General features: G+C 64.5%; 55 protein-coding genes and 1 tRNA gene. 31 read left to right on the forward strand and 25 right to left on the reverse strand.

What is annotated here, in order from left to right:
* Positions 1-710: 710 nt before the first annotated feature.
* From AruPA_RS12605 to AruPA_RS12615, 3 genes are read right to left on the reverse strand one after another with little or no spacing between them, the layout of a single operon-like run.
* Positions 711-1148: an IS3 family transposase gene (locus tag AruPA_RS12605; RefSeq protein WP_265637063.1), complete on the reverse strand. Its 438-nt coding sequence runs from the start codon at positions 1146-1148 to the stop codon at positions 711-713.
* Positions 1145-1456: a hypothetical protein gene (locus AruPA_RS12610; protein WP_265637064.1), complete on the reverse strand. Its 312-nt coding sequence runs from the start codon at positions 1454-1456 to the stop codon at positions 1145-1147. The genes AruPA_RS12605 and AruPA_RS12610 overlap by 4 nt, the downstream gene beginning before the upstream one ends.
* 33 nt (positions 1457-1489) lie before the next feature.
* Positions 1490-1849, reverse strand: coding sequence for a hypothetical protein (locus AruPA_RS12615; RefSeq protein ID WP_265637203.1), 360 nt, complete (start codon positions 1847-1849; stop codon positions 1490-1492).
* Between AruPA_RS12615 and AruPA_RS12620 the strand changes: the two genes are divergently transcribed.
* On the forward strand, positions 1730-1975 hold the full coding sequence (locus AruPA_RS12620; RefSeq protein ID WP_265637194.1) for a DUF1272 domain-containing protein: 246 nt from the start codon (positions 1730-1732) through the stop codon (positions 1973-1975). The two genes, AruPA_RS12615 and AruPA_RS12620, sit on opposite strands and share 120 nt — an antisense overlap.
* Here the strand turns inward: AruPA_RS12620 and AruPA_RS12625 are convergent.
* Entirely contained in the window at positions 1944-2171 is a 228-nt protein-coding gene (locus AruPA_RS12625) for a hypothetical protein (protein WP_265637204.1), read from the reverse strand. The genes AruPA_RS12620 and AruPA_RS12625 overlap by 32 nt on opposite strands.
* A gap of 39 nt (positions 2172-2210) precedes the next feature.
* On the opposite strand from AruPA_RS12625, the gene AruPA_RS12630 reads away from it, so the two are divergent.
* Complete coding sequence (locus AruPA_RS12630; protein WP_265637065.1) at positions 2211-2993, forward strand: sulfite exporter TauE/SafE family protein; 783 nt, start codon at positions 2211-2213, stop codon at positions 2991-2993.
* Positions 2994-3178: 185 nt separating this feature from the next.
* Here the strand turns inward: AruPA_RS12630 and AruPA_RS12635 are convergent, their stop codons facing one another.
* From AruPA_RS12635 to AruPA_RS12655, 5 genes are all read right to left on the reverse strand, one after another.
* Entirely contained in the window at positions 3179-3904 is a 726-nt protein-coding gene (locus AruPA_RS12635; RefSeq protein WP_265637066.1) for a hypothetical protein, read from the reverse strand.
* A 125-nt stretch (positions 3905-4029) separates the two neighbouring features.
* A complete protein-coding gene (locus tag AruPA_RS12640) occupies positions 4030-4620 on the reverse strand; it encodes an SCO family protein (RefSeq protein WP_265637196.1) in 591 nt (196 codons plus the stop codon).
* A gap of 15 nt (positions 4621-4635) precedes the next feature.
* Positions 4636-6300, reverse strand: a complete 1665-nt coding sequence (locus AruPA_RS12645) for a methyl-accepting chemotaxis protein (protein ID WP_265637067.1) — start codon at positions 6298-6300, stop codon at positions 4636-4638.
* Between the two features lie 54 nt (positions 6301-6354).
* Positions 6355-6636 carry a hypothetical protein gene (locus AruPA_RS12650; protein ID WP_265637068.1) on the reverse strand — a complete coding sequence of 94 codons (282 nt, stop codon included), beginning with the start codon at positions 6634-6636 and terminating at the stop codon, positions 6355-6357.
* A 350-nt stretch (positions 6637-6986) separates the two neighbouring features.
* Positions 6987-8438 (reverse strand): NCS1 family nucleobase:cation symporter-1, encoded by a 1452-nt coding sequence (locus AruPA_RS12655; protein WP_265637069.1) that lies wholly within the window; start codon positions 8436-8438, stop codon positions 6987-6989.
* Between the two features lie 257 nt (positions 8439-8695).
* Between AruPA_RS12655 and AruPA_RS12660 the strand changes: the two genes are divergently transcribed.
* Positions 8696-9970 carry an amidohydrolase family protein gene (locus AruPA_RS12660; RefSeq protein WP_265637070.1) on the forward strand — a complete coding sequence of 425 codons (1275 nt, stop codon included), beginning with the start codon at positions 8696-8698 and terminating at the stop codon, positions 9968-9970.
* Positions 9971-10187: 217 nt separating this feature from the next.
* Positions 10188-11078 (forward strand): SDR family NAD(P)-dependent oxidoreductase, encoded by an 891-nt coding sequence (locus AruPA_RS12665; RefSeq protein ID WP_265637071.1) that lies wholly within the window; start codon positions 10188-10190, stop codon positions 11076-11078.
* A gap of 372 nt (positions 11079-11450) precedes the next feature.
* Here the strand turns inward: AruPA_RS12665 and AruPA_RS12670 are convergent.
* The 3 genes from AruPA_RS12670 to AruPA_RS12680 all read right to left on the reverse strand — a co-directional run bounded on the left by AruPA_RS12670 (position 11451) and on the right by AruPA_RS12680 (position 12134).
* Positions 11451-11526, reverse strand: a tRNA-Glu gene (locus tag AruPA_RS12670).
* An 87-nt stretch (positions 11527-11613) separates the two neighbouring features.
* Positions 11614-11784: a DUF2256 domain-containing protein gene (locus AruPA_RS12675; protein WP_265637072.1), complete on the reverse strand. Its 171-nt coding sequence runs from the start codon at positions 11782-11784 to the stop codon at positions 11614-11616.
* Complete coding sequence (locus tag AruPA_RS12680) at positions 11781-12134, reverse strand: hypothetical protein (RefSeq protein WP_265637073.1); 354 nt, start codon at positions 12132-12134, stop codon at positions 11781-11783. The genes AruPA_RS12675 and AruPA_RS12680 overlap by 4 nt, the downstream gene beginning before the upstream one ends.
* Before the next feature lie 11 nt (positions 12135-12145).
* On the opposite strand from AruPA_RS12680, the gene AruPA_RS12685 reads away from it, so the two are divergent.
* Positions 12146-13129, forward strand: coding sequence for an RluA family pseudouridine synthase (locus AruPA_RS12685; RefSeq protein WP_265637197.1), 984 nt, complete (start codon positions 12146-12148; stop codon positions 13127-13129).
* Positions 13130-13482: 353 nt separating this feature from the next.
* The gene (rpoH, locus tag AruPA_RS12690; RefSeq protein ID WP_265637198.1) at positions 13483-14373 is read left to right on the forward strand and encodes an RNA polymerase sigma factor RpoH; all 891 of its coding nucleotides are present in this window, start codon (positions 13483-13485) and stop codon (positions 14371-14373) included.
* Positions 14374-14443: 70 nt separating this feature from the next.
* On the opposite strand, the gene AruPA_RS12695 is transcribed toward rpoH, so the two are convergent.
* The 4 genes from AruPA_RS12695 to AruPA_RS12710 all read right to left on the reverse strand — a co-directional run bounded on the left by AruPA_RS12695 (position 14444) and on the right by AruPA_RS12710 (position 16656).
* The gene (locus AruPA_RS12695) at positions 14444-14689 is read right to left on the reverse strand and encodes a hypothetical protein (protein ID WP_265637074.1); all 246 of its coding nucleotides are present in this window, start codon (positions 14687-14689) and stop codon (positions 14444-14446) included.
* 74 nt (positions 14690-14763) lie between these two features.
* Entirely contained in the window at positions 14764-15582 is an 819-nt protein-coding gene (locus tag AruPA_RS12700) for an MBL fold metallo-hydrolase (RefSeq protein WP_265637075.1), read from the reverse strand.
* Positions 15582-16427: a MaoC family dehydratase N-terminal domain-containing protein gene (locus tag AruPA_RS12705; RefSeq protein WP_265637076.1), complete on the reverse strand. Its 846-nt coding sequence runs from the start codon at positions 16425-16427 to the stop codon at positions 15582-15584. The genes AruPA_RS12700 and AruPA_RS12705 overlap by 1 nt, the downstream gene beginning before the upstream one ends.
* Before the next feature lie 46 nt (positions 16428-16473).
* Positions 16474-16656, reverse strand: a complete 183-nt coding sequence (locus tag AruPA_RS12710; RefSeq protein ID WP_265637077.1) for a hypothetical protein — start codon at positions 16654-16656, stop codon at positions 16474-16476.
* 290 nt (positions 16657-16946) lie between these two features.
* Between AruPA_RS12710 and AruPA_RS12715 the strand changes: the two genes are divergently transcribed.
* Both AruPA_RS12715 and AruPA_RS12720 read left to right on the forward strand, forming a co-directional pair.
* Positions 16947-18227: a DUF445 domain-containing protein gene (locus AruPA_RS12715; protein ID WP_265637078.1), complete on the forward strand. Its 1281-nt coding sequence runs from the start codon at positions 16947-16949 to the stop codon at positions 18225-18227.
* 2 nt (positions 18228-18229) lie between these two features.
* On the forward strand, positions 18230-19210 hold the full coding sequence (locus tag AruPA_RS12720) for a D-2-hydroxyacid dehydrogenase (RefSeq protein WP_265637079.1): 981 nt from the start codon (positions 18230-18232) through the stop codon (positions 19208-19210).
* Here the strand turns inward: AruPA_RS12720 and AruPA_RS12725 are convergent.
* Positions 19204-20034 (reverse strand): sulfotransferase domain-containing protein, encoded by an 831-nt coding sequence (locus AruPA_RS12725; protein ID WP_265637080.1) that lies wholly within the window; start codon positions 20032-20034, stop codon positions 19204-19206. The genes AruPA_RS12720 and AruPA_RS12725 overlap by 7 nt on opposite strands.
* A gap of 9 nt (positions 20035-20043) precedes the next feature.
* Complete coding sequence (locus AruPA_RS12730; RefSeq protein ID WP_265637081.1) at positions 20044-20598, reverse strand: YceI family protein; 555 nt, start codon at positions 20596-20598, stop codon at positions 20044-20046.
* A 183-nt stretch (positions 20599-20781) separates the two neighbouring features.
* Between AruPA_RS12730 and AruPA_RS12735 the strand changes: the two genes are divergently transcribed.
* Complete coding sequence (locus AruPA_RS12735; RefSeq protein ID WP_265637082.1) at positions 20782-21126, forward strand: DUF305 domain-containing protein; 345 nt, start codon at positions 20782-20784, stop codon at positions 21124-21126.
* A gap of 32 nt (positions 21127-21158) precedes the next feature.
* Here AruPA_RS12735 and AruPA_RS12740 read toward each other — a convergent pair whose 3' ends face one another.
* Positions 21159-21884 carry an NRDE family protein gene (locus AruPA_RS12740; protein ID WP_265637199.1) on the reverse strand — a complete coding sequence of 242 codons (726 nt, stop codon included), beginning with the start codon at positions 21882-21884 and terminating at the stop codon, positions 21159-21161.
* 125 nt (positions 21885-22009) lie between these two features.
* Between AruPA_RS12740 and AruPA_RS12745 the strand changes: the two genes are divergently transcribed.
* The 7 genes from AruPA_RS12745 (at position 22010) to AruPA_RS12775 (ending at position 30587) form a co-directional block, all read left to right on the forward strand.
* Positions 22010-23515, forward strand: a complete 1506-nt coding sequence (locus AruPA_RS12745) for a UxaA family hydrolase (RefSeq protein ID WP_265637083.1) — start codon at positions 22010-22012, stop codon at positions 23513-23515.
* A gap of 254 nt (positions 23516-23769) precedes the next feature.
* A complete protein-coding gene (locus AruPA_RS12750; RefSeq protein WP_265637084.1) occupies positions 23770-24906 on the forward strand; it encodes an ABC transporter substrate-binding protein in 1137 nt (378 codons plus the stop codon).
* A 17-nt stretch (positions 24907-24923) separates the two neighbouring features.
* Entirely contained in the window at positions 24924-25808 is an 885-nt protein-coding gene (locus AruPA_RS12755; protein WP_265637085.1) for a branched-chain amino acid ABC transporter permease, read from the forward strand.
* Positions 25805-27604 carry a branched-chain amino acid ABC transporter ATP-binding protein/permease gene (locus tag AruPA_RS12760; RefSeq protein ID WP_265637086.1) on the forward strand — a complete coding sequence of 600 codons (1800 nt, stop codon included), beginning with the start codon at positions 25805-25807 and terminating at the stop codon, positions 27602-27604. The genes AruPA_RS12755 and AruPA_RS12760 overlap by 4 nt, the downstream gene beginning before the upstream one ends.
* Positions 27597-28316, forward strand: coding sequence for an ABC transporter ATP-binding protein (locus AruPA_RS12765; RefSeq protein ID WP_265637087.1), 720 nt, complete (start codon positions 27597-27599; stop codon positions 28314-28316). Before AruPA_RS12760 ends, AruPA_RS12765 begins: the two co-directional genes overlap by 8 nt.
* A gap of 83 nt (positions 28317-28399) precedes the next feature.
* Positions 28400-28822, forward strand: a complete 423-nt coding sequence (locus AruPA_RS12770) for a cytochrome c (RefSeq protein WP_265637088.1) — start codon at positions 28400-28402, stop codon at positions 28820-28822.
* Between the two features lie 61 nt (positions 28823-28883).
* Entirely contained in the window at positions 28884-30587 is a 1704-nt protein-coding gene (locus AruPA_RS12775) for a PQQ-binding-like beta-propeller repeat protein (protein WP_265637089.1), read from the forward strand.
* 409 nt (positions 30588-30996) lie between these two features.
* Here AruPA_RS12775 and AruPA_RS12780 read toward each other — a convergent pair whose 3' ends face one another.
* Entirely contained in the window at positions 30997-32613 is a 1617-nt protein-coding gene (locus AruPA_RS12780) for an APC family permease (RefSeq protein WP_265637090.1), read from the reverse strand.
* A gap of 211 nt (positions 32614-32824) precedes the next feature.
* On the opposite strand from AruPA_RS12780, the gene AruPA_RS12785 reads away from it, so the two are divergent.
* Positions 32825-33187: a CsbD family protein gene (locus AruPA_RS12785; RefSeq protein WP_265637091.1), complete on the forward strand. Its 363-nt coding sequence runs from the start codon at positions 32825-32827 to the stop codon at positions 33185-33187.
* Here the strand turns inward: AruPA_RS12785 and AruPA_RS12790 are convergent.
* Both AruPA_RS12790 and AruPA_RS12795 read right to left on the reverse strand, forming a co-directional pair.
* On the reverse strand, positions 33145-34017 hold the full coding sequence (locus AruPA_RS12790) for a DMT family transporter (protein WP_265637092.1): 873 nt from the start codon (positions 34015-34017) through the stop codon (positions 33145-33147). The two genes, AruPA_RS12785 and AruPA_RS12790, sit on opposite strands and share 43 nt — an antisense overlap.
* Positions 34018-34287: 270 nt before the next feature.
* Positions 34288-35433, reverse strand: a complete 1146-nt coding sequence (locus tag AruPA_RS12795) for a GNAT family N-acetyltransferase (RefSeq protein ID WP_408858641.1) — start codon at positions 35431-35433, stop codon at positions 34288-34290.
* A gap of 194 nt (positions 35434-35627) precedes the next feature.
* Between AruPA_RS12795 and pepN the strand changes: the two genes are divergently transcribed.
* From pepN to AruPA_RS12820, 5 genes are all read left to right on the forward strand, one after another.
* Positions 35628-38285: an aminopeptidase N gene (gene pepN / locus AruPA_RS12800; RefSeq protein ID WP_265637094.1), complete on the forward strand. Its 2658-nt coding sequence runs from the start codon at positions 35628-35630 to the stop codon at positions 38283-38285.
* 265 nt (positions 38286-38550) lie between these two features.
* A complete protein-coding gene (locus AruPA_RS12805) occupies positions 38551-39516 on the forward strand; it encodes a sugar-binding transcriptional regulator (protein ID WP_265637095.1) in 966 nt (321 codons plus the stop codon).
* A 61-nt stretch (positions 39517-39577) separates the two neighbouring features.
* Positions 39578-40627, forward strand: a complete 1050-nt coding sequence (locus AruPA_RS12810) for a 2-hydroxyacid dehydrogenase (RefSeq protein ID WP_265637096.1) — start codon at positions 39578-39580, stop codon at positions 40625-40627.
* Complete coding sequence (locus tag AruPA_RS12815) at positions 40621-41862, forward strand: FGGY-family carbohydrate kinase (RefSeq protein ID WP_265637097.1); 1242 nt, start codon at positions 40621-40623, stop codon at positions 41860-41862. The genes AruPA_RS12810 and AruPA_RS12815 overlap by 7 nt, the downstream gene beginning before the upstream one ends.
* Entirely contained in the window at positions 41859-42707 is an 849-nt protein-coding gene (locus AruPA_RS12820; RefSeq protein ID WP_265637098.1) for a TIGR01459 family HAD-type hydrolase, read from the forward strand. Before AruPA_RS12815 ends, AruPA_RS12820 begins: the two co-directional genes overlap by 4 nt.
* Before the next feature lie 9 nt (positions 42708-42716).
* On the opposite strand, the gene AruPA_RS12825 is transcribed toward AruPA_RS12820, so the two are convergent.
* Both AruPA_RS12825 and AruPA_RS12830 read right to left on the reverse strand, forming a co-directional pair.
* On the reverse strand, positions 42717-44342 hold the full coding sequence (locus tag AruPA_RS12825; RefSeq protein WP_265637099.1) for a phosphoenolpyruvate carboxykinase: 1626 nt from the start codon (positions 44340-44342) through the stop codon (positions 42717-42719).
* A gap of 93 nt (positions 44343-44435) precedes the next feature.
* Positions 44436-45152, reverse strand: coding sequence for a HugZ family protein (locus AruPA_RS12830; protein ID WP_265637100.1), 717 nt, complete (start codon positions 45150-45152; stop codon positions 44436-44438).
* 66 nt (positions 45153-45218) lie between these two features.
* On the opposite strand from AruPA_RS12830, the gene AruPA_RS12835 reads away from it, so the two are divergent.
* Together AruPA_RS12835 and AruPA_RS12840 are read left to right on the forward strand one after the other, a co-directional pair.
* A complete protein-coding gene (locus AruPA_RS12835; RefSeq protein WP_265637101.1) occupies positions 45219-45920 on the forward strand; it encodes a response regulator transcription factor in 702 nt (233 codons plus the stop codon).
* Between the two features lie 121 nt (positions 45921-46041).
* On the forward strand, positions 46042-47679 hold the full coding sequence (locus tag AruPA_RS12840) for a stimulus-sensing domain-containing protein (protein ID WP_265637102.1): 1638 nt from the start codon (positions 46042-46044) through the stop codon (positions 47677-47679).
* Between the two features lie 63 nt (positions 47680-47742).
* On the opposite strand, the gene AruPA_RS12845 is transcribed toward AruPA_RS12840, so the two are convergent.
* On the reverse strand, positions 47743-49665 hold the full coding sequence (locus tag AruPA_RS12845; RefSeq protein ID WP_265637103.1) for a sigma-54-dependent Fis family transcriptional regulator: 1923 nt from the start codon (positions 49663-49665) through the stop codon (positions 47743-47745).
* A 308-nt stretch (positions 49666-49973) separates the two neighbouring features.
* On the opposite strand from AruPA_RS12845, the gene adh reads away from it, so the two are divergent.
* From adh to speE, 7 genes are all read left to right on the forward strand, one after another.
* On the forward strand, positions 49974-51506 hold the full coding sequence (adh, locus tag AruPA_RS12850; protein ID WP_265637104.1) for an aldehyde dehydrogenase: 1533 nt from the start codon (positions 49974-49976) through the stop codon (positions 51504-51506).
* Position 51507: 1 nt separating this feature from the next.
* Positions 51508-51903 carry a DUF779 domain-containing protein gene (locus AruPA_RS12855; RefSeq protein ID WP_265637105.1) on the forward strand — a complete coding sequence of 132 codons (396 nt, stop codon included), beginning with the start codon at positions 51508-51510 and terminating at the stop codon, positions 51901-51903.
* A gap of 73 nt (positions 51904-51976) precedes the next feature.
* A complete protein-coding gene (locus AruPA_RS12860) occupies positions 51977-53689 on the forward strand; it encodes a PQQ-dependent dehydrogenase, methanol/ethanol family (RefSeq protein ID WP_265637106.1) in 1713 nt (570 codons plus the stop codon).
* Positions 53682-54467 (forward strand): hypothetical protein, encoded by a 786-nt coding sequence (locus AruPA_RS12865; RefSeq protein WP_265637107.1) that lies wholly within the window; start codon positions 53682-53684, stop codon positions 54465-54467. The genes AruPA_RS12860 and AruPA_RS12865 overlap by 8 nt, the downstream gene beginning before the upstream one ends.
* 165 nt (positions 54468-54632) lie before the next feature.
* Entirely contained in the window at positions 54633-55034 is a 402-nt protein-coding gene (locus AruPA_RS12870; RefSeq protein ID WP_265637108.1) for a c-type cytochrome, read from the forward strand.
* 253 nt (positions 55035-55287) lie between these two features.
* The gene (gene speD, locus AruPA_RS12875; protein ID WP_265637109.1) at positions 55288-55752 is read left to right on the forward strand and encodes an adenosylmethionine decarboxylase; all 465 of its coding nucleotides are present in this window, start codon (positions 55288-55290) and stop codon (positions 55750-55752) included.
* Between the two features lie 69 nt (positions 55753-55821).
* On the forward strand, positions 55822-56685 hold the full coding sequence (speE, locus tag AruPA_RS12880) for a polyamine aminopropyltransferase (RefSeq protein ID WP_265637110.1): 864 nt from the start codon (positions 55822-55824) through the stop codon (positions 56683-56685).
* Positions 56686-56690: the final 5 nt, after the last annotated feature.

A 56690-nucleotide genomic window follows, 5' to 3' on the forward strand; every position in this document is an offset into this window, starting at 1 on the left:
CGCCACTCGACGCCAGCACGATCCGGGCAGCTTCGGCAAGCCACGTCCGATTGGCAATGAGCCTGAGTAGACGATCGAACCTTCGGTTCCCATCGCTCTCTGCCCATGTCGCGAGCTTGTGTTGCATTTCACTGATTATCAAAGGTCTTCACCTCATTGGGCCAGGTAGTCTGCACTCCAAGCAGTTGAACTGTCCCCCTTCGCCATGTGGCAGGCTTTCCCTGCCGCGGACTACTACGGAGACTCCGCCAGCATGATGGACATCAGGGTCAACTCCCTTGGCATTCCATCATGCCTTCCCTCGTTCATATGCTGGACTTTCACGCGCTGGGGAGGTTGCCGGTCGCAGTCCTTGTCCTTGCGTCCTGCAAGTCGATGCCGATGACATGGCCTGGCTGTGTTCTCTCCATGTCTCCCCGCGAGCAGGCTACATTTCTGCCAGCGTTCGGATGCCGCCGACATACATCTCCGGCGCCATCATCAGCATTCCGCCTGTTAAGCCGTGTAGGCGAAGGCGACATTTCAGCCCTCGGATGCGGGTTAACCGGTTCGTGTTCCTCAACCTTCCAGCGCTACAGCCTCGGAGATCATCTCGGCGTAACGGCTTCGCCTCAATCCCCTTTACCTGCGGGCTACGTCACCCTGCCAGTTGACGGCAGGTCACCGCCGCTTGGGCTCATGCCCTCCCACAGCAGAGGGCAAGGCATTCTTCATTTTCCTCCTTTTCTCCTTTGCATTCCAGACATACGCTCCCCGGACCATCCGGGACGAGGCGCACTGTAGGTGATGTCGGTTGCCCAGACCTGATTGGGCCGGTCGATCACCTTGTCGCGCAGCAGATAGGGGTAGATCTTGTGCTCGTGGTTGGGCTTGCTTGTGTTGGGCTTTGGCCGGACCGCGCAGAGGCCGAGTTTTTTCATCAAGCGCCGGATCCGCCGGCGACCGACCAAAATTCCCTCTCGCTCCAACGCCACCTGCAACCGGCGGCTGCCGTAGACCGGATGGTCGGTGAAAATCCGGTCAAGACGGGCCAGCAGATCGATCTCCTCCGCCGACTCCGCCCGCGGCCGATGATAAAAACTGCTGCGCGCAACACCGAGAAGTGCGCATTGCCGGTTGATGGACAGCTCCGCGTTCGGCGTAATCATCGCCCGCCTCTCAGCAGTCGGGAGATGGCGGGCTGCCCGGCAAGAAAATCCCGCTCAACCTGCAACTGGCCGATCTTGCGGTGCAGATCATCGATCATCTTCTGCGCATCCTCGGCAACGGCCGCCTTGTTGCCGCGCTCGAATAATTCCCCCGCGCGCTTCACCAGCTCCTGCTTCCACGCGCTGATCATCGTCGCATGAACCCCAAATTCCGCCGACAACTCCGCCAGGGTCTTCTCCCCCGACAGCGCCGCCATCGCCACACGAGCTTTGAACTCCGCCCCGTGCTGCTTCCTCTTTACGCCCATCTCTGGCTCCTCTCTCGACCGGCCAGCCTTAGCTTAAACACCTGTCCAAAAAACCGGAGCCGCCGCAAAATGCGCGTGATCGACGGACAAGGAAGCCAAGACGACATTCACCGCAATCCACTGGGCCGCAACTGACGGTAAGCCGGCACGCCCGCGCAGGGAACGGATGACAGTCAATAACTGCCGTCCCTCGTCCCACGGGATTTGCCCTTGCCACCGACTAAATCCCCAGCGCATCGTGGCGTCCAACCCCAGCCATCGTACCCAACCATGCTGCAACTTCGACCCAGCTGCGAATGCTGCAACCGCGATCTTCCGCCAAGCGCCGCCGAAGCCCGCATCTGCAGCTATGAATGCACTTTCTGCGCCGCATGTGTCGAAGATCGTCTCCATGGCCGCTGCCCCAACTGCGGCGGTGGTTTTATGCCGCGCCCGATCAAGCCCTCAGCCATGTTGACGCGTCACCCGCCATCCACCGAGCGCGTCTTCAACTCACAAAGCTGCACTGAACCAGCATAAAGCGCGGCACGACCCCCACACCCAGACTCCCAAAAGTTTTTTGCTTCTTTTTTACAAAAAAGAAGTACTTGCCTTCCTGATCGACTAAGGCCCATGGCCCATTCCCGATAAATCGACAAACCGGCAATCCACCCCAGCCTCGACTATACTTCAACGGGCCGATCTCCCAGCCCAACCCCAGCATGATCCCGGTCAATTTCCCCGCCCGCCGTCAATTTCGTGCTAGACACGGCGAATGAACACGCCGGAAATTCTCGCGGGGTTTGTGGTCGGGGGCATTGTCGGTCTCACCGGCGTCGGCGGCGGTGCTTTGATGACGCCGCTGCTCATTCTTCTGTTCGGCGTCCATCCATCCGGCGCGATCGGCACCGATCTGTTGTTTGCCGCCGCGACCAAATCGGTCGGCGCGGCGGTGCATGGGCTTGGTCATACCGTGGATTGGCGCCTCGTATGGCGCCTCGCGTCCGGCAGCCTGCCGGGGGCGGGTCTGGCCTTGGCGTGTCTCGGCTCTCTCGGCGTCCATGGTGCGCTCGCCAACCATATCAGCGCGCTCATTCTTGGCGTGGTGCTCATTCTCGCCGCCACCGCCTTGCTGATCCGCCCCTGGCTGATCAAAACCATCCGCCACGACCACACAGTAACGAATGCACCCCCCATCGCCCCGCGCACCGGGCTCACCATCGGCCTTGGGTTTGTGCTCGGCATTCTGGTCAGCATCACGTCGGTCGGCTCTGGTGCGCTCGGCACGGTCGCACTGATGCTGCTCTACCCGCGCATGCCGGCCGCCCGCGTCGTCGGCTCCGATCTGGCCCACGCCGTGCCGCTCACCCTGCTCGCCGGCATTGGCCATTGGATGCTCGGCACCGTCTCCCTCAGCTTGCTGTTGCCGCTGCTACTCGGCTCGATCCCCGGCATTATCCTCGGCAGCATCGCCGCCAGCCGCACGCCCGAAACCCTCCTGCGCATCGGCCTCGCCGGCATGCTCGCGGCGTCAGGCTGGTTCATCCTCGCCGCGTAAACCGCACCACGGCCCGAAAATCCGGCCAGCCACGATATCTAGATTTGATCGGTTGTGCGGTACAGAGGAGCAACGCCGGGCGGTGGTGATCAGGTTGCGCTGGCCGGATGGGTTTTCCGGCCCGGTCTGTGGCGAGGCTGATGCACGCCTAATTCGTTATAATATCGTAACGAATTAGGCGTGCATCAGCCCCGTGGGCCTTTGCGCCACATTTTTTTGGCGTCGAACGAGGGCACGAAAGGGTGGTGCCAGGGGGGGACGGGTGGTGGCGGTGGGCCGAGGATGTCGCGGAGTTGTTCGGGGGTGAAGTCGATGCTGCCGTCGGGGTTGACTTTGTATTGGGCCATGAAGTCGGGCTGGCGCTTGGGGCGGGGGCGTTTGGGGCGGGGGGTGGCGGGGTTGGTGGGTTCGCTCCGGGGTTTTCTGGGGCGTTTGATGATCTGGGGGGGACGCAGGCCGAGCATGGTGTGGAGGGGGCGGAGGATGCGGCCGAGGCTGGGGTGGGTGGCCAGCAGCTCCAGCACGATGGGGTCTTCCATGAAAAGCTGGAGATCGGCGCGGGCGGCGGCACCGGCGACGACGGTGGCGGGGCCGTTGGGCAACAGGCGGATCAGCCAGGCGAAGCCGCGCGGCAGGGTGAGGGGTGGTTTGGGGTTGGGATTGGGGGTGGCGGGTTCGCGCTCGACCGGTTTGGGAGCGCGGGTGCGGGTGCGGGGAGATTGGGGTGGGCGGGATGCGATGCGGGCGAAGCGGGCGATCTGGCGGGCGAGGTAGTTCCAGATCAGGACGATGAGCGGGCCGTGGATTTTGAGGCGGTAGCCGTTGTCCGCGACCGAGCGCTGCAGGGCACGGAAGATCACCGTGAAGCGCTCGGTCGGGTCGGCAGGCATGAACGGCGCGTTTGCGATCATGACCGTACGTAAACCATGGCGGGCGGGGGGTGAGAAAGGAAAAAGTCAGGGAAGGAAGGAAGAAAGGAAGCGCTTCTTTTTTGTAAAAAAGAAGCAAAAAACTTTTGTTCGTCGGGGGTGGCCGATCAGTGCACCTGGTCGGGTGATGCCGCTGCGCCGATCATGGTGGACAGGGCTAAGGCGAGTTGTTGCGCGGTCAGTTTGCCGCTCAATGCGGTCCGAAGCCGTCCCGACGGGCCGACCACGTAGAGCAGGCTGCCATGCGATATCTGGCCGGGATTCGGGTTATTTGTTTCGACATAGACATGGAATGCGGACTCCGCCTTGGTGATCGCCTTCACGCTGCCGGTCAGCCCGATGAAGCGATTGCCGAACAGCCGGACGTAGGCGTCGACCAACCGCACCGTGTCCCGCCTTGGATCGATCGTGATGAAAACCGGCTGGACCCGTGCTGCTCGCGGGCCGAGCAATCGCATGGCGGCGGCGATGGTCGCCATGGTCAGCGGACATTGGTCCGGGCATCGCGTGTAGCCAAAATAGATCAGCAGGAAGCGGCCATGAACATCCCTGGATGTGAACGGCTGATCGCCACGTCCGGTCAGTGCAAACAATGGATCGATCGTGGCGTGGATATTGGCCGCGCCGGCCGCGCCACTCATTGTGATGCCGAGGGTGGTGAGCGCGAGTGCGCGGGCGATGGACCATGGCCGGCGCATGAGTGACACGTCGGGTCAGCCGCCCGCGGCGATGGCTGGCATCGGGGCGCTGACCGCTCGTTTGGCGCCACGGGCGGGCCCTGCGGTGACGACGCGATCCGCCTGCCGATTGCGCGGCGCGGTGTGTGCCGCATCGGCCAGCGGCGCCGCGTCGTTGATTTTGAACCGCGCGATCAGGCGCGTGAGATTGCCGGTTTCGGCTGACAGGCCGCGTGCCGCTGCCGTGGTCTGTTCGACCATCGCCGCGGTTTGCTGGGTCGCCTGATCCATCTGATTGATTGCGGCGTTCACCTGGCCGAGCCGGCCCGCCTGATCCTGCGCCGTCCCGGCGATCGTCGCGACCACCTGGTCGATTTTGGCCACCTGCTCGAAGATGTGACTGAGCGCCTGACCGGCATCATTCACCAGGGCGACGCCGTTCTTGACCTGAGTTTCAGCATTGCCGATCAGAAGCTTGATTTCACGGGCCGCATCGGTCGAACGGAGTGCCAGTGTCCGGACTTCGGAGGCGACCACCGCAAAGCCGCGCCCGGCATCGCCGGCCCGGGCCGCCTCGATCCCGGCATTCAGTGCCAGCAGGTTGGTCTGAAAGGCGATTTCGTCGATCACGCCGATGATCTGACTGATCTGTTGTGACGATGTCGCGATTCCATCCATCGCGGTGACCGCGTTGCTGACGACGGCGCCGGATCGTTCGGCATCCGCCCGGGTGCCGGCGACCAGTTGCCGCGCGTTCTGGGCGCTGTCCGCCGCATTGCGCACGACCCCCACGATTTCGTCGAGTGCCGCTGCCGTCTGTTCGAGTGTTGCGGCCTGTTGTTCGGTTCGCCGGGCCAGATCGTCGGACGCGGCGGCGATCTGGCCATTGCCGGCATCGATCGCGCGCGATGCCAGACCAATCTCGGTCACCGCGGCACGCAGTTCGGTGACCGCTTGATTGAAATCGACCCGCAAGGTCTCGTACGCCGCGCTGAACGGCACGGCGAGGGATTGATGGAGGTCGCCGCCGGCCAGTCGGCTCAAGCCGGCGGCGATATGGCTCACGACCAGTGATTGTTGTTCGGCGCCTGTTGAGCGGAGGGCCTCCGCGGCGATGCGATCCGTCTCGATCCGGGACCGCTGGGTGGACGCCTCCGCCTCGGCAGCGGCGACCGCTTTTGCCGCCGCGGCACTCTCGGCAAGGCGCGCCGCAGCCTGACCGAGGGCGGCATTGATCTGGCCGATGATCCAGACGAGCGCGATCGTTTCGAGAACGACAACTGCGGCGTGGAGCAGGACCCTCGTCATGTTGCCGCCGCCGGGAAAGACCAGGGCCGGGACCAGGAAATTCATGACCAGATGCTGGATCGCGATGGCTCCGGCCGCTGCCAGCACGACGTCCCGATCGCAATAGATCGCAAGGATCGCGAGCGCGGCGAAAAAATACATATGCGCGTCGATCTGCAGGTAGCTGCCCCTGGCGCTGGCGACGATCAGCGAGACCATCGCGATATACGCGACGGCGATGGTCAGCCGGGTCGATTTCGCATCGGGGCGGATTTTCCAGGCACCCGTCGTGACGGCGTTGATCAGGATCGCGAGGGCACAGGCACTGGCCCAGTCGCGACCGCTGAGCCAGACGATCGACCCGATCACCGGGACATGGAGCCATAGCAGGGGCACCATCAGCCGGTTTGCCATTTGCCGTATCCGAGACAGGTCGTCAGTCATGGTCGATGGGGTCCTAACATGAAATCATCCGCAGGCTTTGAACGCCTCAGCATCGAGCAGAAACCACGCGCCCGCCTGCAGCAGGTCCTGGCGGTGGCGCGGCAGCGCAATCACGACGAACGGGTAGCCGCCGAAGCCGATGACCCGCCCTGCCGACGCCGCGGCCCCGAACGCGTGAGCGGCCGGCCACCACGGGGGAAACACTGCCGCGACCGGACCACGGGACGACGGTTCCATGATCAGCCCGAAAACCGCGGCCGCGGATAACAGCATGACGACGATGGGCATTCCCACGGCATCGATCATGGAGCGTCCTGGCGAGTGCGGCGGTGGTTGCCGTGGTCCGGTCATGCGTTATCTATAATCCGGCCAGGTTAACAAATTGATACAGGTCGGGTGGGAAATCGATTTAGGTCTGGCCGCGGCAGACTGAAATCAGATCCTTGCGCGCCGGCCCGGCGGGACAGCCGCTGTCTGACCGGCCGGGCCGCACCCGGCGCGGCTGATGACCCGCCGCCGATCCGCGCATCGGGCAGACCGTGGCCGGACCGGGCGCGACGGCGGCGGCCGCCGGGTTGCGGGCAAGATCGATATGCCGCCGGTTGCCAGCCCGGGCTCCAGGCGGCGAAGCCGCCGCCTGACTGACGCGATGGCGATCAGCCCGGGGCGGGATACATCATCCGCGACATCACCGCATAAACCACGGCCCCGACGCCGACGCCGATGAACCAGGAGAACGAATACAGCGTCGCCAATCCGGGGATGAACAAGCCGCTCAGCGCGGCGAGGCCGCCGATCGCCATCGCGCTCAGCCCGGCCACGTTCCACCCGCCGCTCGCGGCATAGGCGCCGTCGTAGCGATAGAACGCCGCGACGTCGTATTTCCGCTGACGCACCAGGAAAAAATCGGCGAGCATGATGCCGGTCACCGGCCCGAGCAGGCCGCCGATCGCGCCCAGCACCTGGAAGATGCTGTTCGCGTTTTTGAACCAGAGCCAGGGTGCGAAGGCCAGCCCGACCACCAGCACCACCATGCCGGCGCGGGCGAAGTTGAGCTGGCGCGGAAACAAATTGATCAGGTCATAGCAGGCCGGCATGATATTGGCCGCGACGTTGACCGAAAGCGTCGCGATGATGATCGTCACGCCGCCCAGCACCAGGATGTAGGGGTTGTGGATCGCCATCAGCAGATCGACCGGATTCCAGATCGGCTTGCCGAAGGCGAGCACGGTGGCCGATGTCACGATCACGCTCATCAGGGTGAAGACCACCGCGGTGATCGGCAGGCCGATCAATTGCCCCAGCGCCTGATCGCGTTCGGAGCGCACGAAGCGCGACAGATCGGGGATGTTCACCGCGAAGGTGGACCACACGCCGATCAGCCCGGTCACGCCGTCGGCGAAGACCAGAAATCCCTTCATTCCGCTCAGGTGCGACGGCTCGGCGAACAGCGGGCCGAGCCCATGGCCGATCTTCAGGCCCCAGATCGTCGCGATCGCGCCGACCAGGATCACCAGCGGGCCGGCGAAGAGTTCGAAATTGCGGATCCGGTGTACGCCATGCGTCACGATCCAGCCGTGCAGCACCCAGAACAACCCGACCGAGACCCACAAATTGAGCGCCATGCCGAGAAACGGCGTGGTCAGCGCGGTCCATGGTGTCCATAACGTGCCGAGGATCGCATTGATCGCCTCGCTGCCGGCATAGGCCTGCACGGCGAACCAGAAAATCGCGATGAACCCGCGCAGCACCACGGGCAATTGCGCCCCGCGCGGGCCGAACGAGGCACGGATCAGGACGCAGAACGGCAGGCCGTAGCGCGTACCGGACACCGCGTTGAACCACATCGCGACAAACAGAAACATATAGGCGATCGCCGTTGCGCCGAGCGCCTGCCAGGCGTTCATGCCCAGTGCCATCAGCCCGGCAGCGGTTTCATAGGCGACCACGTTGTGGACCATGCCCATCCAGACGGTGGACATGTTCACCCAGGTCCAGTCGCGCCGGGCCTGCGGCACCGGCGCCAGATCGGCGTTATAGAGGCTGCCATCGGCCGGGCTGGCGGCATAATCCTGGATATCCTGTGGAACAGCCTGAGATACGGACATGCGGGCCCCTTTCCGGTTTGGAGTTCCGTTAGCAACTCCCCGATAGCAAATCCCGTGCCACGTGTTGCGCCAGTTGCCGCGCACGCGTCGCGTGCGGCATAGGGGACGGCGCATGTGCTAGAGAATGCTTTCAGAAAGGATGTCAGCTTGGCCTGGCTCGAACACCGGACTGCGCACCGATCGCATCGATCGGATCGGATTTCAGTCAATTTTCGCTTAATAGATGGGCATATGTCCTCTGAGTGTGCGGGGATTTCATGGATCTGCTGATCCGCGAGGCATCGATCCGTGGCAACCCGGTGCTGGTGGATTTTGCCATCACCGGCCGCCGCATCGTCGCGATCGAGCCCGGCATCACCGCCCCGGCCGCCCGTGTCATCGAGGCCGGGGGCCGCGTGGCTCTGCCCGGGCTGCTCGAGCCGCATATCCATCTCGACAAGGCTCTGCTCGACTGCCGGATGCCCGCGCAAACCGGCACGCTTGCCGAGGCGATCCGCATCACCGGTGAACTCAAGCGACACCAGCGGCGCGCGGATGTGCTGGACCGCTCGCGTGCCGTGCTCGACATGGCGGTGATGCACGGCGTCACCGCGCTGCGCGCCCATCCTGATGTCGACCCGATCCAGGGGTTGATCGGCGTCGAGACCGCGCTCGAGCTCAAGGCCGAATATGCCGATCTGCTCGACATCCAGATCGTTGCCTTCCCCCAGGAGGGGATCATCAAGGCTCCGGCCACGCTCGATCTGCTGAACGAGGCGATGCGGCTGGGGGCTGATGTGATCGGCGGCTGCCCCTATGTCGAACCCAGCGCGGCCGACGCGGCGGCGCATATCGACCGCGTGTTCGACCTTGCCGCACGCTGGGGTGCGCCGCTCGACCTGCATGCCGATTTCGCCGACGACACCACCGATCCACGCTTTGCGACCGCCGCATTGATCGCGCGCCGCACCATTGAAACCGGCTGGCACGACCGTGTTACCCTCGGCCATGTCACCAGCCTCGCAGCCTTGATGCCGGACGCTGCGGCGCCGATCATCGAGCGGTTGGCCGAAGCCGGTATCCATATCGTGAGCCTGCCTGCGACCGATCTCTACCTCGGGGGCCGGGGTGATGCGGCCAGCCCGCGGCGCGGCCTCACGCCGATCCGCCGATTGCGCGATGCCGGGGTGAACGTCGCGTTTTCCTCGAACAACATCCGCAACGCCTTCACCCCGTTCGGCAAGGCCGACCCGATGCTGATCGGCAATCTGCTCGCCCATGCCGGCCAGTTCGGCACGGCGGCGGATCAGGCCTATGTGATCGACATGTGCACCACCAATGCCGCAGGCGCGATGGGTCTGGCGGCGGACTATGGGCTCCGGCGGGGTGCGAAGGCGGATCTGATCATTCTCGATACGATGGATGCCGGCGCGGCGCTCGCCGATCTGCCGCTGCGCGCCTTCGTCATCAAGGATGGGCGGATCAGCGTCACCGCGACGCAATCCTGCGTCATTCATCGAAAATCTGGCGCGGCAGCATTGCCGACGGGTTAGGTGGCACACCGATCTGCGATGCGGGAGCCTCGGTTGGGTGCCGCGCGGATCGCGCCCGCGGGGGCGATGATGCCGCGATTGTGTTCGCGGGGTCGTTTTCGCTGGAAATCGGGCTGCGGCGTCAGGCAGACGGCCAATACGGCGGGCTGGGGGCCGGATTGATCTTGCCGGCCGGTCTCGCCATCTGCCGCGGGTGACGAGAGAGGGAGTGCGTGACATGGACCGTTCTTATGCCGATCGTCTGCGTCTCGACGGGCGCGTCGCGGTCGTAACCGGTGCGGCGCGGGGGATCGGCCGGGCGGCGGCGATCGCGCTGGCCGGTGCCGGCGCGGATATCGTGGGTATCGACATCGCGGGGCCGGTCAGCCCGGCGCTCGAGGTGCGGGTGGCCACGCCGGACGAGCTGGCGCAGACCGGTACGGCGGTCGGTGCCATGGGACGGGCGTTTCTGGGTTTGACCGCGGATCAGCGCGATCTCGCCGCGTTGCGCCGCTGTGCGGACGAGGCGTGCGCGCGGTTCGGCGGGATCGATATCCTGTTCGCCAATGCGGGCATTCAGGCCTTCAAGCCGCTGCTGGAAATGGCGGATGTCGATTGGCATGATCAGATCGACGTCAATCTCACCGGCACCGCCAATGCGATTCGCGCCTTTGCGCCGGGGATCGTTTCGCATACCGCGCAGCGCGGGGGCGGGCGGATCATTGTGTCCTCGTCGACACAGGGGCGGCATGGGACGAAGTTCGGGGCGGCGTATTCAGCGTCCAAATGGGGGATCATCGGGTTGATGAAATCCGCCGCGCTCGAGCTTGGTGCTCATGGCATCACGGTGAATGCCGTGATTCCCGGCCTGATCGACACGCCGCTGACACGGCATGAAAGCCGCTATGCGCAGGCATTGCAGGAGGCGGGCAAGGCGCCCAGCGGGGATGAGGCGGCGGATGAAGCGAGCGCGCGCGATGGGTTGATTGCGAAGACACCGCTGGGTGTGCCGTGGATCGAACCCGAGGATGTCGCGCCGGTGATTGCGTTTCTGGCATCGGACGCGGCGCGGATGATCAGCGGTGCGACGTTCGACGTGACGGGTGGGGACAGCGCCCATTATCAATAGGCGCTGCGGGACGCGATATTTGCAGACGATCCGCAAGCCGGGCCGGCAGCGTTGACCCACAGCGGCTGGATGCGACTGCCTTCCCGGTGAGGGGTGGTGGGGCATGCGCGGTGGCGATCGGCGCGATTGCGGGCGTGAACGGGCAGGAGAGGACGTTCTGCGTGATCGCGGGCTAGGCGCGGGCTGTCAGCGTGGTCCAGGACCCTCATGGCGCCGCTGAGCGTCGGAGATCGGCCCGCTGTTTGCCGGCACCGCCTGGAAGTCTTGCCGGTGCGGCGGAAACGTGTGTGCCCGCGCCCGTCCATGCCGTGATCATGACGTGCGCAGTCTGCAGGGATGGACGGAGATGGCCGGTGAGGGCTCGATGGAGCGTGGTATCCCGTACCGGATTCGAACCGGTGTTGCCGCCGTGAAAGGGCAGTGTCCTAGGCCTCTAGACGAACGGGACGATACTGAGAGGGGTGATAATCGAGATTGACGCTGCCATCAAGCGGGCGGTGCAAAGTTTAGCGGGTGGATCGGGGTGGCGGGCGGTTCAGGGGGTCGTGCGCCGTTGGCGCTGAATGGCGGCATCGCGTTTGCCGGTGCGGCAGGCGTCCGAGCAGAAGCGCACATTGTCCCAGTCGCGTGCCCATTTGCGCCGCCAGGTGAACGGCCGGCCGCAGGCGGCGCAGGGCTTGCTCGGCAGGGCGGCCTTGCCCTTCATGGCGCGGTCGCGCTGCCGAGCAGTGCGCCGGTGCGCGGATCGATGAAATCGACGCGGCCACCCTTGTCGTCGTGTACCCAGATGGCGATCACCCCGCCCGACGCGGCGAGGCCGGTGATGGTTGCGCCGGGTGCCGCGGGCAGCACGGTCCGGAACGGTGCCGCGCCCGGAACCGCCGCCGGCCGCGCCGCAGATGTGCCCGGGGTGGCGGTTGACTCGACCATGCGTTTGACCACAACCCCGATGACCAGGGCGGTGCCCAGCACGATGAGCACGCCCATGCCGATCACCAGCGCCTTCAAACCCCTTACGTCCGGTGCCGATTTCCGTGAGTCCCGAGTCTGATCCATCCCATCCGTTCCTGCGTGATCCGGCCTCGCTGTACGGCAATCTGGCGGTTTGCGCCACGGCGGAGGACCAGGGCGAGCGGCTCGACCGGTTTTTGGCCGGCCGGCTCGACGGCATGTCGCGCTCGCGCGTCAAAACGCTGATCGAGGAGGGGCTGGTCACCTGCGATGATGCGCCGGCGGCGACGCCGGCGGCGCCGGTGCGGGCGGGTTCGGTCTATCGCATCGCCATTCCGGCGCCGCTGCCGGCGACGCCGCAGGGGCAGGCGATCCCGTTTCCGATTCTGTATGAGGACGGCGATCTGATCGTGCTCGACAAGCCGGCCGGTCTGGTCGTGCACCCGGCGCCGGGCAATCTGGACGGCACGCTGGTCAATGCTTTGATCGCGCATTGCGGTGACAGTCTTGCGGGTATCGGCGGTGAGAAGCGCCCGGGGATCGTGCATCGGCTGGACAAGGACACGTCCGGCGTCATGGTGGTGGCGAAGACCGAGCTTGCGCATCATGCGCTGTCCGAGGCGTTTGCGGCACGGGACCTGGAACGGCACTACCTGGCGCTTTGCTGGGGCGCGCCCGCATCGGCCGCCGGCGCGATCGAGGCGCCGATCGGACGCGATCCGCGCGAGCGCAAGCGCATGGCGGTGGTGACGCGCGGCGGTAGGTTTGCTCTGACCCATTTCACGGCCGTGCAGCGTTTCGGCCTGGGCGCGACGCTGCTGGAATGCCGGCTGGCGACCGGGCGGACCCATCAGATCAGGGTTCATCTGGCCCATATCGGCCATCCGGTGGTCGGCGATCCCGTCTATCTGCGGCGGCGACCGGCCGCGGCGGCGCACATCGCGGAGCCTGCGCGGTCGGTTCTGCTCGATTTTCCCCGCCAGGCGCTTCATGCGGCGAGCCTTGGCTTCGTGCATCCGCGCACGGGCGCCGCGTTGCGGTTCGAAACGCCGCCGCCGGCGGATTTCAGTGCGTTAGTTGACCTGTTGACCGGTTCATAACCATTTTGCACTAATCTTATACCGGACCTTGCAGGTCTTATTTGTTGACAATTCCGCCTTCGCCGGGGTAAAAACGCGGCAATGACCGAGTTATGGAAACCACTGTCAAGTGAATAATTCTCGAAATTGGCCAGATTGCGAGCCAATTACGGCGTTTTCAGGGGTTATCACGGAACCGTGATACATAATCGGGCGGATCGGGTGTATACCAATCTTCATAAGAGACGAGGCATCACGCGGGTTCGGCCGTTGCGCATCCGAACGGTGGCTGGTCTGGTAGTATGGACGACGCAAACAACGACGACGCGAAGTAGTCGAGAGGAATTCGAACAATGGCCTCCGGAATGAGTACGATGGCCCCGAGCGAGGGCAATCTTTCCAGGTATCTGCAGGAAATCCGCAAATACCCCATGCTGGCTCCCGAAGAAGAGGACCGTCTGGCGCGCGCCTGGCGCGATCATGAGGACCACAAGGCGGCTCACAAGCTGGTCACGTCGCATCTGCGGCTGGTGGCGAAGATCGCGATGGGGTACCGCGGCTATGGTTTGCCGCTCGGTGAGCTGATTTCCGAGGGCAATGTCGGCATGATGCAGGCGGTCAAGCGGTTCGATCCGGAACGCGGTTTCCGGCTGGCAACGTATGCCATGTGGTGGATCCGCGCTGCGATCCAGGAATATATCCTGCATTCCTGGTCGCTGGTGAAAATGGGCACCACCGCCTCGCAGAAGAAGCTGTTCTTCAACCTGCGCCGCCTGAAGGGGCAGATGCAGGCGATCGAGGACGGCGACATGCAGCCTGAACAGGTGGCCAAGGTTGCGCGCGTGCTCGGCGTGCCCGAGCAGGACGTGGTCAGCATGAACCGCCGCCTTGCCGCGCCCGATCATAGCCTGAACGCGCCGATCCGCATGGATGGCGAGGGTGAATGGCAGGACTGGCTGGTCGATGATCAGGAGAGCCAGGAAGAGAGCATCGGCGATCGCGAGGAGATGACCGGCCGGCGCGCTTTGCTGACCAATGCCCTGAAGACGTTGAATGATCGGGAGCGCCACATTCTGATCCAGCGCCGGCTGAAGGACGAGCCGACGACGCTCGAGGATCTGTCGCAGCAATATAACATCTCGCGCGAGCGGGTTCGCCAGATCGAGGTGCGGGCGTTCGAGAAACTGCAGAAATCGATGAAGACGCAGGTCTCCGAGCAGCGCGCCGAGCAACGCAACGCCGTCCAGGCGCGGTTGAGCGCCTGAGCGCCGGCTTGTATTCATGAAAAAAGGCCGACCCCGCGAGGGGCCGGCCTTTTTCTTTTGCGGGTCCCGCTCAGTTGGCGCCGTTGGCGTGCTGCTGGGCGGCTTTCTCGCGCGCAAGTTTGGCGCGATGCTTCGCCAGTTCATGTCCGGCAATGCAACCGCCGACCGCGCCGATCACGGCATGGTGGTGCGCGTAGTGACCGGCGACGCCGCCGACCACGGCACCCTTCAGGCAGCCCTTGGCCTGGGCCAGATTGAAACCGCTGAGCGCGACCAGGGCGACGGCGGCAGCGAGGCTAGATTTCATGGCAGTCATCGGGACGCTCCATCACGGGTTGGCCCATCGATATAGGGTGCGGGTGGCGCAATGTCACGTATCCGTGATATCGGTCAGGTGGCGTGCCACACCGCGCCGTGCTCGGCTGCAAACCCCTCCGCGCGCAGCTTGAGCAGATGCGCCAGCACATTGCGCTCGGCGGCGATCTTCAGCATCGGGTTCTGCTTTGCGTAGAGCCGTGCCGCCAGATCGGCCACTGAAGCCGGGGCGCCGTGCAGGGCTTCGAGAATCGCGCTCTCGCGCTTGCGCCGATGCGCCAGCATCTCCTCGACCAGGCTCCGGGGTTCGGGCAGTGCCGGCCCGTGACCGGGCAGATAGAGCCGGTCCGCCCGGTCCAGCAGGCGCTGCAACGAGGCATAATACGCCTGCATGTCGCCATCCGGCGGATTGACGATCGAGGATGACCACGACATCACGTGATCGGCGCTGAATAATATGTCCTGATAGGCGAATGCCAGATGATCGCTGGCGTGGCCCGGCGTGTGCACCGCGGTCAGCCCGGCCACGGCATCGCCATCCGCGAGCGGGTGATCGGGCGTGAAATGCAGGGCCGCCGCACGCTCGAACCCGTAGGTTCGTGCGCCGGTGGCCGATTGCAGCGCCGCCGTGGCCCCCAGGTGATCGTGATGGGTGTGCGACAGCAGGATGCGCTTGATCGGCAGCGTGCCGGCCGCCGCCAGAATATCGCGCACATGGGCCGGGTCGTCGGGCCCGGGGTCGAGCACGGTCAACCCGTCCGCCGCGGCGATCAGGTAGGTGTTGGTGCCGTGATAGGTCATGATGCCGGGATTGCGCGCCACGATGCGGCGAATGCCCGGCAGCACCTCCAGCGCGATGCCTCGTGGCGGTTCGGGTTCGGTCAGAAACGGCATTACCGCGCCGTGCCGGCCATGCACACCGCACCGCTGCTGTCGCGCAGCGTCAGATCGAGCCCGTCCGGCCCGTCGATTGCGGCCAGGGTCAGCGCCTTGCCCTGAAACACCGCGCGCCGCGCCCGGAAGGCGAAGGCGCGGATTGGCGCCTGGTTGCGGCAGGTGCGGGCGAAATCGGCGAGCCAGGTCGCCTGCAATGCGCCCTGCACCACGAGACCAGGATAATGTTCGACCCCGGTGACATATTCGTAATCATAGTGAATGCGATGGGAATTGCCGGTTACCGCCGAATAGCGAAACAGCGTCAGCGCGTCCGGCATCACGCTGCGGGTGCGCGCCGCCGGCGGCACCGGTTCGGGCACCGCCGCGCTGACGGCCGGATCATCCGCGGCGCGGTACACCACATCCTGCAATTCGGTGATGGCCGTCTCGCCGGCGGGGCCGATGTCATGGCGCAACTGGATGAAGGCGAGCGTGCCGGTGCGGCCCTGTTTGAGCGTTGCACCGGCGATGCTGGAGCGGCGCTCCACCGCCTCACCAACGCGCAGGCTGCGATGAAACGTGACCGCGCTGCCGGCCCACATCCGCCGTTCCATTCCTGCGATGGCGGGCATGAACTCGCCGCGCGCCGCATGGCCATCGGGGCCGAGCGTGCTCCATTTCTGCCAGTCCTGAAACAACACCCAATGCCAGAGCGGCGGCACGGTGCCATCGGCCGGGGCATCGGTATCGAGGGTTGCCGCGAGCGCGGCGATGCGATGGGGGGAAACGACATCGCTGACCAAAGCGGTGCGCCCGATCAACCCGTCGAGTTCAGCCTGGATTTGGGTGTGATTGCTGTCCATGCCGCAAGATTAGACCCGACCGGCCGGATTTGCCCATAGGGCGCCGTTATCCGACGCCGAACAACGCCGCCATCAAGGCCAGTACCGCACCCGCCAGGACAAAACCCGCGATCCAGATGCCCGGCGATAGTCGCTCGCGGTCCTGACTTGGCCGCCAGCCCCCCGATTCGTGGGGTTGGCCGCCCAGTTCACCCGGGGCTTTCACCCGGCCTGCATTGCGCATGACCATGGCACGTTCCTCCGGCGCAAATCTGCGCCGGTTGCGGGGGACTCGGCAAGGAAAACTGTAGGGGTAGCCGGAGCGAGGCGAGGAAGGCGTCTTTTTTGTAAAAAAGAAGCAAAAAACTTTCCTTAATTTGGGGTATCGCCGGTTTCACGGGCACGGTCTCAAATTTACAAAGTTTTTTTTGCTTCTTTTTTGTTCACAAAAAAGAAGACTCTTCCTTACCCTGATCGACCGCCTTAGCAGACCATAAGGGACCGCTTGCCGATTGCGGTACCGCAGGCCACATCACGCCGATGCCACGACCGATCATCGAGACCGATCCCGACCTGCCGTTGCGCCGGTCCCTTGCCCGTCACCGTGCCTTCGCCAGCGGTTTGCTCGTGGTCATGGCAGTGCTGGCGGCTTTTGCCTATTGGCTGCCGCCCACGCTGGGCGCGTTGTTTCTGCGCGATGCCGCCAAGGCCGGCGTGATCGGCGGCATTGCCGACTGGTTCGCGGTCACCGCGCTGTTCCGCCATCCGCTGGGGCTGCCGATTCCGCACACCGCGATTCTGCCGGCGCAGAAAGAGCGCCTGGGCGGCGCGCTGGGCCGGTTCGTCGCCAATCACGTCTTTACCGAGGCCGATGTCGCGCGGTTTCTGGCAGGGCTCGATATTCCTGATCTGCTTGGCCGGTTTCTGGCCGATCCGGCAATGGCGCGGCCGATGGCCGAGGCGATCGCGGGGTCCCTGCCGAGGCTGCTGCAATCGGTCGAGGACGGGCGTTTGCGACGCCTGTTCACCAGGTTGCTGCCGCGCATCGCCGGTGGTCCGGCGGCCGGGCGCGTGGTGGCGCGCGCGCTTGCCTCATTGGTGCAGAGCGGTCGGCACCAGGAGGTATTTTCGTTCATACTGGAACAATTGCGCGCCATGCTGCAGACCCGCGAGGCGGATTTGAAGCAGATCGTGCGCGAGCGGGTGCGCGAGCAGGGCGGTGTGCTGGTGGGCTGGGCGGTCGGCGCCAATATCGCCTCGAAAGTGGTGAGCACGCTGAACACCGAACTCGACCGGGTCCGGCCGGACGGATCGGAATTGCGGGCGGCCTTCGATGAATGGGTTGGCCGCGAGATCGTCCGCCTGACCGAAGATCCGGCACGGGCGGCGGAACTTGGCGCGGCGCTGCGCGGCATGGTCACGCACGAGAGCATGCGGGCGTGGGGGCGCGACATCTGGGCCCGGCTGCGCGATGCCATCGCACAGGATGCCGGGCGGCCGGGCGGGCATAGCGTGGCGCTGATCGATACGATTCTCGCCAATCTGGGCACCATGCTGCGCGATGACCCCGGCACGCGCGCGCGGATTTCCGCCGCGGCGGGGGCGGTGGTGGCGCGGCTGCTGCCGGCGGCACAGGTCGAGATTGCCGGGTTCATCGGCCGCGTCGTCGGCAATTGGGATGCCGAAACCATCACGGACAAGCTTGAACTCCGGGTGGGCAGGGATTTGCAGTTCATCAGGGTCAACGGCACGCTGGTTGGGTTTCTGATCGGTGGTATGCTGTTCCTGCTGCTGCATTTCGGTTTCCACCAACAGGGTTGAGCATGCACATCCATATCCACGAGTTTCCCGACAGCCCGTTTCTGAAATTGACAGCGGAAGAGTTTCATGCGGCGGCGGCGTTGGCGGGGCCCGCCGGACAGGGGCATCGGCTGACCGTGGGGGCCAGCATCGCCGATTACGAGGCCGCGGCCGCAACGCTCGACGTGCTGATCGCCACACCGGGCGCGGTGCGGCGGCTCGACCTGATGGCGGCACCGCAGCTTAAACTCATTCAGTCCACGGCCGCGGGTGTCGATGCGCTGGCGCCGTTCGATATGATCCCGGCCGGGGTGAAGCTGCTGAACAATCGCGGCGTGCATGCCGACCGCGCCGGTGAATTCGCGATCATGGCGATGCTGATGCTCACCACGCAGATGCAGCGCTTTGCGGCCGATCAACGCGCGCAGCGCTGGCAGCGCCGGCCCTCGGGCGTGGTGGCGGGGCGGCGGGCGACCATTGTGGGCGTCGGCGGCCTCGGTGGCGGGGCGGCGCGGCGGGCGCGGCAATTCGGCATCCATGTCACCGGCATCCGGTTCGGGACCGATCCGCACCCCGATTGCGACGAGACGCTGCCGATCGCGGCCCTGGATACCGTGCTGCCCACCAGCGATTTTCTGATCCTCGCCTGCCCGCTCACCCACGCGACGCACCACCTGCTCGATGCGCGGCGAATTGCGCTGCTGCCGGCCCATGCCGGGGTGATCAACATCGGTCGTGGCGGTCTGGTCGATCAGGCGGCGCTGATTGCGGCGCTGAACACCCATGCCATCGCCGGCGCCGTGCTCGACGTGTTTGCCGCCGAGCCGATCCCGCCGGGCGATCCGGTGTGGACGGCGGAGAATCTGATCATTACGCCGCATATCTCATCCGATGATCCGGATCATTACAATGCCGCGACGCTCGCGCTGTTTTTCGCCAACCTTGCCACGCTGGCCGAAGGGCGCGACCCGCCGACCCTGGTTGATTTTTCGAAGGGTTATTGATCGCGGTAGCGAAACCGGCGCATCTGCACGGCGTGATCGCGCTCGATCCGCCGCCGCTGCGCCGGGCTGAGCGCCGTGCGCCACTGGCCGGCGGTGCCGTTGCGAAAAAACGCGGCGGCGGTGACCGGGCGTTCGGCAAAGCCATGCGCCTGCTCCTGGGCGGCAAGGGCGGCAAACCGGCTTGCCGCGATTGCGCGTTCGAGCCGGGCGGCGTCGGGCGTCGCGCCCAGAAACCGCACCACATCGCCGAACCCGTCCGCCGGGTCGTCCAGCAGATCCTCGTAGCGCAAAACCAGCAGTTTCGGATGGGGATCGGCGGTCCATGAAGCGACATGGCGCGACCAGGAGCCGATGAACTCCAGCACCTTGCGATCATCACCGCCGCTCACCGCCCGGTCGTCCGCCAGCAGCGCGATCATTGCATCGAGCGTGATCCCCAGATGCGCCGCATACGACACCACCACGTCGCGCGGGTCGCGCACCAGATAGATCGCGCGGTCCGTCACCTCGGGCGTGATCAGGGCGACACCATGGCTCATGATTGCCGCGTTATGGGTCTTGACGAACACCCGCGCCGCATCCGTCCCCATCAGGTCGCGATGAACCAGCGGGCGGAGCCGCGCCAGTTCAGACGTCCGATAGGTGCGCGCGGGCCGTGGATCGTGGCGGTGATACAGCGCCGCCCCACTCTCGCCGGTGGTCAGATCGGTCAGACGGTTGATGTCGTATGGCGTCGCGCGGTCGGTCAGGTAGTTATGGATGAAGGCGCGCAGCCAGGTGTTGCCCGATTTGGGGTAGGCGGCGAGCCAGATCAGTTTGCCCATGGGCCGCGGTCAGGCAGGCGGCTTGCCGTCGAGCGAGATTTTATTGGTCACCCGGATCATTTTGCTCACGGTCATCGACTGGCCGGTGAGACCCCAGTGGAACCGGTTGAACGATCCCGCCGTGTCGATATCGGCCAGTTTGCCGTCGACCATCCGGTAGGTCACGGCCATGTCAAACCGATGGGTCTGGCCATGATTGGTCAATTCGCCCGCCAGCACCGTGCCGCCCTTGGTGCAGGTGCCGACATAGCGCGAGGTCGGGTATTTGTCGGGGTCGAGAAAATCCTTCGCCATCACCTGGCCCCGAATGATCGCGTTGGGCAGAGCGAGGCTGCGGGTCTGGAACGTGACATCGACCGAACAGGTCTTCGCCACCGGATCGAACTGGAGCGTGCCGGCAAGCTGGCGGTACGTGCCGGTCACCGTGAACAGAATGGCGCCCGAATGCGTCTGCGCCAGCATATTGCCGGGCGTGAGCTGCAATGTCTCCGGCGCCGCCTGCGCCATGCCGCTACAAGCCAGCACGGCCAGACCCAGGGGGATGTAGAACGAGGCTCGGTTCATGGTCGCTCCTGCAAATTTTTATCCCTCCCCTATGCCCGAGTTCGGGCTGTGGGACGAGGGGTGTCAGGGCCGGCCCGACCGATGGGGGACGAAGAGCGTGCGCGGAAGGCCCGGCGTTGAAAGGATGATGGGGCACGCCCACGTGCCAGCAGCGTTCGCGTTCATCGGTTCAGGAGACTGCTCATGACAATCCGCCACGTCGCGTTTTTCGCCGGACTGACCCTGCTGGCAGCGGCGCCGGTCGCATGGGGCCAGACGAGCATGACGCCGGCTGATCAATCATTCGTCGGCGCGATGCAGCAGATGGACCAGGCGACGAAATCGATGCCGATGACCGGCAAGACCGACCAGGATTTCGTCATGATGATGGTGCCGCACCATGAAGCGGCGGTGGCGATGGCTCAGACGGAACTGAAATATGGGAAATCGCCGTTTCTGAAGCGCATGGCGCGCAACATCATCAAATCGCAGGATCACGAAATCAAACAGATGCGCCGCTGGCTGGCCAGGCACCCCGGCACGCATTGAGCCCGCGCTTCAACCCGCGGCGGGGTGCCCGCCTACGGCCATGGTTCCAGGCTGACAGGCATAAAGGCGGTGCGGTCGGGCGGGCCCGCGGCAAACTGAAATAGCGTGGCCTCGGGGGCCAGCGCGACGAGGCACGATGAGACGGTGCCGAACCCGTCGTGCGGGGCGACGTTGAGGCTGGTTTCCGCCGGTGGGGTCTGGTCTGCGAGCAGAGCGGTCCAATCGGACCAGTCATTGGTTGACGGGTCGGGGCGGGGGGCAGCCTCGAATCGGGGTTTGTAGCGCGCGATGCGCGGGTTGGCGGCATCGTTCGGATCGCCGGCCGTGATCATGGTGATACCTGGTGCGACCGATGCAGCCTCGGGCGCGCCGGATTCGAGGCCGCGGATCAGAAAGCCGCCGGTGGCATCGGCGATCAGCATGTTGAAGCCGCGGTATGAGCCCGCGTTCAAAGCGACGATGTGATCCGCCGCGGCGGCGGCGGTCCTGCCCCGCAGGGCGATCAGCGGCAGGTCGCCGCGGCTTGATTTACCCGGAGCCGGGCCGAGGCTCGCGGTGCGGTTCAGCACCGCCGCGATGACGCCGTGCTGATTGACGCCGAGCCAGGTGCCGCCGGCCAGCCGATCGCGCCCGGCGATCACCCCGGGCCAAAACCGGCCAGGCGGGTCCCACGGGCGATCGAGCCGTTCATCGCGATTGGCGGCGATCACGAGGGGCCAGGTGGCGGCCGGCACGAAGGAGAGAATGAGCGAACACATCGGGTCGAGGTAGGCGATGGGGTGATGTTTGTAAAAAGCGCATCGCGCCGCGATCCCGGCCATACTGGCCGAGCCGACGAAAATCCGGCAGACAGGCGAGACACGGCACAGTTTCGAGGCAAGCGATGACAAGACCGGCCACCATGCGGCTGCACCATGATGACAATGTTCTGGTTGCCCTCGAGCCGCTCGCCAGCGGCAGCGTCGTGGCGGGAATAACGGCGACCGAGCGGATTCCGCGCGGTCATAAAATGGCGAGCACCGCAATCGCACCGGGTGCCGCGATCCATAAATTCGGCCAGATCATCGGCTTCGCCGGTCAGGCGATTGCGCCGGGCGCCTGGGTGCATGAGCATAACGTGACGCTGCACGAGTTCGACCGTGAGTATCAGGTCGAGTCCCAACCCACCGCCGTGGTTGAGCCAGCCGCCTCGTTTCAGGGGTTCCGCCGCGCCAATGGCCGTGCGGGCACGCGTAACTACCTTGCGATCCTGAGTTCGGTGAACTGCGCCGCGACGGTTGCGCGCCAGATCGTGCGCCAGGCCGAAAAGACCGGCCTGCTCGACGCCTATCCGAATATCGACGGCATCGTACCGCTCACCCACGGTACCGGCTGCGGCATGGCCGCGAACGGCGAGGGGTTCGAGACGCTCGAACGCACCCTGTGGGGCACCGCCTGCAACCCGAATATTGCCGCGGTCCTGTTCGTCGGCCTGGGATGCGAAGTGTTTCAGATCGCGCGGATGAAAGCGGCCTATGGTATCGCCGAGGGCGATGCGTTTCGATCGATGACGATTCAGGAGAGCGGCGGTACGCCGGCCACAATAGCCGCCGGGCTCGCGGCCCTGCGCGATATGGCGCCGATCGCCAATGCGGCGACGCGCAGCACCATTCCGGCATCCGAACTAATTCTGGCGCTGCAGTGCGGCGGCTCGGACGCCTATTCCGGCCTGACCGCCAACCCCGCGCTGGGGGCTGCGGTCGATATTCTGGTGCGGCAGGGCGGTACGGCGATTTTGTCCGAGACGCCGGAAATCTATGGGGCGGAGCATCTGCTGGTGCGGCGGGCAGCGAGCCAGCGCGTGGCCGATGATCTGCTCGCGCGGATCGACTGGTGGCGACGCTACGTTGCACGCACCGGCGATGAAATGAACAACAACCCATCGCCCGGCAACAAGGCTGGCGGGCTGACCACGATTTTGGAAAAATCGCTTGGCGCGGTTGCGAAAGGCGGCAGCGTACCGCTGAGTGGCGTTGTTCGCTATGCTGAGCCGGTGACCGGGCGGGGCCTCGTTTTCATGGACACGCCGGGGTACGACCCGGTCTCGGCCACCGGCCAGGTGGCGGGGGGTGCCAATATTCTGTGCTTCACGACCGGTCGTGGTTCGGCCTTCGGCTGCAAGCCGGTGCCGAGCCTGAAACTCGCGACCAACAGCGATCTGTATCGCCGGATGGAATCGGATATGGATATCGATTGCGGCGATATCCTCGATGGTGTCAGCATCGCGGCCAAAGGCCAGCAGATTTTCGACCGGCTGCTCGAGATTGCCTCGGGTACTGCGACGAAATCCGAGATCCTCGGCTATGGCGATAATGAATTCGTGCCTTGGCAGATTGGGGCGGTGATGTAGGAAGGGTAACAAGAGAAGACGTCTTTTTTGTAAAAAAGAAGCAAAAAACTTTTTTTAATTTGGGGCATGGGCGGTATCGCGGGCACGGGCCAAGTTGGTGAAGTTTTTTTTGCTTCTTTTTTGTTCACAAAAAAGAACACCTTCTCTCCCGTACGCTCCCGCGTCCGCCCCTTGCGGAGAGGATTGAATTTAATATACGATCGACACCAATCGATCAGCCTGAAAAATTAAATCGATCAGAACGGGAAACGAACATGACAATCAAGATCCAAACCGGCCTCGTCAGTGCAGCTGTTTTCGCAGCCACGCTCGGCATAGCCACCGCGCAGGCCGCCAAGACGATCGATATCGGCCTGATCGCCGATCTCACCGGTCCGGCCGCGCTCAGCGGCAAGCACAAAGTCGATGGTGCCAAACTCGCGGTCAATGAAATCAACGCCAAGGGCGGCATCAACGGCAAGAAAATCAAGCTGTTCATCGAGGATGACCAGGGCAAGAATCAAGCCGGCGTCTCGGCTTATGAAAAACTCGCCTCGAATCAGAATATCATCGCCATCATCGGCTCGGTGCGCAGCACGATCGTGAACGCGACGCTGCCTTACGTGGCGCGTGACAAAATTCCGACCATGATCGGCGGCACCGATCCGATGCTTACCCATGTCGGCAATCAATGGGTGTTCCGCTTCCGCCCGAACGATACCTATGCCTCGCAAGCGATGGCCGGCTACGCGGTGGACTCGATGGGTGCGAAGAAGGTCGCGATTTTATACGATACCGATGCGTTCGGCTCCGCCGGCAACGAGCTGCTGAAAACCGCCTTCGCCAAGGACAAGACACCGGTCGTCAGCGACCAGGGCTATACCACCGCGACGCGGGACTACACCTCCTTCCTCGAGAAAATCAAAAGCTCGGGGGCGAATCTGCTGGCCACCTACATGACGAATGCCGAGGATGAAGCGCAGATGCTCAAGCAGCTGCGCCAGCTCGGCCTGAAAATCCAGATCATGGGTTCCCCTTCGATCGCCACCGCCGTATGCATCCAGCTTGCCGGACCGGCCGTGAACGGCACCTATGGCGTGTCGGATTTCGTGGCGAATGGCAATCCGCAGGCCAAGGCATTCACCGCCAAATACACCGCCGCTTATCATTCCGAACCCGATCTGTTCGGCGGATGGGTCTATGATGCGATCAACGTGCTCTCGCGGGTGATCGCGAAGGACGGCACCTCCGGTCCTGCCATCCAGAAAGGGATCCGGGCGGTCAAGGGCTACAAAGGTGTCGAAGGCGTCTATAATTTCGATGACAAGGGCGACGGACTGCACGGCTATTCGGTGGTGAAGATAACGGATGGCAAGGTGCATCTGATCAAATACGACGATTTCACCAAGTAGCGCGGCCGGGCCGGCGCGTGTTCGTCGAATTTATTCAGCTCACGATTGCCGGCCTCGCGGTCGGCAGTATCTACGCGCTCGTCGCGTTGGGCTTCGTGCTGATCTACACCTCGGTCAATGTCGTGAATTTCGCGCAGGGTGATTTCGCGATGATCGGGGCGTATTTCATGGTCAGCCTCGTGCTCGGCGTGCACTGGCCCTGGTGGATCGCCCTGCCGGCCGCCATGGTGCTGACCGGTCTGGTGGGCGCGTTGTTCCAGCTCGTGCTCTATCAACCGGTGCGTAACCGAACGCGCAACTTTCTGCCGGTGATGATCGCAACCGTCGGCGCGTCGGTGTTTCTTGAGCAGGTGTTTCTGCTGATCTACGGCCCGGTGCCGTTTCAGCTGCCGGGCATATTCAAGGCGCAATCTGTCAATATCGATGGCGTGTTCGTCTATCCGCAGTACCTCGTGATCATTGTGGTGACTTCAGTGATGGTGACGGTGCTGAACTGGTTTCTGGAACGTACCAAACTCGGCAAGCAACTTCAGGCCACCGCGCAGGATGCGGATACCGCGCGCCTGATGGGAATTCGCGTCGCCCGCATGACCGCGCTGATTTTCGCGATCAGCACCGGGCTCGGCGGTCTTGCCGGTATTCTGATCGCCCCGGTCTATACCGTGACCGCGGGGATGGGATCGACCATCGCGTTGAAGGCGTTTGCATCCGCGATTGTTGGCGGCTTCGGCTCGATCAAGGGTGCCATCGTCGGCGGCCTGACCATCGGCCTCGTGGAAACCTATGGTGCTACCTACATTTCCGGCAGCTATCGCGATGCGTTTCCGTTCATCGTGCTGATCCTGTTCCTGATCTTCCGGCCCAGCGGTCTGTTCGGTGAGAAGGTCTCGCAGAAAGTATGACCAGAGCCGCCCTAAAATTCCTGCCGTTCCTGATCGCGCTCGCGCTGATCCCGATCTTCCTGCCTGGCGGCCGCCTCGGCTCATATTACCTCACGCTGCTGATCCTGTCGGTATCCTACGCGGTCGCGGCACTGGGTCTGACGATATTGCTCGGCTATTCTGGTCAGGTTTCGCTGGCGCAGGCCGCATTTTTCGGCATCGGTGCCTATGCCTTCGCCGTGCTTGCGGCCAAGCACGATGTGCCGTTCGGGTTAGCCGCCATCGCCGCGCTGATCATCACCACAGGCTTCGGTTTTCTGCTGGGCCTGATCTCGCTTCGCCTCGCCAGCCATTATCTCGCTTTGGTCACCATCGGGTTTCAGATCATCGTCGGGCTGGTGCTGAACAATTGGGCGATCGTCACCGGCGGGGCCGATGGCGTTTCCAACATTCCGCGCCCGGCGTTTTTCGGCATCGATTTCAGCCATGATCATTATTTCTATTGGCTGAGCATCGCCTGCCTCGGCATTGCCTCCTACCTCGTCTATCGCCTGCGCCATTCGCGCCTCGGTGGCGCGCTGCTTGCGCTGCGCGAAGATGAGATCGCCGCCGCATCGAACGGCATCAGCCTGTTCTGGACCAAGATCCTCGCGTTCACCGCCTCCGCCACGCTCGGCGGCCTCGGTGGAATTCTATACGCATCCGGATCGATGTATATCAGCCCCAACGTGTTCGATTTCAATCAGTCGGTCTCGTTTTTTGCAATGACGCTGGTGGGTGGCCAGGAATCGATCGTCGGCACCACGCTGGGCGCCGCGTTGATCACTTTCCTGCCGGAAGTGCTGCGGTTTCTGCACGCCTACTACATTGCGGTGTATGGCGCGCTGGTGGTCATCGTCATTCTGTTCATGCCGCAGGGCCTTTATGGCATGCTGCTCCGCGGGGCGGATGCGCTGCGCGATATGGTGTTCCGCAGGCCGGTGGAGGGCGCTGCCGTGCCGGTCGAGGCGCAGCGCCAACACAGCCTCAAACGTCCGGTCGCGAGCAGTGACCCTATTCTGCAGATCACGGGTCTGCGCAAGCATTTCGGTGGCATCAAGGCGGTGGACGGTGTGGATTTCACCATCTGCCGCGGCGACATCGCGGTGCTGATCGGCCCGAACGGTTCAGGCAAAACCACCGCGCTCAATGTGCTCAGCGGGGTCTATACCGCAACCGCCGGGACAATCAGTTTCAAAGGCGCGGATATCACCAACCGGCGTCCGGCCGAAATCAACCGCCTCGGTATAACCCGCACCTTTCAGAACATTCGCCTGTTTCCCGAACTCACAGCGCTCGAGAATGTGGTAATCGGCTACTATCCGAAAGGCACCGTCGGGCTGCTCGGCACGCTGTTCGCGCGCCGGCGCGGCTTCATCGAAGATCGCGAAGCCATGGCAAAGGCACGCGAGACCCTGCGCCTGCTTGGCTTTTCCCGGTTTGATGTGAAGGCGAAGAACCTGCCCTATGGTCAGCAGCGCGTCGTTGAAATCGCACGCGCTATCGTTGCGGGCCCGGAATTGTTGCTGCTCGATGAGCCGGCGGCCGGCATGAACCGCGAGGAGACCGCGGCGCTTTCTGAAATTCTGTACCGCATCCATGATCTTGGCCTGACGATCCTGTTGATCGAGCACGACATGTCTTTTGTCGCCAGTGTCGCCACCCGCGCCTATGTAATGGATTTCGGCCAGAAGATCAGCGAAGGAACGGTGGCCGAGGTGCTGTCGGATCAGAAGGTCATCAAGGCCTATCTTGGCGATGATGCCGAATATGCTTGAGGTCAGCGGCATCAGCGCGCGATACGGCAACGTAACGGCATTGCACGATGTCAGCCTGACGGTCGGTCAGGGAGAAATCATCGTGCTGCTCGGTGTCAACGGCGCCGGTAAATCGACCACGCTCAAAACCATATCGGGTCTGCTGCATCCGGCGCGCGGCGGCATCAGGTTCGAAGGCGAGGCGATCGACCGCATGGCCCCGGAAGCCATCGTGCGCCGGGGCATTGCGCATGTACCGGAGGGGCGCCACGTATTTCCGGGTCTGACCGTGCGCGAAAATCTGGTGATGGGCACCTCGAACCGCAAAGTCACGCGCGCCGAGACCGAATCCGACATCGAGCGCATCCTGGAGATTTTCCCCGACCTGAAGCGGCTTTACACCCAGATGGGCTGGTCGCTCAGCGGCGGCCAGCAACAGATGCTCGCGATCGGGCGTGGTCTGATGGCGCGGCCAAAATTGCTGATGCTCGATGAACCGTCGCTCGGTCTCGCACCGGTCATCATCAAGCAGGTGTTCCGCACCATCAAATCGATCAACGAGGCCGGCATGACGATTTTGTTGGTTGAGCAGAACGTTGGCCTCAGCCTGAAAATCGCCCACCGGGCCTATCTGCTGGAAACCGGGCGCATGATCCGCACCGACACCGCGGCGGCCCTGCGCGAGGACGACGGGTTCCGGACCGCGCTGCTGGGGGTCAAGCCGGGGGCCTAGCGTCTTTACAAGATCGTCATGATCCTGTTATTCCTTCGGGCGCAAAATAATGTACCGCACAGCACGAGGGGATAGATAAATTCATGCGTCGGCTATTTGTGGCACTCAGCCTGACAGCGCTATCGTGCCTGGCGTCCGGTTCCATTGCCCGCGCGGCCTGTGCTCCTGGGGATTTTACAAAAGCGCAGGCGGCTCAAGGTAAAATTTTGTACGATGCCAATTGCGCGTCCTGCCACATGACTAACCTGTCCGGCGGGTCAGGTCCGGCGCTGGGGGGCGCCAAGTTCAAATCCTACCTCGATTTCACCAAGATTACGGGCGCCCAATTATTGTCGTTCATTACGGCACAAATGCCGTATCAGGCGCCTGGCAGCCTGAAACCAGCCGAATATCGGTCGATATTCGCGTATATATTGCAGCAAAACCAATACAAAGCGGGCAATGTGCCGCTGACCGGGCAAACCGCCGCCTGCATCGCCATGCTGCCGTATCCGGGTAAATCCTGAAACACCACCCGGACGTCGGCTGTTCGTTAGTGTTTTTCACATGTTCAATGAGGGAATTTCCATGACAAAATCCATCCCGTCGAGCCGGCTGTCGCGCCGGCTGCGCTCTGCCGTGCTGCCGGCCGCGGCGCTGCTATGCCTTGGCATGGCGCATACCGCATTGGCCGGCGCCACCGAGGCGGCAGGTTCGGAGACCGGCGGCAAAACGGAGGTTGCCGGCAAGACGATCACGGCGAATGTCAACGTCACCTCCGGCATGATCGAGACGGCACCGAAAAGCGGCGCGAACTGGCTCGTCACCGGCCGTGATTATGACAATTCGCGCTTCTCACCGCTCAAGCAGATCAACGCCGGTAACGTCGCGCATCTCACCCCCGTGGCGATCGCGCAGACCGGCTTTACCGCGAGCTTCGAAACCACGCCGATCGTGGTCAACGGCATCATGTACCTCACCACTCCGATGGTGAACGACAAGCAGGCCCTGATCGCGATGAACGCGGCAACCGGTGCCACGCTGTGGACCTACACCTACACCGACGGCACCAACCAGATCTGCTGTGGCCCGGTCAATCGCGGTGCCGCGGCGGCCGATGGCAAAGTGTTCATGCTGACGCTCGATGACAAGCTGATCGCGGTGGATGCCGCAACCGGCAAGCAGGCATGGATGAGCACGGTCGCCGATCCGCGCTATGGTTATTCCGAGACGATGGCACCCACCGTCTATAAGAACATGGTGATCATCGGCAGCGCCGGTGGCGAATGGCCGATCCGTGGTTTCGTCGCCGCCTATGACGTCAAGACCGGCAAGAAGATCTGGCAGTTCAACACGACCAACAAGGAAAAAAGCTGGGCCGGCGACTCCTGGAAGACCGGCGGTGGCACGGTGTGGACCACGCCGACGGTCGATGCCAAGCGCGGCTTGTTGATTTTCGCGACCGGCAACCCGAACCCCGATCTGAACGGCGCCTCGCGCCTCGGTGACAATCTATACACCGACTCGATCGTCGCCCTGCATGTCGATACCGGCAAACTTGCCTGGTATTATCAGGAAGTGAAGCACGACGTGTGGGATTACGATGCGGTCAGCAACGTTCTGCTGTTCGATACCAAGGTGAACGGCAAGACCGTCCCCGCGGCCGGTGAGGCCGGCAAGACTGCCTGGTTCTACATCGTGAACCGCGAAACCGGTCAGTTGATCCGCAAATCCGAACCGTTCGACAAGCAAAAGAACATGTTCGCCCAGCCGACGCTGGCCGGCGTACAGATGCTGCCGGGTGCCAACGGTGGCGCCGAATGGTCACCCCCGGCGTTCTCGCCGCTCACGCATGAGGTTTATGTGTTGGGCATGAACCAGTTGATGACCTTCACCAACGAAAAGAGCAGCCCTGCAATTCCTGGCCAGATCCGGCTGGGCAGCACCTTCAAGAACGTGCCGCACGGGGTGCAGGACGGTACGTTGACGGCCATCAACGTCGATACCGGCAAGATCGCCTGGAACGACCACATGCCTCAGCCCATGATGGGCGGCGCGCTCGCGACGGCGGGCAATCTGGTGTTCACGGGTGAGGGCAACGGCTGGTTCGACGCGATGGATGCCAAAACCGGCAAACGTCTCTGGCGGTTCAACCTTGGCGCCGGCGTCAACGCACCGCCGATCGCCTACAGCGTCGCGGGCCGTGAATACATCGCCGTGGCCGCTGGGGGCAATTTCCAGCTCAGCTACCCGTATGGCGACACGGTGGCGATCTTCGCGCTCTCAAAATAACACGGGCGGCGACCCGCCGTGCGTACGACGGGTCGGCGTTGCGTACGACGCCTCACGCACCAGGCCGTACGGATCGGGCCCGGGCAATGCGGCGGCATCGTACTGCATCGGCCGGGTAAATGAATGGGTCATCGGCGGTCAACGCCGGTGGCCTTTTCTGTTTTTGCCGCGGTGGCGCGGCATCGCCTCTGCGGCGAGCGATCAGCTGGCGGATTACCGTCCTTGGGGGGACGGGCGCCGATGCCATGAGCCTCGCACATTCGCCAGACCGGTGCGCGGCGATCGCGCAGACCAGTATCGTTGGGTGGCCTGAAACATCGGGGTCGGTGGACCCTGGCCAGGCCGGGGGTTCGAGGGCGGATAACCCCCGGCCTTGCTGGCTGCAAGGCACCCCCGGTCGGCGGCGGCGTTACTCGGCGGGCATGAACAGTTCGGGTTCGCCGGCGAGGATGGTCGCCTTTGCTTCCTCAGGGTCCGGGACGCCCGCATTGATCGCGACGAACAGCATCACAATGCTGAAGATGATCAGGATGATCGAGTCGGTGACCTGGCCGAGCGTGCTGGTGCCGCCGGTCAGGGCTTTCGGGCCGAGATAGGTCAGCAGCCAGAGGCCGAAGAAGTAGGGTGCGAGCCACCAGGCGCCGCGCCAGTGGAGGTTGGCGATGCCGACGCCGGCGATCGCTTCGTAGGCGACGTAGATGACGGTGAAGCCGAGGATGAGTTCGAACAGGAAGTCATCGGTGGCGGCGCCGCTCCAGAAGATGATGAAGTTGGAGATGATGAAGGCGATTGAGGCGATCAGATTGCCGCCGGCGAGCAGGTAGGGGCGCTTATAACGATCCGGCGGCAGGGTTTTGCGCAGCGTCATCATGACGACGGGGCCGGTGCCATAGGACAGCACGGTGGCGGAGGAGATGAACGTGACGATACCCTGCCACGAGGGGAACGGCACGAGGAACAGCAGTCCGACCAGGAAGGTGACCAGAACGCCGACCAGCGGGACGCCGGCGACCGAAAGCTTGGCGAAGAAATTGCCGCCGATCAGGCCTTCCTTGCCGGTGGCGTAGAGCACCCGCGAGGTTGTGGTGAAGTAGATGATGCCGGTGCCGGTGGGCGAGACGAAGGCATCGATATAGAGCAGCACGGCCAGCCAGCCCATGCCGATGAGCGAGGCGAGGCCGGCGAACGGGCCGAATGCGCCTTTGAAATTGACGTTGGCCCAGCCTTTGGCGATGTCCGACGGGTTGAGTGCCCCGATGAACGAGATTTGCAGGCCGACGTAGACGATCAGGCCGATCGAGACCGAGCCGATGATCGCGATCGGCAGGTTGCGTTTGGGATTGCTCGATTCACCCGCGAGTTCCACCGCCTGGCGAAAGCCGAGGTAGGAGAACACGATGCCGGAGGTTGCCACGGCGGAGAACACGCCGGACGCGCCGGCGGGGGCGAAGCCGTGCGAGGAGAAATTGCTGGCGTGAAAGCCGAACAGCAGGAAGACGATGATGGTGAGCACCGGGATGGCGATTTTCCACCATGTCAGGGTCGAGTTGATGGCGAGCACGGTCTTGATCGCCAGCATGTTCACCACCGCGAAGACAGCGAGCAGGGCTGCCGAGACGATGAAGCCGAGCGTGGTCAGCACACCGCCTTTATCGACCAGGCCGGTGATGTAGTTGCTTGCATAGGTGATCACGGCGGAGGCTTCGGCCGGTGCGACCGAGGCGTAGCCGAGGAACACGACAAAGCTCAGCACGGTCGCCATCAGGTTGCCGTGGGAGAGTTTTGGAAAGGCGATGACGGCGCCGGCGCGCGGAAAGGCGGTGGCGAGTTCGGCGTAGACGAAGGAGAGCAGCAGGACCGCGACGCCGCCGATCATCCATGCGATGATCGCGGAGGGGCCGGCGATTTTCGCGGCGGTGAGCGGCCCGAGCAGCCAGCCCGATCCGATGATGCCCCCCAGACTCGCAAACAAGAGCCCGATAATTCCCGCATCGCGTTTGAGTTTGATCCCAGTACCTTCAGCCATCAATGATCCCCTGTTTTGACTTATCGGCGAACCTTAACGCCGTTTTAATGAAGATGGAAAGATATTAAATGACAGCTATGTGACTGACCCTCTTTACAAATGCGGGTTTCCAGCGCGCGGGCGCGGGCGGCGACGCGGCTTGTTTCACATGGGGGCGAACGCCATCTGCATCTTTCGCCAATTCCGGCCGAGCAGATCGAGGATGACAACCATGGACGAAGATGAACTCAAAGGTGCCGCCAAGGACATTGGGGGCAAAATCAAGGACGGCGTCGGCGGGTTGACCGGCGACGAATCGCTCCAGGCCGAGGGTAAGGCCGACCAACTCGCGGGCAAGGCGCAGAAGCTTTACGGCTCGGCCAAGGAAACCATCAGTGAAGCCGCCGAAGCTGCCAGCGAGGCTTTTACCAGCCATAAGCCGCATTTTGACTCGACGACGAATTCGTATGTGGACGACAGTCTGATGGGCCGCGCCTCCGACATGATCAAGGAGCAGCCGCTGCTTGCCATGCTGGGCACCGCGGTCGCCGGTTACGCGCTGGCCTTTTTGCTCCACGGCCGCAGCCGGACCTGAGGCGATACGATCAGCACGATCGAGCACAGCAGGGCGACGAGACCGACCGCGTCGCCTTGCGTGAACGCTTCTCCCAGGATCACGACGCCCGCCAGCGTCGCGGTGGCCGGCAGGAGCGCCGTGAACGCGCCGGCGACGCCGGCCTTCACCCGCTTCATACCGTGATACCATAGCAGCAGAGCTAGCAGGCTCGAGGTCAGGCTGTGCACCACCAGCAAAAGGCCGATGCCCAGCGTGAAATGGGCGGCCGGGATCTGCACGATCGCCAGCGGCATGCAGAACACCGCACTCGCCACCTGCATCCAGAAACTCGCCTGCGCGACCGGCAATTGCCCCGCCGCCCGACGGGCCAGCAAGGCGTACACCGCCTCGCCGCCCACCGCGCCGAACACCAGCCCGTCACCGATCAGGCTGAATCCGCCACCGCCGCGCGCCAGCGCCGCAATACCCAATCCCGCCAGACCGACCGCCAGCCATTGCCGCCAGCTCAGACCCTCCCGCAGCAGGATCGCGGCACCCAGCGCAATCACCGCCGGTAAGGTCGCCAGCACCAGACCCGCCTGGACCGCACCCGTCCGCTGCAAGCCCGCCAGCAACAGGACATTGTACGCCAGCGTGCCAAACCCCGCCTGTAAGACCAGATTGCCCAGAACCCGTCGTCCGGGAATCCAGCGCACCCGCGCAAACGGCGCCAAAACCAAAGCAGCCAGAACCGACCGCAACCCCAGAATCACGAAAATCGGTAAATCCCCGGCCAAAATCTTCAAAATCACCACATTCGCCCCGACCATCATCATGGACAGGGCCAACGACGCGTATGCGGCGATCATGAGTGAGGGAAGCAAGGCCAGGGGGCTTTGCCCCCTGGACCCCCACTAAGGGCGGAGCCCTTAGAACCCGCTAGTTTTAGGCCAGAGGAGGGCGACACGGGCCAGATCGGCGGAACCACCGAGGCAGCGCCCTCCCCTTGCCTAAAACTAATGGATTTTAAAGGCTCCGCCTTTAACGGGGTCCAGGGGCGGAGGAGCCGAAGGTTCCAGCGATGCTCTTCATCGCTGGAATGGCTCCGGAGGGAGAGCCCCTGGCCTTGCTTCCTTCGCTCAGGGCTCGGCACGATACGGCGATTGTTCGCCCAGCATGGCCATTTCGTCGGCGATGGCGGGGCGTTCGGCGTCGAGGAAGTCGGCGACGGCGGCGTTGAGGCCGGGGTGGAACAGGTAGTGGGCGGAGAAGGTGCGGCTGGGCAGGTAGCCGCGCTGGATTTTATGTTGGCCTTGGGCCCCGGCTTCGACGCGTTTGAGGCCGAGGCTGATCGCGAATTCGATGGCCTGATAGTAGCAGAGTTCGAAGTGGAGGAACGGGATGTCTTCGGTGGCACCCCAGTTGCGGCCGTAGAGGGCTTCGTCGCCGAGCAGGTTGAGGGCGCCGGCGATGGGTTTGCCGGCGCGGAAGGCCATCATGACGACGACGGCGTCGCCGAGGCGTTGACCGAGCAGGCTGAAGAAGCTTTCGGTGAGGTAGGCGCCGCCCCATTTGCGATCGACCGTGGAGAGGTAGAATTGGTGGAACGCGGCCCATTCGCGTCTGCCCATTTCCGAGCCGCGCAGGGGGCGGATTTCGAGACCGGCCTGCGCATCGCGGCGTTCGCGGCGGATGGCTTTGCGTTTGCGGGAGGCGAGCGCGGCGAGGAAGGCGTCGAAATCGGCGTAATCGCGGTTATGCCAATGGTATTGCACGCCCATGCGCTGCAGCCAGCCGGCTTTGCCGAGCGCATGCCATTCGGCCTCGGTACAGAACGTGGCATGGACGGAGGAGCATTTGAGTTGCCGGGCGCCGATTTTCAGCGCGTCGGCGAGGGATGCCATGTCGAGCCCGGGCGAGAGCAGCATGCGCGGACCGGGCACCGGGCTGAACGGCGAGGCGATCTGGAGTTTCGGGTAGTAGCGCCCGCCCGCGCGTTCGAGGGCGTTGGCCCAGGCGTGGTCGAACACGTATTCGCCGTAGGAGTGGGCCTTGGCATAGGCGGGCGCGGCGGCGGCGAGGCGGCCCGCGGCATCGCGCAGTGCGGCGTGGTAGGGGTACCAGCCGCTGCGGCCGCCGACCGAGCCGCTGTCTTCCATGGCGGCGAGGAATTCGTGGCGCACGAACGGGTTACCCGTGCCCGCGAGCAGGTTCCACTCGGCGGCCGGGATATCATGGATGCTTTGGTGCAGGCGCAGGGTGAGGTCGCGGGGCGTGCCGTCCATCGCTTCAATATGCGGCACCGATGGCGTCTGCATAGGATTTTGGGCGCGGTCCTTGCAAAATAATCATGTTGGGAAGCGCGACGCAATTTCCGCGAAGTCGGCACGGGATGTTCGGACCGATAAAACCGTGGTGGCTCAGTGCATTGCGCGGGGCGGGCGGGTCGGGCAAGTTTGGGCATCCGAAGGAGTGTCATATGGCTGAGCGTCCCGTCTCGATCCCTGCCCCGCTTGCCGAGCATCGGCTGTCCGATTATCGGCCGCCTGCGTTTCTGGTCGATACCGTCGATCTGATTTTCGATCTGGACCCGAAAGCCACGCGGGTGCGCGCGACATTGGCGTTGCGGCGGAACCCGGCGCATGGCGATGCGGCGGCGCCGCTGGTGCTGGATGGCGAGGATCTGACTTTGAACGCGGTAGCGGTCGATGGGGTGGCGCTCGATGCTGCTGCCTATCGGCTGGGCGCGCATGGGCTGGTGATCGCGGATTTGCCCGATGCGTGCACGCTGGATACCGATGTCACGATCGATCCGGCCGGGAATACGCAACTATCGGGGCTGTATGTTTCGGGGGGCGATTTTTTCACCCAATGCGAGGCGGAGGGGTTTCGCCGGATTACGTTTTTCCCGGACCGGCCGGATGTGATGGCGCGCTACAGCGCTACACTGGTGGCGGACGCGGCGCGATATCCCGTGCTGCTGTCGAACGGTAATCCGGTTGACCGGGGGGCGATGCCGGATGGGCGGGCCTGGGTGAAATGGGTCGATCCGCATCCGAAGCCTTCGTATCTGTTCGCGCTGGTCGCCGGGAAGCTGGTGTCGGTGCACGACGAGTTCATCACCGCGTCGGGCCGCCGGGTGGCGCTCGGGATTTACGTCCGCCAGGGCGATGAGGACAAGGTGGATCACGCGATGGTCTGCCTCAAACGGTCGATGCGGTGGGATGAGGAGGTGTTCGGCCTCGAATACGATCTGGATATTTTCAACATCGCGGCGGTGGGCGATTTCAATGCCGGTGCCATGGAGAACAAGGGGCTGAACATTTTCAACACCGCCCTGGTGCTGGCGCGGCCGGATACCGCGACCGATGCGGATTATCTGCGGATCGACCGGGTGATCGCGCACGAGTATTTCCATAACTGGACCGGCGATCGGGTGACGTGTCGCGACTGGTTTCAGTTGTCCTTGAAAGAGGGGCTGACCGTATTTCGCGATCAGGAATACGGGGCGGATACGACCGATGCCAGCCTGTCGCGCATCGAGGATGTGCTGCGGCTGCGGGGCTTTCAGTTCCGCGAGGACGGCGGGCCGCTGGCGCACCCGGTGCGGCCGCCCGCCTATCGGAAGATCGATAATTTCTACACGGCCACGGTGTATGAAAAGGGCGCGGAAGTGGTGCGGATGATCCGCACGATCATCGGCGCCGATGCGTTCCGGCGCGGCATGGATATTTATTTCGCCAACAACGACAATACCGCCGCGACGATCGAGGATTTCGTCGCGGCGATGCATGAGGCGTCGGGCTACGATTTTACCCAGTTCATGCGCTGGTATGATCAGGCCGGTACGCCGGCGGTCAGCTTTGCCGGCACGTATGATGCGAAGACGCGGCGCTATACGCTGACGCTGCGCCAGGCGACCGCACCGACACCGGGACAGGCCGAAAAGGCGCCGTTCGTGATTCCGGTGGCGCTCGGTCTGATCGGGCCGGAAGGGCAGGATCTGGCGGGCACGCTCGATGGTGAGACGGTGGCGGGTACCCGCGTGGTGCTGCTGACCGAGGCCGAGCAGAGTTTCGTGTTCACCGATGTCGCAGCGGCACCGGTGCCCTCGCTGTTCCGCAATTTTTCGGCACCGATCCGCCTGAGCGGGTACGACCGGGCGCAATTGGCGATGATGGCGGCGCATGACAGCGACGGGTTCAATCGCTGGGAAGCCGGCCATGAATACGCGGTGCAGGTCTTGCTCGAGGCGATCGCGCTGCATCAGGGCGGCGCGCGCTTCGTGCTCGACGACGGGTTGCGCGATGCGCGCGCCGCGGCGCTCGATCATGCGGCGGCCGCACCGGCGCTTGCGGCGCGGTTGCTCGCCCTGCCGGGGGCATCGACGCTTGCGGACCGGATGACTGTGGTCGATCCCGATGCCATCCACGCGGTGCTGACCGCCGCCCGCCGTGCGATCGGGGAGGCGCTGCATGCGCGGTTCCGGGCGGTTTACGCACAGACCGCCTACGAGGGGCCGTTTGCGGTCGATCCGGCCAGTGTGGGTCGCCGCGCGCTGCGCAACGCGTGCCTTGCGTATCTGATGGCAGCCGATGAGGCGGACGGGATTGCTCTGGCGCAGGCGCAGATTGCGGCCGATACCACCATGACCGAAAGCCTCACCGCGCTGGCGCTGCTGGTCGATACCGCGAGTCCGGCGCGGGATACGGCACTCGCCGCGTTCCATGCGCGATTCCAGGACGATGCATTGGTGATCGACAAATTCTTCGCAATCCAGGCGATGAGCAGCGCGCCGGATACGCTGGCGCGGATCGACGCGCTGACCCGCCACCCCGATTTCGACATCCGCAACCCCAACCGCTACCGCTCGCTGGTCTCGGCCTTCGGGTATCGCAACCCGCTGTGGTTTCACGATGCGTCTGGTGCCGGTTACGATTTCGTCGCGCGCATGACCCTTGCGGCCGACAAGGTGAACCGCAGTGTTGCGGCCCGCGGCATGGAAGTGTTCGCGGATTGGAAACGCTACGATCCGGCGCGTCAGGAGAAGATGCGCGCGGCGCTGGACCGGATTCTGGCTGCGAACGATCTATCCGCGAACACGCGGGAGATGGCCGAACGGGTACGCAAGGGTTAGGCTGAGGCGACATGCGCGAGGCAGGGTGCGGGCAGGGCCGGGGGCTCTGCCCGCCACCCTCCGGCGGTGGTCGCTGTCTTGATCGCGGGCGCCGGTCAGCGGAACGCTGACGACCCATGGCGTGAACCGGTTGGGGAATTGATCGGCTGTCCCACCGCAAGCCGCCAGCGTCGCCGTGCCGTAACGCCTCAATTTCAATTGACAGAACCCGGCCAGCCTGATTATTCCGTCAGACCATAAATAATTAATCACCCAGAAGGTCACGGTGGCAAACGATCGAGGAAACCGGAGCGGGGCCGACGATGCCGAGTTGGCGACGCGTGCGGCCTGGCTCTATTACGAGGCATCGCTGACCCAGGCGGAAATCAGTGCCGAGTTGCGGGTTCCTCCGGCCAAGGTTCAGCGGCTGATCGCGCGCGCGATGCGCGATGGGCTGGTCCGCATCCTGATCGAGGGTGACATGGCCGGGTGCCTCACGCTCGAGCGCGCGCTGTCCACCGCGCATCGGCTCAATTTCTGTCGTGTCGTACCGGCCATTCCCGGTGTGGCACCGTTTTCCGCCCTTGGCCGGGCGGCGGCGGCCTATTTGTATGCCGCGATCGAAAGCGGGGCGCATGCCATCATCGGCGTCGGTCATGGCCGCAGCCTGGCCGCGATGGTCGATCACATGCCGCATGTCGAGCGGCCCGATCTGACGCTGGTGTCGGTGATCGGCGGCGTACCGCGCCGGGTCGGTGCCAATCCGTTCGATGTGGTCCACGCCCTGGCGGAAAAGACCCATGCGGCGGCCTGGGTGATGCCGGTGCCGTTCTATGCGAACGATCCTGACGACCGGGTGGTGCTGTTGCGCCAGCGCGGCGTGACCGAGACGCTCGATTTGGCGGCGCGGTCGAGCCTGTTCGTCATGGGCATCGGCGAGGTCACGGAATCGGCGTTTCTCTGCCAGAGCGGCATGATGCTGGCGAGCGAGATTGCCGAGGCGCGGGCGCTCGGCGCGGTGGGCGAGGCGTTCGGCACGTTCTATGATCAGGCCGGCCAGCGCATCAGCACGACGCTGCACGACCGGGTCATTGCGGTGGATATGGAGGCAATGCGCCATCGCGAGGTGTTGATGGTCGCGGGCGGCATCGAAAAACTGGCGGCCTTGCGGGCCATGCTCAATACCGGCCTGCCGACCGGGTTCATCACCGATGAACCGACGGCGCGCGCGCTGGCCGGCACCCCGAAGTGACAGGGTACGGCGCCATGGCCGCATTCCGGCCCGGTTTCGCCGCCTTGCAGGAGGCTTTCCCGTGAGCGACCCGATCTGGCGCTGCGCCGTCATCGCCGATGATTTCATGCTGCCCGCCATGTTCGAAGCCGCCATCCACGCGGCCTGCGGCGCTGCGGTCACGGTGCGGTCGATGCAGCTGCCATGGCCCGATCAGCCGATGGTGCAAGCGAGTGAGGCACCCGCCCTCGCCGGCATCAAGGAGTTCCTCGGCGATCCCGATGATATCGCCAGCTTCATCGGCGAATCCGAAATCGTCGTGACGCATCTGGCCCCGCTCTCGGCCAGCGTCATCGCGCGTCTGCCCCGCTTGCGGCTGATCGGCAGCGTGCGCGGTGGCCCGGTCAACATCGACCGCGCGGCGGCCACGGCGCGCGGCATCGCAGTGGTCAACACGCCCGGCCGCAACGCCAGCGCGGTGGCGGAATTCACCGTCGGTTGCATCCTCGCCCAGACGCGCCAGATCACCGTCGCGCACGAGGGGATGCGCCAGCGCATCTGGCGCGGCGATCTCTACCGCGCGGACCGGACCGGGCGCGAGTTGCGGGAACTCACGGTCGGCATCGTCGGCTATGGGCAGATCGGCCGGCGCGTGGTCAAGTTGCTGGCTCCGTTCGGTTGCCGCATCATCGTGGCCGACCCCTACGCAACCCTCGCACCGGAGGATGCCGCCGCCGGCGTCACGCTCTGCCCGCTCCCGACGCTGCTGGCCAGCGCCGATGTCATCACGCTGCACCCGCGCGTGACCCCGGAGACGACCAACATGATCGATGCGGCCGCCATCGCCACGATGCGGCGGGGTGCCATCATCATCAACACCACGCGCGGCGCGATCATCGACTATGCGGCACTGACCGCGGCGCTCGCATCCGGCCAGCTCGGCGGCGCCGCACTCGATTGCTACAGCATCGAACCGCCGCCCGACGATTGGGCGCTGCTCGACCTGCCGAACGTCACGCTGACCCCGCACATCGCCGGCGCCTCGCTCGAGAACGTGCGGGTCGCCACCAGCATGATCGCGACCGAAATCCACCGGTTCATCACCGGCCTGCCGCCGTTGCACCCGTGCTAGCCCTCGGCATCGACATCGGCACCTCCGGCGTGCGCGCGGTCGCGATCGATCCGGCCGGTGCAATGCAGGGTCAGGGCAGCGCCCGCATCGCGGCCGAGGCCAGGCGGGACCCTGCTGCCATCTGGCATGCGGTCGGCGAAGCGCTGGATGCGCTGCGCCCGTCGATCGACATGGCCGCGATTGCCGCCCTCGCGGTCGATGGCACGTCCGGCACAATCATCGTGACCAATGCCGCCGGCGTGCCGACCGGCCCGGCCACGCTGTATAACGATCAGGCGACGCCGGCCGCCGTCGCCCGCATCGCCGCAATCGCTCCGCGCGACAGCGCCGCCCACGGCAATACCTCACCGCTGGCCCGCCTGCTCGGTTCTGCAGACGAAACAAGCCCGCGTCTGGCCCTGCACGAAGCGGATTGGATCACGCATCGCCTGGGCGGACCGCTCGGTGTTTCGGATGCCAATAATGCGCTGAAAACCGGCTACGATCCGGTCGCCGGTGCGTGGCCGGGCTGGATCGAACAGCTCGCCCTGCCGGTGGCGCTGCCCCGCGTGGTCGAACCGGGCACGATCCTCGGCACGATCGCGGCCACCATCGCCGCGCGTTTCGGCTTTGACCCTGAATTGCGCCTGGTCGCCGGCACCACGGATGGCTGCGCCTCTTTCCTCGCCACCGGTGCCGACCAGCCCGGCGATGGCGTGACGGCGCTGGGCTCGACGCTGACCGTCAAACTCCTGTCAAACCAGCCGGTGTTCGCGCCGGATCATGGCGTCTACAGCCATCGGCTGCTTGGCAATTTCCTGCCCGGCGGCGCATCGAGCGCCGGGGCCGCGGTGCTCGCGCGCTATTTCACCCCGGCGCAGATCGAGGATCTGAGCCGCGGCATCGATCCGCGCCAGGAGTCCGGGCTCGACTATTACCCGCTGCCCGCCCCCGGCGAGCGATTCCCGATCAACGACGCCACGCTGGAGCCGCGCCTGTCACCGCGGCCGGAGAGCGATGCGCTGTTCCTGCACGGCCTGCTCGAAGGCCTCGCGCGGATCGAGGCGCTGGGATACCGCAGGCTCGCCGCCCTGGGCGCGCCGCGCCTGCGCCGTGTGCTGACCGTCGGCGGCGGCGCGGTCAATCCGGTTTGGACCGCACTGCGCGCCCGTATCCTCGGCATCGATGTCACCACCGCCGCCCGGACCGAGGCCGCCTACGGCACCGCGCGCCTCGCGCTGCGGGGACTCGCATGATGCGCGCCAGCGAAATCCCGGGCCTGGCCGCCCTGGCGGAGGACGCGGATGCGTTCCTGATCGACCAGTTCGGCACGATCCACGACGGTGAACGCCCCTATCCCGGCGCGATCGAGGCCCTGCGGGCGATCCGTGCCGCGGGCAAGCGGATCATTCTGCTCTCGAACTCCGGCCGCCGCGCCCGCAACAACAACGCCCGGCTCGATGCCATGGGCTTCACCCCCGATTGCTACGATGCTTCGCTCTGCTCGGGTGAAATCGGCTGGGCCGCGCTGCACGAAGCCCCTTTGCCCTGCTGCCTGCAAAGCCGCTGCCGTGTGCTGCTGCTGGCGCGCGATCCTGCGCTCGACATCCTCGATGGCTTCGACATCGAACCGGTCAACGACATCGAGGATGCCGATCTGATCATGCTGGCCGGCTCGCAGACCGATCGCTACGGTTACGATGCGCTGTGGGCGAAAATCCGCCCCGGCATTGCGCGCGGCATCCCGCTGGTCTGCACCAACCCCGACCGGCTGATGCTGGCCGGCGGCACGCTGCACCCCGGCGCCGGGACCCTGGCCGAAGCCTATCGCGACGCCGGCGGCTTCGTGCGCTGGTACGGCAAGCCTCACCCGAAACTCTATCAGGCGGCGTTCGCCCTGCTGCCCGGCGTGCCCCGCGCGCGTATCTTCGGCGTCGGCGACAGTATCGAACACGATATCGCCGGTGCCGCCGCACGCGGCTGTGCGAGCGTGCTGGTCCGTACCGGCATCATCGCCGGGCTCGACGATGCAGCGCTCGAAGCCGAAATGATCCGCTTCGCGAGCCGCCCGACCGCCGTGATGGCACGTTTCGGCTGGTAGCCTCGCGCTCTACGCCGCCGAACGGATTGCGGCGTTGCGGATGTCGGCATCCACCCCATCCGCGAAGCTCGCGAAATTCGCCTCGAACCGGCCGATCAATTCCGCCGCCTGCCGGTCATAGGCCGCCTGATCGGCCCAGGCCTGCCGCGGGTTGAGCAGCGTGCCCGGCACGCCCGCGACCGCATCGGGGATCATCAGGCCGAATGCCGGATCGGGATGAAAACCGGCGCCATCCAGCGCGCCCGAAAGCGCGGCATTCAGCAGCGCGCGGGTATGCGCAATCGGCATCCGCTTGCCCGTACCGTACGCGCCGCCCGACCAGCCGGTGTTCACCAGCCAGCACGACACATTGTGCTCGGCGATCAATTTGGCCAGCAATTCGCCATACACACGCGGCTCGCGCGGCAGGAACGGCGCGCCGAAACAGGTCGAAAACGTCGCCTGCGGCTCGCGGCCGAGGCCCTTTTCCGTCCCCGCCACCTTGGCGGTATAGCCCGACAGGAAATGATACATCGCCTGCGCCGGCGTCAGTTTCGCGAGCGGCGGCAGCACGCCGAACGCATCGGCGGTCAGCATCACCACATGCTTCGGCCGGCCGCCGCGCCCGGAGGGTTCGACGTTCGGAATAAACTCGATCGGATAGCACGAGCGGGTGTTCTCGGTCAGCGTGCGGTCGGCCAGATCCACCACGCCGCGCGGGTCCGCCACCACGTTTTCCAGCACGGTGCCGAACCGGTGCGACGCCGCAAAAATCTCCGGCTCCGCCTCGGCCGACAGATCGATCACCTTGGCGTAGCAACCGCCCTCGAAGTTGAAAATCCCGCCCTGACCCCAACCGTGTTCGTCATCGCCGATCAGCCGCCGCTCCGGATCGGACGACAGCGTGGTCTTGCCGGTGCCGGACAGGCCGAAAAACAGCGCGACGTCGTCGTTCCTGCCGATATTGGCACTGCAATGCATCGGCAGCACGCCGCGCTCGGGCAGCATCCAGTTCATCACCGTGAAGATCGATTTCTTGATCTCGCCGGCATATTGCGTCCCCGCGATCACGATTTTCCGCTCCGCGAACGACAGCGCGATGGCCGTGCTGCTCCGCACCCCGTCGATCGCCGGGTCCGCCTCGAAATCCGGCGCGTGCAGAATGACGTAGTCAGGCGCGAAGCCGGCCAACTCGCTGGTCTTCGGACGGATGAACATGTTGCGCGCGAACAGCGCCTGCCAGGCGTTGGTGGTGATCAGCCGGACCCGGATGCGGTTCTCCGGATCGGCCCCGGCAAACAGATCCTGGCTGAAAATCTCGCGATCCTGCAAATACGCCTGCACCCGGCCCTTCAGCGTCGCGAAATGCGAACTCGACAGTTTCTGATTGACCTTGCCCCACCAGATCGCCTTGGTGGTGGCGGGCTCATCGACCACGAATTTATCGGCGACCGACCGCCCGGTGTGCACGCCGGTCTGCACCATCAGCGCGCCATCTGCCGAAAGTCGGCCCTCGCCGCGCCTTATCGCATGGGCAACCAGGGCGGGCGCCGTCAAATTGGCGTGCAGCACCGCAACCCGCCCCACGCCCGAGCAGGCGAGGTAGGCGGCGTTGTGCGCGGTACTGTCGATGGCAGCATGATCGGATGCGTTCACGTCGATGGACTTCCCTTGGATCGTTGATCGGCAATGTCGTTAGGCGCATATATGAAACGCCTTTCGGCTTTTGCCAAACCCGAAACGCGCAATTCATACCTGCGTCGGAGGCGCGATATTGTTCATTTCGATCATTAATTCGCCGTAAACGCGCAAGCTTCGGCGTAACGCGATCCGCAGCACCCGGTCCTCGCGCGCTAGATCGAACCCGTCGGCGTCCAGCGTCACCATGCGCCAGCCATCCCCGGCACCGCCATGCCGATGCGCGATCGCATCGATCTCACCCGCCCGTTCCCGGTTCGCCGCCGCCATCGCCGCCTCGGCGGCCGCATCGTCGCACAGCGCTGCCGTCACCGGGCCGAGCCGCGCCACATCGAGCGTCGCCGCCCGCGCGAACCCGCCGACGTATCGCGCCGCGACCGTACTCAGCCGATAGACCCCGAAATCGCCGAAACCCGCATAAAATGCGGCATAGGGATGCACCGCCAGATACCGCGCCCGGTCCGCCGGATCGTCCGACCGCTCGGCATCGCACACCAGCGACAGCCGCGGGCTGGTCTGCGGATTGACCTCGGTCGCCGCCCCGCTCACCATCAGCGCACATCGCCCATCCCGATCGAGCGCCCGGGTATGCGCCGATAATTGCGACAGCAGCACGATCACGGCGCCATCCAGCGTCACTGCCGGCGTCACCAGCGCAAGCGCGGGATATTCATCCTCGATCACCGCGAGGCTTGCCGCCCGCGCAGCCCGCAGCAACAGCCGCGCTTCACGGTGAATGTCGTTCTGTGGTTCCCTCAGGTCTTGCATTGTTGCCTTATTCCCGTCACGTCACTGCACCATTGTTACGTCCAGATCCCCGCTGAAGCAGAGACGATGAAACATACAATTGCCCTGGTTGACGACGACCGCAATATCCTCGAATCGGTCCAGATGACGCTGGAACAGGAAGGCTTCCTGGTCCGCACCTACACCGATGGCGAATCCGCCCTCCAGGGGCTGATGGCCCGCCCGGTCGACCTCGCGGTGCTCGATATCAAGATGCCGCGCATGGACGGCATGGAGCTGCTCCAGCGCCTGCGCGCCCGCTCCGCCATGCCGGTCATCTTCCTCACCAGCAAGGACGACGAGCTCGACGAATTGATGGGCCTGCGCCTCGGCGCGGATGACTACATCACCAAACCCTTCAGCCAGCGCCTGCTGCTGGAACGCATCCGCACCCTGCTGCGCCGCAACGAGGCGAGCCGCGCCGAAGGCTCCGGCGCCGCCCCCACCGGGCTGATCGCGCGCGGCAATCTCACGCTCGATGAAACCAAACACCAATGCCTCTGGAAAGGGCAGGATATCCAGCTCACCGTCACGGAATTCCTGCTGGTCAAAGCCCTCGCCGCCCGGCCGGGCATGGTCAAATCGCGCGACCAGCTGATCGATGCGGCCTATGGCGAAAGCGTCTACGTCGACGACCGCACGATCGACAGCCACATCAAACGCCTCCGCCGCAAATTCCGCGCCCTCGATGAAGAGTTCGACCAGATCGAGACGCTCTATGGCATCGGTTACCGCTACAAAGAGGCATGATGGCGCTGGGCTGCCGGGCACAGGCGGAAAGGCGACGCAAGCACGTCTTTTTTGTAAAAGAGCGGCACAAAACTTTTGTTAATCCGGCGCGCGGTTGGTTTCACTGCCCGACCGCATCCGCATGACCACGCCAGCCCCCGCGCTATCGCCCTGGCGCATCTCGCCCCTGCTGCGCCGCATTCTGCTGGTCAACGCCCTGCCGCTTGCCCTCATCGTCGCGGCCCTGCTCTACCTCGATCAATATCAGCACGGGCTGCTCACCGCCGAAGTCACGGCGCTCCGCGAACAAGCCCGCATCTACGCCGGCGCCCTCGCCGAATCCGCCGTCCAGACCAACGCCGCCAACCAGCCCACCATCAACCCCGACCTCGCCCGCCCGTTGCTTTATCGCCTGATCGAACCCACCCCCAACGCCCAGGCGCTCATCTACGGTAACGATGGTCAGGTCATCGCCAACTCGCGCATCCGCCAAGGCCCCGGCGGCGCGATCATCACCGAACCACTGCCCTCGGTCCGCCCGCGCGGCGATTTCGCCCGCGCCGTCAGCTTCCTCTACGACCAGTTCCTCGCCTTCCTGCCCAACCCGGATGTCGGAACCGCCGGTGCCAACGGCGAAGCCGCCGGCCTCGGCTGGCAACCCAGCGTGCGCGAAGCCCTGCGGCTGACCAGCGCCAAGCCCGACCATCAGGCCGCCCCCTTCATCCGGCGCGCACCGGACGGCCGACTGCTCGTCACCGTTGCCGAACCCATCATCCGCTCCAAACAATCCGTCGGCGTCGTCCTGCTCACCCGCGAAGCGACCGAAGTCGATCGCGCGGTCTTTGCCATCCGTGTCTCCATCCTCGGCCTGTTCGTCCTCGCCCTCGTGCTCACCGTGCTGCTCTCCGCCTACCTCGCCCGTACCATCGCCACCCCGCTGCTCCGCCTCGCCGTGTCGGCCAGCCGGCTGCGCGAAGGCCGCGCCGCCATGGCCGAACCCGTGCCCCCCGCCATCGCAGCCCGCCAGGATGAAATCGGCACCCTCGCCCGCGCCCTTGCCGACTCCGCCCACGCTCTCTGGGCGCGGATGGACGCCATCGAACGCTTCGCCGCCGACGTCGCCCACGAAATCAAAAACCCGCTCTCCTCCATCCGCTCCGCCATCGAGACCATCCGCCGGATGGACGACCCCGTCCGCGCCGCCCGCCTGTTCGACATCATCGCCCAGGATGTTCAACGTCTCGATCGCCTGATCTCCGATATCAGCGACTCCTCGCGCCTCGATTCCGAAATGTCGCGCACCGCCATGGAGCCGGTCGACCTTGCCCCCATCCTCTCGGCCCTCGCCGAAATCCACGACGCCACCCGCAAGGACAACGACCCCGTCATGGTGCTCGACGCGCCGGCCTCGGGCCTTACAATCCGCGGCGCCGAAAGCCGTCTCGTCCAGGTCCTGCGCAACCTGATCGGCAACGCCGTCTCGTTCAGCCCGCCAAACGGCAAGATCTGGCTCCGTGGCCGCGAAACCGGCAATACCATCGAAATCGCCGTCGAGGACGAGGGCCCCGGTATCCCCGATGCCAAATTGAACGACGTGTTCGACCGATTCTACTCCGAACGCCCCCAGACCGAGAGTTTCGGCAGCCACTCCGGCCTCGGGCTGTCGATCTCGCGCCAGATCGTCGAAGCCCACCGCGGCCGCATCACCGCCGAAAACCGCCGCAACAGCACCAACAGCATCACCGGCGCCCGCTTCGTCATTCGCCTCCCACGCGGCTGATCGCTCTGCCGCGTGCCGGCGCACGAGGCCAAGGCGCGCAGACTTGCGCCCCACCGCTCGGCATCAGTCCGCCGGCTGCAAGGCGGCAAGGCGGCGGTACAGGGTGTTGCGGCTGATGCCGAGGCGACGTGCCGCAGCACTCATGTTGCCGGCGGCCTGTTCGACCGCCTGCAGAATAACCTGATCGGCCGCGGTGCGGAGCGATTGCCGGTCATCGGGGCGGCCGTGCGGCACGGCCGGTATTGTGGTCTGGCGGCGCAGATCAGCCGCGATATCATCGGGCAGATGGTGCCAGTCGAGCTCGGTGTCGCCGTCGTCGCACAGCGAAGCGGCAATGCGCAGCACGCTCGCGAGTTCGCGGATATTGCCGGGCCAGGTATGGGCTTGCAGCGCGGCAAGCAGCGGATCGGCGATGCGCCGGGGCCCGGTGCGGCCGGGGGCGCGGGCGAGGATGGACGTGATCAGGGCGACAAGATCGGTGCGCTCGCGCAGCAGCGGCAGGGCGATGCACAACCCATTGAGCCTGTAGTACAGATCCGAGCGGAAACGGCCCTTCGCGATATCGGCCCTGAGGTCGCGGTTGGTTGCGCTGATCAACGCGAAATCGACCGCAACGGGCCGCCCACCCAGCGGGGCCACGGTCCGGTCTTCCAGCACGCGCAACAGGCGGCTCTGGAGCGATGCCGGCATATCGCCGATTTCGTCGAGAAACAGTGTACCGCCCGCGGCCTCGCGAATGCGCCCGAGCGCGCCCTCACGCCTGGCGCCGGTGAAGGCGCCGGGCGCGTAGCCGAACAATTCCGCCTCGATCAGATGTTCCGGCAGCGCGGCGCAGTTCACCGCGACGAAGGCCTCGCCCCGGCGTGGCCCGGCGGCGTGGATCGCCTGGGCCATCACATCCTTGCCCGCCCCGGTTTCGCCGCGCAGCAGGATCGGGATGGGTTTACCCAGCACCCGGCGGATCTGCCCGATCGCGCGGGAGATTGCGGCATCGCCGGTATCGAGTGCGGCGAGCGCGTCGGCCGGCCACATAGGCGTCGCCGGCCGGGGCCGGTTGATCCGCGGAATTTCGAGCCGCACGTACAGGCGTGAGCCATCGCGGCGGCAGATTTCGATGGGTTCGCCGCCGCGCTGGCGGTCGCGCGCGAGCAGATCGGCGAACCGTCCCTCGATCTGATCGGCGATGCTGGCGCGTCCCATATCGACCCGGCGCAGACCGAGCAAATCGGTCGCCGGGCGGTTGGCGCCGAGGATGAGCCCATCCGGGCTGATCGCCAGCACGCCTTCCACCACGGTGCCGACCGCCTGCAGGGCCGTGTGAAACCGCAGCTTGATGTCGCGCACGTGGTTGATCTCGAACATCCGGTTCTCGATCATCTGGGCGGCGGCGCGCACCAGGCCGAAGGTGTGCGGGTGATAGATCCGGTGATCGCACGAAATATCGAGCACGCCGAGCAGGCTGCCGTCCGAGGCGGCAAGGGGGGCGGCCGCGCAGGCCAGAAACCCGTTGCGATCCAGGAAGTGTTCCGGCCCGTGGATGACCACCGGCGCCGCCTCGATCAGCGCGGTACCGACCGCATTGGTGCCACGATCGGCCTCCGCCCAGCAGGCGCCCGGTTGCAGCGCGACGCGGGCGGCCCGATCGCTGAACCCGGGGTCGCCCACCGCATCGAGCAGAAACCCGTTCTGGTCGGACAGCAGGATGATGCAACCGGAATCGCGGATCTGCGCGTGCAGGTAATCGATGATCGGGCGCGCCCGCATGGTCAGATCGCCCTGGCGCTCAACCGCCTCGTGCAATTCCCGCCCGCCGAGATGCCTTGCATCGATGCACGGCCGTTCAGGCGATAACCCGGCAGAGACGCAGCGCGTCCACGAGCGGGTCAACAGGGGCGGCAACCCGACAACCGCCCCGCTGGTCGCAAGATTGCGTCGCGCCGTCGCAAGATCGGCCGCCGCGGCAGGATGACTGGCATGAGCCCGCATTTTACTGTGCTTCTCTTTCGTTCCACCCGTAATGCTGGCGACCCTTTAGCCGGGTCCGTTATGCCAGCGAGCATTAGGCCGGCGCACCACCGCTGACAACAAAAACCGTCACGCAGCCCCGCACTGTCCCGTTTCAGGACAATGTCCCGCAACGGGACGTCCCGATACCGTGACGGAGGCCGCCCGCGCCCGGCAAACCCGCGGCGCCGCGCGGTTCGCCGGCTGGCACGGGACTTGCGATGTAGCGGTCAACCAGATCAAGCGCAGGTCGCCATGGTGGCGGCGGCGCACCCAAAGGAGGACCGACCATGCCCGACGGCTCATTGCGCCCCACCCCCGGCACCGCGCCCGGCGGTTTCGCGTTCAAACCCCGCTACGAGAATTTCATCGGCGGCAAATTCACCCCACCCCTCGGCGGCCGCTATTTCGACAACGTCACCCCGGTCACCGGCCAGGTCTTCACCGAGGTCGCCCGTTCCGACGAGGCTGATATCAACGCCGCGCTCGATGCCGCGCACGCCGCCGCCGATGCCTGGGGCCGCACCTCCACCACCGAACGCGCCAACATGCTCAACCGCATCGCCGATGTGATGGAGCAGAACCTCGCTCTGCTCGCCTATGTCGAGACCATCGACAACGGCAAGCCGATCCGCGAAACGACGGCGGCCGACATCCCCCTCGCCATCGACCATTTCCGCTATTTCGCCGGCTGCATCCGCGCCCAGGAAGGCGCGCTGTCGCAGATCGACGATACCACGGTCGCCTATCATTTTCACGAACCGCTCGGCGTGGTCGGCCAGATCATCCCCTGGAATTTCCCGATCCTGATGGCGGTCTGGAAACTCGCCCCGGCCCTGGCCGCCGGCAATTGCGTCGTCCTCAAGCCGGCCGAGCAGACGCCGGTGAGCATCCTGGTTCTGGTCGAATTGATCGCCGACATCCTGCCCCCCGGCGTGCTCAACGTGGTCAACGGCTTCGGCCTCGAAGCCGGCAAGCCGCTCGCCTCGTCCAAGCGGATCGCGAAAATCGCCTTCACCGGCGAGACCACCACCGGCCGCCTGATCATGCAGTACGCCAGCCACAATCTCATCCCGGTCACGCTGGAACTCGGCGGCAAATCGCCCAACATCTTTTTCGCCGACGTATGCGACGCGGACGACGCCTTCTTCGACAAGGCGCTGGAAGGCTTCGCGATGTTCGCCCTCAACCAGGGCGAGGTCTGTACCTGTCCCTCCCGCGCCCTGATCCAGGAAAGCATCTACGACCGGTTCATGGAGCGTGCGCTCGCCCGCGTGAAGGCGATCAAGCAGGGCAGCCCGCTCGATCCCTCGACCATGATCGGCGCCCAGGCCTCGACCGAGCAGGTCGACAAGATCCTGTCCTATTTCGACATCGGCCGCCAGGAAGGCGCCGAAGTGCTCACCGGCGGCGCCCGTGCCGCCCATGGCGGCGAATTGTCGGAAGGCTTCTACATCGAGCCCACCATCTTCCGCGGCAACAACAAGATGCGCGTGTTCCAGGAGGAAATCTTCGGCCCGGTCGTCTCGGTGACCACGTTCAAGGACGAAGCCGAAGCGCTCGAAATCGCCAACGACACGCTCTATGGCCTTGGTTCCGGTGTCTGGACCCGCAACGGCAACCGCGCCTACCAGTTCGGCCGCAACATCAAGGCCGGCCGGGTCTGGACCAATTGCTACCATCTGTACCCCGCCCATTCCGCGTTCGGCGGCTACAAGCAATCGGGCATCGGGCGCGAGAACCACAAAATGATGCTCGATCATTACCAGCAGACCAAAAACATGCTGGTCAGCTACAGCCCCAACAAGCTTGGGTTCTTCTGACATGCACCGTGCCGCGCCCGATGCGTCGATCGAGCGGGTGATCGCCACACCGGCGGCCCTCGCCCTGATCGCCCAGCTCGAAGCGCGGCACGGCCCCGTGCTGTTTCACCAGTCGGGCGGTTGCTGCGACGGCTCATCGCCGATGTGCTACCCGCAGGACGATTTCCTGACCGGCCCGGACGATGTCTGCCTCGGTGCCATCGGCGGCGTGCGATTTTTCATGAGCGCATCGCAGTTCGAATACTGGCGCCACACGCAGATCATCATCGATGTCGTCGCCGGCATGGGCGGCATGTTCTCGCTGGAAAACGGCACCGGCCAGCGGTTCCTGACCCGCTCACGCGTGTTTTCCGACGAGGAGGCGGCACGATTGAACCCAGACCAACCCGCAGGTTGACTTGTTTCGGTTTATGCCCAAACATTTAGACCAATAACCAGTAATCAATAAAAGACACATCGGAGGACTGACAATGAAACTCAAGACATCGACCCTCACGTCCTGCTTGCTCGGCAGCGCCCTGCTCGCGCTCGCCATCCCCGGCATCGGCCATGCCATGCCATCCTACCCGCCGGTGACCCAGTCCCGGCTCGACAACGCCGCCTCATCCAAAGGCTGGCTGATGTTCAACCGCGACTATGCGGGCGACGATTACGCCCCCTATGCCGCGATCAACACCAGCAACGTCGCCTCGTTGAAGCCGGTCTGGACCTCGCCCAAGGTCAACATCCCGCACGGTTTCGAAAACGTGCCGATCATCAACGGCGACTACATGTTCGTCACCACCCCGCTCGATCACCTCATGGCGTTCGACGCCAAGACCGGCAAGCTGCTCTGGAAATACACCTACAAGCTGGCGGGCGATGCGACCAAGACGATCTGCTGCGACGTCAATAACCGCGGCGTCGCCGTCTATGACGACATGGTCTACATGGCCACGATCGACAATCACGTCGTTGCCTTCGATGCCAAGACCGGCAAGGTCGCCTGGAACACCGCCCTGTACAAGCCCGGGGTCGGCTACTCGATCGACGAAGCCCCGCTGATCGTCGATGGCAAGGTGGTGGTCGGCGTCGGCGGCGGCGAATATGGCGCGCGCGGCTTCATCGCGGCGCTCGATGCCAAGACCGGCAAACTCGACTGGAAACTCCACACCATCCCCGCGCCCAGCCAGCCCGGCGGCAAGACCTGGCCGGCCGGCGCCTACAAGCACGGCGGCGGCAGCCCGTGGATGACCGGCACCTACGATCCCTCGACCAAAACCCTGTTCTGGGGTGTCGGCAACCCCGGCCCGTGGCTCGCCTCGACCCGCCCCGGCCACAACCTCTATTCCGACAGCCTGCTGGCGATCGACCCGTCCACCGGCAAGATCAAATGGCACTACCAGTATACCCGCAACGACACCTGGGATTACGATGGCGTCAATACACCGACGCTGAGCAACGTCACCTACAAGGGCAAGCCCTACAAGGCGATCGTCGAGGCCAACCGCAACGGCTATTTCTACGCGATCAATCGCGAAGACGGCAAACTGATCTATGCCAAACCCTTCGTGCACGATACCTCGATCACCGGCATCAGCCCCGGCGGCCACGCCATCAACAACACCGCGAACCAACCCGGCCTCGATAAACAGATCACCACCTGCCCCAGCTTCCTCGGCGGCAAGAACTGGTGGGCCGCCGCGGTCGATCCCAAGACCAACATGGCCTACGTGCCGACGCTGCACGCCTGCATGACCATGAAGGGCGTCCCCACCAGCTACGCCGCCGGCCTGCCCTATCTGGGCGAAACCTTCCAGATGATCCCCGACCCCACCTCGCCCGATCTCGGCTCGGTGCAGGCGATCGATCTGTCGACCGGCAAGCAGGTCTGGCAATACAAGACCAAGGCGCCCTGGAACGGCGGCATGACGGCAACCGCCGGCGGTGTCGTCTTCAGCGGCGGCACCAACGGCAAGCTCTACGGGTTCGATGCCAAAACCGGCAAAATCCTGTGGACCAGTGCTGATCTCGGTTCGCCGATCGTCGCCGCACCGGTCTCCTACGAGGTCGATGGCAAGCAGTATGTCGCGGTCTGGTCGGGCTGGGGTGGCGTCTGGCCGCTCTGGTCGGGCAAGCTCGGCGCGCCGCTGACCAAGGCGCCCACCGGCGGCCAGCTGCACGTCTTCGCCCTGAATGGTTGACGTCACACCCAACACCCCGCCGCGTCCGCGGCGGGGTCTCGTCTGGTCCGGCGTTGCCCTGATCCTGGCAACGCTTACCGCCTCGGCCGGTGCAGCGACCACCAGTTTCTGCATCGACAAAGGCAATCCCTTCTTCAACATCGACCACGCCGTCGCCACCGCCGTCGCGCAGGCCGAACACACGACGCCGCATTTCACCGTGATCGACACCAGAGTTGGCGCCGATGCCCTCAATGCGCAGAAGGGCGTCTTCTTCGCCAAACTGGCAAGCCGCTGCGATCTGGTGATGGGATTTCCTGTCGAAACCGGCTACCCGACCGTGCCGGCCGGCGTCATGGCCACCAACCCCTACGCCGCCACCGGCTTCGTCCTCGCCGCCACCGGCAGCAGCGCGCCGAGTTTCGCGAGCCTCGCGCCGCACACCAAGGTCGGCATCACCTATCTCACCGTGCCGAGCACCTATTTCGACCACGGCCACGGCGCCACGCTCGAAGCCCATGAATACTCGACCCCCGCCTCCCTCTACCGCGCGCTCGAAGCAAAAGACGTCGCGGTCGCCCTGATGTGGCAGCCCTGGCTGGTCAACCACCTCGCGCACACCCACGCCAAGGTCGCCCAGCACGCCCTGAGCCTGCCGCACGCGCAATGGCAGATCGTCGCCCTCTACAGCACAGCGCACGCCGCGTCAGGCAAATCGTTCGACCACGCGTTGCAGCATTTGGTGGCGCATCGGCAACTGGCTTCACTGGTTGTGCCTTACCGTGTGCCGACGAAATAAGAAGACTTCTTTTTTGAAAAAAAGAAGCAAAAAAACTTTGAACACTTGAGCCTGTACCAGTGAAACCGCCCATGCCCCAAATTAAAAAAAGTTTTTTGCTTCTTTTTTTCAAAAAAGAAGCCTTCCCTTAACCTTACCTAATTCTTCCCAACCAAGGACCACCCCATGAAACTTCCCTTGCTCCTCGCCGCCAGCCTTACCCTCACCGGCATCGCCGTCGCCGCCGCGCCCCCGGCCATCTACACCGCCGCCCAGGCGACCGCAGGGCATGCGGATTTCGAGACCCATTGCTCGATGTGCCACGGCAAAAACCTCCAGGGCATCGCGGGCCCCACCCTGATCGGCCAGAGCTTCGCCAGCAAAGCGAACAACTACACCGTCGCCGCGATTTTCGATGAATTATCGCAACAAATGCCGGCCGGCGCCCCCGCCAGCCTGACCAACACCCAATATGCCGACATCATGGCCTTCATCCTCTCGAAAAACGGCTACCCCGCCGGCAGCACGCCGCTCACTTTCGAAGGCGCGCAGAGCTCGACCGTCAAACTGATCTCCCAGGTCAAATAGAAAACCCGCACCGCCCCCGCCGCGCCGGTTCACCGCGCGGCGCGCGTCCCTCGACCCGCCAAGCCGCCCGCCCACGTCCCGCCATACCCCCACCGCATTCCCCCCGTGCGGCAGGGGGGTGAAATTTCACACAACAATCCCCGAAAAGCCCTTGCGTCTCTAGGGATTTATGCGCATATCGCGCTCTCTTTGGCCCCGGGGGGCGCGGCGCGGTGCTGCGTTCTACAGGCTGTCACTGGTTTGGGGGTTCGCAATGAACGCACTTGCCCGACTGGGGATGGTCTCGGATTTTCCGAGCGAAAACCAGACGTTTGCGCACGACACGGTCGATGAAGTCGCCGTGCCGAAGGATTATTTCGTAGAACGTGACGGCGTGAAATTCGCTGGTACGCATCTGCTCATCGATTTATGGGGGGCCAGCAACCTCGACGATCCCGCCCTGATCGATGTCACACTGCGTGATGGCGCCCTGGCCGCCGGCGCGACCATTCTGCACAGCCACTTCCACCATTTCACGCCCAATGGCGGCGTGTCGGGCGTCGTCGTGCTGGCGGAGAGCCATATCTCGATCCATACCTGGCCCGAGCGCGGTTTCGCCGCGGTCGATATCTTCATGTGCGGCGAATGCGATCCCTACAAGGCGATCAGCTTCCTGCGCGCCACCTTCTCGCCGAGCGACGTGCAGGTGGCCGAACAGCGCCGCGGACTGACCACCTGATTTCATCGGGCTGAAACCGACACACCGCCTTACAGCATGTAAGGCGGTGTTTTCGTATGGAGTGAACGAATGACCGACATGTGGGTGAACGAAACCCTTTACCCCTACTGGGGCCAGCGCTTCCGCGTCACGCGTGAGCTTGCGCGCGCCAAAAGCGACTTCCAGGACATCGCCATCGTCGACACCGAATTCCATGGCCGCGTCATGCTGCTCGACGGCGTGGTGCAAATCACCGAGGCCGATGAATTCGTCTACCAGGAAATGCTCGCCCACGTGCCGATCCTGGCCCATGGCGACGCGAAATCCGTCCTGATCATCGGAGCGGGCGACGGCGGCGTGCTCAGGCGCGTGCTGATGCACAAATCCGTCACCAAGGCCGTCATGGTCGAAATCGACGGCGAGGTGATCCGCCTTTCGAAGGAATTCCTCCCCGCCATCGGCGGCGATGCCTGGACCGACAAGCGCGCCGATGTCATCGTCGGTGACGGTATCGACTACGTCAAGCGCGCGCCGGATGCGAGTTTCGATGTCATCATCGTCGATTCGACCGATCCGATCGGCGTCGGCGAAGTCCTGTTCACCGACGCGTTCTATCAAAACTGCGCGCGCATCCTGACCGATCGCGGCCTGATCGTGAACCAGTGCGGCGTCCCCTTCATGCAGGCCGACGAACTGCGCGAAACCTCCGCCCGCCGCCGCAATTTCTTTCCCCATGTCACCGCCTACATCGCGGCCGTGCCCACCTATGTCGGCGGCTACATGACGCTGGGATGGGCCGGCAAGGACGCAGCCCTGACCACCCTGTCGATCGAAACCATCACCGAACGCGCCCAGGCGGCCGGCATTCTGGGCACCACCCGCTACTGGTCACCCCAGATCCACGTCGCCTCCTTCTGGCTGCCGCCATACATCGCCAAACATCTGCCAGCCTGAGCCCG

It is taken from the genome of Acidiphilium sp. PA, assembly GCF_026191915.1.
Lineage (GTDB): Bacteria > Pseudomonadota > Alphaproteobacteria > Acetobacterales > Acetobacteraceae > Acidiphilium.

Excerpts from the sequence above, each read along its gene's own strand:
- AruPA_RS12605 (WP_265637063.1), bottom strand. The coding sequence starts at position 1,148 with ATGATTACGCCGAACGCGGAGCTGTCCATCAACCGGCAATGCGCACTT.
- AruPA_RS12610 (WP_265637064.1), bottom strand. The coding sequence starts at position 1,456 with ATGGGCGTAAAGAGGAAGCAGCACGGGGCGGAGTTCAAAGCTCGTGTG.
- AruPA_RS12615 (WP_265637203.1), bottom strand. The coding sequence starts at position 1,849 with ATGGAGACGATCTTCGACACATGCGGCGCAGAAAGTGCATTCATAGCT.
- AruPA_RS12630 (WP_265637065.1), top strand. The coding sequence starts at position 2,211 with ATGAACACGCCGGAAATTCTCGCGGGGTTTGTGGTCGGGGGCATTGTC.
- AruPA_RS12635 (WP_265637066.1), bottom strand. The coding sequence starts at position 3,904 with ATGATCGCAAACGCGCCGTTCATGCCTGCCGACCCGACCGAGCGCTTC.
- AruPA_RS12640 (WP_265637196.1), bottom strand. The coding sequence starts at position 4,620 with ATGCGCCGGCCATGGTCCATCGCCCGCGCACTCGCGCTCACCACCCTC.
- AruPA_RS12645 (WP_265637067.1), bottom strand. The coding sequence starts at position 6,300 with ATGGCAAACCGGCTGATGGTGCCCCTGCTATGGCTCCATGTCCCGGTG.
- AruPA_RS12650 (WP_265637068.1), bottom strand. The coding sequence starts at position 6,636 with ATGATCGATGCCGTGGGAATGCCCATCGTCGTCATGCTGTTATCCGCG.
- AruPA_RS12655 (WP_265637069.1), bottom strand. The coding sequence starts at position 8,438 with ATGTCCGTATCTCAGGCTGTTCCACAGGATATCCAGGATTATGCCGCC.
- AruPA_RS12660 (WP_265637070.1), top strand. The coding sequence starts at position 8,696 with ATGGATCTGCTGATCCGCGAGGCATCGATCCGTGGCAACCCGGTGCTG.
- AruPA_RS12665 (WP_265637071.1), top strand. The coding sequence starts at position 10,188 with ATGGACCGTTCTTATGCCGATCGTCTGCGTCTCGACGGGCGCGTCGCG.
- AruPA_RS12675 (WP_265637072.1), bottom strand. The coding sequence starts at position 11,784 with ATGAAGGGCAAGGCCGCCCTGCCGAGCAAGCCCTGCGCCGCCTGCGGC.
- AruPA_RS12680 (WP_265637073.1), bottom strand. The coding sequence starts at position 12,134 with ATGGATCAGACTCGGGACTCACGGAAATCGGCACCGGACGTAAGGGGT.
- rpoH (WP_265637198.1), top strand. The coding sequence starts at position 13,483 with ATGGCCCCGAGCGAGGGCAATCTTTCCAGGTATCTGCAGGAAATCCGC.
- AruPA_RS12695 (WP_265637074.1), bottom strand. The coding sequence starts at position 14,689 with ATGACTGCCATGAAATCTAGCCTCGCTGCCGCCGTCGCCCTGGTCGCG.
- AruPA_RS12700 (WP_265637075.1), bottom strand. The coding sequence starts at position 15,582 with ATGCCGTTTCTGACCGAACCCGAACCGCCACGAGGCATCGCGCTGGAG.
- AruPA_RS12705 (WP_265637076.1), bottom strand. The coding sequence starts at position 16,427 with ATGGACAGCAATCACACCCAAATCCAGGCTGAACTCGACGGGTTGATC.
- AruPA_RS12710 (WP_265637077.1), bottom strand. The coding sequence starts at position 16,656 with ATGGTCATGCGCAATGCAGGCCGGGTGAAAGCCCCGGGTGAACTGGGC.
- AruPA_RS12715 (WP_265637078.1), top strand. The coding sequence starts at position 16,947 with ATGCCACGACCGATCATCGAGACCGATCCCGACCTGCCGTTGCGCCGG.
- AruPA_RS12720 (WP_265637079.1), top strand. The coding sequence starts at position 18,230 with ATGCACATCCATATCCACGAGTTTCCCGACAGCCCGTTTCTGAAATTG.
- AruPA_RS12725 (WP_265637080.1), bottom strand. The coding sequence starts at position 20,034 with ATGGGCAAACTGATCTGGCTCGCCGCCTACCCCAAATCGGGCAACACC.
- AruPA_RS12730 (WP_265637081.1), bottom strand. The coding sequence starts at position 20,598 with ATGAACCGAGCCTCGTTCTACATCCCCCTGGGTCTGGCCGTGCTGGCT.
- AruPA_RS12735 (WP_265637082.1), top strand. The coding sequence starts at position 20,782 with ATGACAATCCGCCACGTCGCGTTTTTCGCCGGACTGACCCTGCTGGCA.
- AruPA_RS12740 (WP_265637199.1), bottom strand. The coding sequence starts at position 21,884 with ATGTGTTCGCTCATTCTCTCCTTCGTGCCGGCCGCCACCTGGCCCCTC.
- AruPA_RS12745 (WP_265637083.1), top strand. The coding sequence starts at position 22,010 with ATGACAAGACCGGCCACCATGCGGCTGCACCATGATGACAATGTTCTG.
- AruPA_RS12750 (WP_265637084.1), top strand. The coding sequence starts at position 23,770 with ATGACAATCAAGATCCAAACCGGCCTCGTCAGTGCAGCTGTTTTCGCA.
- AruPA_RS12760 (WP_265637086.1), top strand. The coding sequence starts at position 25,805 with ATGACCAGAGCCGCCCTAAAATTCCTGCCGTTCCTGATCGCGCTCGCG.
- AruPA_RS12765 (WP_265637087.1), top strand. The coding sequence starts at position 27,597 with ATGCTTGAGGTCAGCGGCATCAGCGCGCGATACGGCAACGTAACGGCA.
- AruPA_RS12770 (WP_265637088.1), top strand. The coding sequence starts at position 28,400 with ATGCGTCGGCTATTTGTGGCACTCAGCCTGACAGCGCTATCGTGCCTG.
- AruPA_RS12775 (WP_265637089.1), top strand. The coding sequence starts at position 28,884 with ATGACAAAATCCATCCCGTCGAGCCGGCTGTCGCGCCGGCTGCGCTCT.
- AruPA_RS12780 (WP_265637090.1), bottom strand. The coding sequence starts at position 32,613 with ATGGCTGAAGGTACTGGGATCAAACTCAAACGCGATGCGGGAATTATC.
- AruPA_RS12785 (WP_265637091.1), top strand. The coding sequence starts at position 32,825 with ATGGACGAAGATGAACTCAAAGGTGCCGCCAAGGACATTGGGGGCAAA.
- AruPA_RS12790 (WP_265637092.1), bottom strand. The coding sequence starts at position 34,017 with ATGATCGCCGCATACGCGTCGTTGGCCCTGTCCATGATGATGGTCGGG.
- AruPA_RS12795 (WP_408858641.1), bottom strand. The coding sequence starts at position 35,433 with ATGGACGGCACGCCCCGCGACCTCACCCTGCGCCTGCACCAAAGCATC.
- pepN (WP_265637094.1), top strand. The coding sequence starts at position 35,628 with ATGGCTGAGCGTCCCGTCTCGATCCCTGCCCCGCTTGCCGAGCATCGG.
- AruPA_RS12820 (WP_265637098.1), top strand. The coding sequence starts at position 41,859 with ATGATGCGCGCCAGCGAAATCCCGGGCCTGGCCGCCCTGGCGGAGGAC.
- AruPA_RS12830 (WP_265637100.1), bottom strand. The coding sequence starts at position 45,152 with ATGCAAGACCTGAGGGAACCACAGAACGACATTCACCGTGAAGCGCGG.
- AruPA_RS12835 (WP_265637101.1), top strand. The coding sequence starts at position 45,219 with ATGAAACATACAATTGCCCTGGTTGACGACGACCGCAATATCCTCGAA.
- AruPA_RS12840 (WP_265637102.1), top strand. The coding sequence starts at position 46,042 with ATGACCACGCCAGCCCCCGCGCTATCGCCCTGGCGCATCTCGCCCCTG.
- AruPA_RS12845 (WP_265637103.1), bottom strand. The coding sequence starts at position 49,665 with ATGCGGGCTCATGCCAGTCATCCTGCCGCGGCGGCCGATCTTGCGACG.
- adh (WP_265637104.1), top strand. The coding sequence starts at position 49,974 with ATGCCCGACGGCTCATTGCGCCCCACCCCCGGCACCGCGCCCGGCGGT.
- AruPA_RS12855 (WP_265637105.1), top strand. The coding sequence starts at position 51,508 with ATGCACCGTGCCGCGCCCGATGCGTCGATCGAGCGGGTGATCGCCACA.
- AruPA_RS12860 (WP_265637106.1), top strand. The coding sequence starts at position 51,977 with ATGAAACTCAAGACATCGACCCTCACGTCCTGCTTGCTCGGCAGCGCC.
- AruPA_RS12865 (WP_265637107.1), top strand. The coding sequence starts at position 53,682 with ATGGTTGACGTCACACCCAACACCCCGCCGCGTCCGCGGCGGGGTCTC.
- AruPA_RS12870 (WP_265637108.1), top strand. The coding sequence starts at position 54,633 with ATGAAACTTCCCTTGCTCCTCGCCGCCAGCCTTACCCTCACCGGCATC.
- speD (WP_265637109.1), top strand. The coding sequence starts at position 55,288 with ATGAACGCACTTGCCCGACTGGGGATGGTCTCGGATTTTCCGAGCGAA.
- speE (WP_265637110.1), top strand. The coding sequence starts at position 55,822 with ATGACCGACATGTGGGTGAACGAAACCCTTTACCCCTACTGGGGCCAG.